Genomic DNA, 57,671 nt, shown 5'->3' with positions numbered 1-57,671 from the left:
GAGGGACGTATTCGCCCTCACGGCATTTGACCAGTCTACGGCGAGCAATACCGGTTACGGTGAACCGGTGATTTTCAAGGGCGTCCGCGACGGCAAACCGTATCCGGATCATCAGCTGTCAATCCGCGATTGGGCCAAGATCCCACCGCGGCAGCTCCGGCTCGACCAACTGACAACCGTCACCACCGTGCTCGCCCTGGACAAGCTGTTGTCCGAGGATTCGACCTTCTACGGCGACCTGTTCGCCCACGCCGTGCAGTGGCACGGCGAGATCTACCTCGAGGACGGACTGCACCGGGCCGTGCGGTCAGCGCTCCGGAACCGGAACGTCATCCACGCCCGGCTTCTCGACCTCGACCATCTCTCCGCCGCCTCGGCCAATCCGGAGAACATCGACAGCACGAATGATCTACCTACCCCGCCAACAGGTTTCGGACGACGCCGTCCGCCAGTAGCCGACCACGGTTGGTCAGAACCAGGTCATCGCCGACCAACTCGGTGAGTCCGTCGCTGATCGCCTGACGAGCCCGCGACTGCTCATCGGCGTCCAGTTCTGTCCACGGCAGGCCACTCGATCGCCGAACGGTCAGCATCACCGTCTCCGTGTGCTGATCGGTGGCGGTCAGTTCCTCACTGCCTGCCACCGGTAGGTCGCCGGCGGCCACCGCGGCCGCGTACCTGGCCGGATGCTTGTGATTCCACCAGCGGACCCCGGCCACGTGCGAATGCGCACCGGGCCCGGCACCCCACCAGTCCGCGCTGTCCCAATAACCGAGATTGTGACGACACTCGGCGCCCGCCACATCGGGTCGGGCCCAGTTCGACACCTCGTACCAGCGCATCCCCGCCGCGGTGAGCCGGGCGTCGATCATCTCGTACCGACTGGCCAGCACATCGTCGTCGGGAGCAGGCAGATCGCCCCGCCGAATCCGCCGGGCCAATGCCGTCCCGTCTTCGACGATGAGCGCATAGGCCGAGACGTGATCGACCCCTGCCTCCAGGACTGCGTCCAGCGACAACGCCAGATCCTCATCCCGCTCCCCCGGCGTCCCGTAGATCAGGTCGAGATTGACGTGCTCGATCCCGGCCGCACGCGCTTCCCGCGCAGCGGTCACCGCCCGGCCGGGGGTGTGGGTGCGATCGAGGACCGCGAGCACATGGCTTGCCGCAGATTGCATTCCGAGTGACACCCGATTGAATCCGGCCGCCGCGATGCCGGCGAAGAACTCCGGTGATGTCGACTCGGGGTTGGACTCGGTGGTGATCTCGGCGCCCTCGGCGATGTCGAAGTACTTCCGCACCGACGTCAAGACCTGTCCGAGTCCCTGCGCACCGAGGAGCGACGGCGTGCCGCCGCCGACAAATATCGTCGAGACCGGTCGCACCGGAGTCAGCTGCCGGGCGGCCATCTCCAGCTCTCCGTCGAGCGCGGTCATCCACTGGTCCGGCGACGAGGCGCTGCCCAGTTCGCCGGGGGTGTAGGTGTTGAAGTCGCAGTACCCACAGCGCGTGGCACAGAATGGCACGTGGATGTAGAGCCCCAGCGGTGTGGCACTGCTGGACTGCGGAATCAGAAAGTTTTCCATCGTAAACCGATCATCCCAGGCACGCTGGTCACAACAAACTCAGGACGACTTCACGCGACAGGGGTCATGTCATGCCAACCACAGACGAGTCGGACACAGGCGGGTCGGCCACGCCTGGGGTGGACGCACGTAAGGGTGGCGAGCACGAGGCCACCAAACCCGAATGGCCGAAGACCCTGCTCGCCTGGGCGCTGGTGCGGTCGGTGATCACGGTCGTGGCCTACCTCGTCGCCTACTTCGCGTTTCCCTGGGACCGGTTCGACGGTTGGACGGCTGTGGCGATCGTGATCGCCTTCCTGGTCATCGCGACGGTCACCGCGGTCTGGCAGGTCGGCCTGATACTGCGATCGCCCTACCCGGTGGTTCATGCGATCGAAGCCCTGGCGATCATCGTGCCGATCTACCTGCTGGCCTTCGCGCTCGGGTACTTCATGATGTCGGTCAACAATCCGGACCAGTTCAACGAAGAACTGTCCCGGATGAGTTCGCTCTACTTCACCCTCTCGGTCTTCGCGACCGTGGGGTTCGGTGACATCACCGCCGCTGTCGATGCCTCCCGCGCCGTGGTCAGCGTCCAGATGGTGCTCAACCTCATCGTCATCGGGGTGGGGATAAAGGTGATCCTGGCGGCGGTGAAATGGAGCCGCGATATGCGCAGCGGAAATCTGCCTCCTCGGAATGACTCCTCTGCACAGGTTGTTGTCTCTGATTTGAAGGCGAAATAATCCAACCGGCCGACTTCCGCTCAGGATGAGTCGAAGTAAGCCCAAGTAGACGCATCGAGGGGGCCCGTGGCACTATGGGCGACGTGACTTCTCAAGGGGTGTGGCTCGCAATGCGACGGCACATTGATCTCAAGCGCGCATGCAGCGCGCTGTGTCGCATGTAACCAGCACGTCCGCTTCGCGTCCCGCAGCCCGGGATCGCACCGGGTTCTCATACGTGCACTCACGGCCTCCCCCTCACTTCATTTCGCAGGATCATTCGGGTGCCATCGGCACATGCCCAGCGCTGCCCTGGATGGATCCGTCAGACAGGAGCATCATGACGTCGACGACCGACGCCCCCGGAAAGCCGCCGCAGCGCCGCGCGCGTCCCACCAAACGCCGGGCGGAAGGTCAGTGGGCGCTCGGCTACCGCGAACCGCAGAACCCCAACGAGCAGGTCAAGAAAGACGACAACCCGCTCAACGTTCGGGCCCGGATCGAGAACATCTACTCCAAGCAGGGTTTCGACTCCATCGACAAGCAGGATCTGCGCGGCCGGATGCGCTGGTGGGGGCTGTACACCCAGCGCGCCGAGGGCTACGACGGCACCTGGACCGGTGACGACAACATCGACATCCTCGAAGCCAAGCACTTCATGCTTCGCGTGCGGTGCGACGGCGGTGCGCTGACCACCGAGCAGCTGCGCACCGTCGGTCAATTGTCCACCGAGTTCGGCCGCGACACCGCCGATCTCTCCGACCGCGAGAACGTCCAGTACCACTGGATCGACATCCGCAACGTCCCGGAGATCTTCAGCCGCCTCGAAGCCGTCGGACTCAAGACCACCGAAGCCTGCGGCGACTGCCCCCGCATCATCCTGGGATCCCCGCTCGCCGGTGAGGCGCTCGATGAGGTCCTCGACCCCACTCCCGCGATCGACGAGATCGTCCGCCGCTACATCGGTGATCCGAAATACTCGAACCTGCCCCGCAAGTTCAAGACCGCGATCTCCGGCCTGCAGGACGTCGCCCACGAGATCAACGACGTCGCGTTCATCGGCGTCAACCATCCCGAGCACGGCCCCGGACTCGACCTCTGGGTCGGCGGCGGCCTCTCGACCAACCCGATGCTCGCGCAGCGGGTCGGTGCCTGGATCCCGCTCGATGAGGTCCCCGATGTCTGGGAAGGCGTCGTCTCGGTCTTCCGCGACTACGGCTACCGCCGGCTGCGCACCAAGGCCCGCCTGAAGTTCCTGATCAAGGACTGGGGCATCGAGAAGTTCCGTCAGGTCCTCGAAGACGAGTACCTGGGCCGCAAGCTGATCGACGGACCGGCCCCCACACCGCTGACCGCCCCGCGCGATCACATCGGCGTGCAGCGGCTCAAGAACGGCCTGAACTCGGTTGGCTTCGCCGCCATCGCAGGCCGCGTCTCCGGTACCAAGCTGACCGCCGTGGCCGATGCCGCCGAGCGGGCCGGATCCGATCGCATCCGGTTCACGCCGTACCAGAAGCTCGTCGTCCTCGACGTCCCGGACGACAAGGTCGAGCAGCTCATCGCAGAGGTCTCGCAGCACGGTCTCGAGGCCCGCCCGTCACCGTGGCGTCGCAACCTGATGGCCTGCTCGGGCATCGAGTTCTGCAAGCTCTCGTTCACCGAGACCCGCAAGCGTTCGCAGATCTTGGTTCCCGAACTCGAAGAGCGCCTGGCCGATATCAACGATCAGCTCGACGTGCCGATCACGGTCAACATCAACGGCTGCCCCAACTCCTGCGCCCGTGCCCAGATCGCCGACATCGGCTTCAAGGGGATGCTCGTCGAAGACGACGCAGGCAATACGGTCGAGGGTTTCCAGGTCCACCTCGGTGGCAGCCTCGGGCAGGATTCCGCATTCGGCCGAAAGCTGCGCCAGCACAAGGTGCTCTCGACCGATATCGGTGACTACATGGAGCGGGTTGTCCGCAATTTCGTCAAGGAACGCAATGAAGGGGAACGCTTCGCCCAGTGGGCGATTCGCGCCGATGAGGAGGATTTGCGATGAGTACCGCAGTTCGCAATGAAGCGGAATTGCGTGAGCTGGCACAGGCCGGCGCCGCGCAGTTGGGACCGGACGCGTCCGCGCAGGATCTGTTCCGGTGGACCGCAGACACATTCGGCAGCGACTTCCTGGTCGCCTCGAACATGCAGGACGCGGTCCTGATCGATGTCGCCACGAATGCGATCAGTTCCGAACAACTCGGTGGCGACAAGCTCAAAGTGCTCTTCCTCGACACCGGTTACCACTTCGCCGAGACCATCGGTACCCGCGACGCGGTCGAGCAGGTCTATGGCGTCGAGATCGTCAACGCCAAAGCCGAGCAGAGCGTGGCCGAGCAGGATGCGACTATCGGTGTAAACCTGTTCGCCTCCAACCCCGGTGAATGCTGCCGACTACGCAAGGTCGTGCCCCTGAAGCGCGAACTGTCGGGTTACCGGGCCTGGGTCAGCGGAATCCGCCGGGTCGAATCCCCCACCCGGGCCGATGCCCCACTGATCTCGTTCGACGACGCCTTCGGTCTGGTGAAGATCAATCCGCTCGCCGCCTGGACCGACGAGCAGTTCCAGGACTACATCGACACCAACGGCGTACTCGTCAATCCCCTTGTCGACGAGGGCTATCCATCCATCGGATGCGCGCCCTGCACCAGCAAGCCGATTGCCGGTGCCGATCCACGAAGCGGCCGCTGGGCCGGTCTGGCCAAAACAGAATGCGGGTTGCACGCCTCATGACCATCGAACAGAGCACCAACGCCCTCTCGGGCGACTCCCTGCCCGTCGAAACCGCCGACGAGTTCACAACTCTCGACGCCCTCGAGTCCGAGGCGATCCACATCTTCCGTGAGGTCGCCGGAGAGTTCGAGCGTCCGGTGATCCTCTTCTCCGGAGGCAAGGATTCCACGGTCCTGTTGCACGTTGCGCTGAAGGCTTTCTGGCCTGCGCCGCTGCCGTTCTCGCTGCTGCACGTCGACACCGGGCACAACCTGCCCGAGGTCTTGGCGTTCCGCGACGACGTGGTGGCCCGCCACAACCTGCGTCTGCACGTCGCAAAGGTCGAGGACTACCTCGCCGACGGTCGGCTCACCGAGCGGCCCGACGGAATCCGCAACCCGCTGCAGACCGTGCCGCTGCTCGACGGCATCACCGAGAACCGTTTCGACGCGGTCTTCGGTGGCGCCCGCCGCGACGAGGAGCGCTCTCGCGCCAAGGAGCGGATCTTCTCGCTCCGCAACGCATTCGGCCAGTGGGACCCGAAGCGTCAGCGCCCCGAGTTGTGGAACCTCTACAACGGCAAGCACGCACCGGGTGAGCACGTCCGGGTGTTCCCGCTGTCCAACTGGACCGAACTCGACGTCTGGCGGTACATCGCCCGCGAGCAGGTACTCCTCCCGTCGATCTACTACGCCCATCAGCGTGAGGTCTATTCACGCGACGGTATGTGGATGACCCCGGGCGTCTGGGGCGGTCCGGCCGAAGGCGAAGAGCTGCAGACCCTTTCGGTTCGTTACCGGACCGTGGGCGATGGCTCCACCACCGGCGCGGTTCTGTCCGACGCCACCGACAACGAAGCCGTGCTGGCCGAGGTCGCCGCTTCCCGACTCACCGAACGCGGTGCCACCCGCGGCGACGACCGAGTGTCCGAAGCCGCCATGGAAGACCGCAAACGAGAAGGCTACTTCTGATGAATCACGCTACTGATCTGCTCCGACTGGCCACAGCCGGCAGCGTCGACGACGGTAAGTCCACCCTGGTTGGCCGGTTGCTCTACGACACCAAATCGGTTCTGGCCGACCAGATCGACGCCGTCACCCGGGCGTCGGTGGACCGCGGTCTCGACCAGCCCGACCTGTCACTGCTGGTCGACGGTCTGCGCGCCGAGCGCGAGCAGGGCATCACCATCGATGTCGCCTACCGCTACTTCGCCACCCCGACCCGGTCGTTTGTTCTGGCCGACACCCCCGGGCACGTCCAGTACACCCGCAACACCGTCTCCGGCGCCTCCACCGCCGGACTGGTGATCCTGCTCGTCGATGCCCGCAAGGGTGTCATCTCGCAGACCCGTCGCCACGCCGCGGTGATGGCACTGCTCGGTGTGCCCCGATTGGTGTTGGCGGTCAACAAGATCGATCTCGTCGACGACCCCGAAAAAGTCTTCAACGAGATCCGCACCGAATTCACCGATATGACAACGTCGCTCGGCTGGAGCGCCGAACGCGTCGTGTCCATCCCGGTGTCCGCACTGCACGGTGACAACGTGGCCATCCGGTCGGACAAGACGCCGTACTACAACGGCCCCACGCTGATCGAGCACCTGGAATCGGTACCTGCCAGCGAGGATCGCAAACCGGTCGGATTCCGGTTCCCGGTCCAGTACGTGATCCGGCCGCGCACAGCGGAGTACCCGGACTACCGCGGCTACGCCGGTCAGGTCGCCGCCGGTCGCGTGACCGTCGGTGACGAGGTGGTGATCCTGCCGTCCGGCACCCGCACCACGGTCGAACGAATCGACACGGCGGACGGTTCGCTCGAATCGGCACACACCGGCCGCAGCATCACCCTCATCCTCGCCGAGGACGTCGATGTATCCCGCGGCGATGTCATCGCCGCCGTTGCCGATGCGCCCGAACCGATCTCACAGTTCAGCGCAACGGTCTGCTGGCTGGGCGACAAACCGTTGCGTCCCGGCGCCCGCCTCCTGCTGAAGCACGGGGCTCGCACCACCCAGGCCATCGTCGGCGGACTCGAAGTGCTCTTCGACGAGCAGGAACTGGTCTTGCGTGAGTCACCGGATTCGCTGGAGCTGAACCAGATCGGTCGCATCTCGGTGCAGACCGCACAGCCGGTCAGCGCCGACGACTACAACACCAACCGCGAGACCGGTAGCTTCCTGCTGATCGATCCGCAGGGCGGCAACACTCTCGGCGCCGGCCTGGTGGGTGACGCCCTGTCGGCGTTGCACCTGAAAGAGCTTGTGTGACAACACTGGTTCTTGCTGCCCACGGTAGCCGCGATCCTCGGTTCGCGGCCACTGTGGAGCGGATCACCGCGGCCGTCCGCGCACGCCTGCGCAACGTGGATGTCCGGTTGGCCTACCTCGACCTGAACACCCCCACGGTGTCGCAGGTTCTGGCCGGCTGTCGCGGCGAGGTCTTGCTGGCACCGCTGCTGCTGTCGGAGGCATTCCACAGCAAGATCGACCTGCCCGCGCTGGTTGATCAGGCGTGCGCCGCCAACCCGACACTGACGGTCCGCCAGTTGCCGACTCTGGGCGCTGACCCCCGGATCATCACGGCGTTGACGGAGCGACTTGATCAGGTCGGCCTGCGACCCACCGACGGTGTCCTGATGACCGCAGTGGGATCCAGCGACACCGCGGCCGACGACGCCGTCCGGCGCCGGGCCACCGAGCTGGCACTCGAAATCGGTACGCCGACGGTGCAGGTCGTGTTCGCCACCCGCTTGGGCGAGGACAACTGCAACCTGCGCACAGCCATCGCCCGACTGCGGGGCGAGGGTGCCCGTCGCATCGTCATCAGCCCATATTTCCTGTCGGCAGGGTTGCTCACCGAACGGTTCGACAATGCCGTCGACAACCTGTCCCCCGGCGCCCACATCGCCGGACCACTCGGAGCGCACCCGGCCCTCATCGACGTCGTCTGCGACCGCTACCTCGCCGCACTCCCCACCACTCTCCGCGTCCCGGCCTGACACCGCACCCCACCCCTCCCCTCCCGCAAACGCTCCACATATACGAAGACGCTCCACATATTTGTGGAGCATCCTTGGATTAGTGGAGCGTTCGGGCGTCAGATGGCACGGGCAAGAGCGGGATCCCGTCGTACGTCCCGGCCAGGGCTCGGCCGGCGGCCAGCAACGGCGCCCTGCTGCGGAGGGTTCGTGCCATCACGAACGCACCCTCGAGCGAGCAGATGATCGCGGTGACGACCTCTTCGGCGAGATCTTCGTCCAGCCCACGGCCCTGAAAGTACATGCGCCCGAGCGTGATCCAATCTCCGAAGACCGAGGCCGCAGCCATCCGCAGTGATTCGTTGGCGTTGGCGACCTCTCCGGCGACGGTCGACACCGGGCACATATTCGCGTACCCGGTCAGTTCCATGTCGTCGGCGGCCTGGGTAAATGCCGCCCTGATCCCGGCGCCCAAATCCGATTGGTCGGCCATCACCATGGGTATGACCGCAGCGTAGGCGACCCCGGCATTGATCAGCGCTTCCCTCGCGATCTGCGCCTTGCCCTCTGGGAAGTGATGGTAGATCGATCCGATCGGAGCACCCGACGCCGCCACGATCTGCTTCATGCTCAGCGCCGCGTACCCGTGGACGCGCATGAGTTCGATCGCCGCCGTCAAGATCGACTCGCGAGTACCCCTTGCCATCTGAACCTCCTTGGTCCCATACTAGAACAGTCGCTCTAGTCTGCGGGCAGCAGACGGCAAACCTCGCGCACGCAGACTTGCGGATAGCCGTCTAGAACGAACGCTCTAGGAGATTCTGATGGAGAACGTCGAACTGACCGCCGGCACCATCGAATACCGGGAGGCCGGCGATCCACACGGGCCGCCGGTGGTGTTCATCCACGGCCTGCTCATGAACGACCACCAGTGGGACCTGGTATTACCACTGCTACCCAACACATTTCGATATCTACTGCCCGTTTTGCCGCTGGGCGGCCATCGCATTCCGATGAACCCCGAGGCAGACCTCAAGATGCACGGGATGGTCGCCATCCTGTCCGACTTCCTGTCCGCGCTCGATCTCCAAGACGCGACGGTGGTGGTCAGCGACTGGGGCGGACCACTGTTCTTACCCGAACTGCAGACCGGACAACGGGTGAGCCGTCTGGTGATCTGCCCCGCCGAAGCATTCGACAACTTCCCTCCCGGATTCCCGGGAAAGATGGCCGTCCTCGCGGCTTCGGTACCGGGAGGAATCAAGTTCGCGCTTCTTCAGTTCCGCAGCCGAATACTCCGCCGAACCCCGATGGTGCTGGGACTGATGGCCAAGAAGCCGATCCCCGACGACATCATCACTGCGTGGACCGATCCCGGCCTCGCCTCGGCCGGTGTCCGCCGCGACGTACTCACCTATGGCCGCGGAACCGACTACGGCAAAGCCGCTCTGATCGCCAACACCGAGAAGTTGCGTCAGTTCACCGGTCCCGCCTTGGTGCTGTGGGCACCGGAGACCAAGGTGATGCCGCGAGATCACGGCCGCCGATTGGTCGATCTGCTCCCCCAGGGACGACTCGTCGAGATCGATGACGCCTACGTCCTGATCATGCTCGATCAACCCGAACGCACCGCCGAACTCATCACCGAGTTCCTACAATCCACCTGACCAATGCCTCGCGGCCGCCTGACCCGCACACGCTCCGGAAATACGAAGATGCTCCACATATTTGTAGAGCGTCTTCGTACAGGTGGAGCGTTTGCGGGGGTACGGGATCAGGCGAGCGCAGCCTCAGGGACGTGGGTGGCCCGCACGTATACCTCGTCGCCCTCGTTCAGACCCAGTGCCGCCGCGTCGCCGCGGGTGATCTGAGCGTGGAAGTCCTCGTGCGTGGCGAGGTTCTCGAACTCCACCCGAACCTCGAAGCCCAGGTACACAACGCGCTTGACCCGGGCCTTGAGGACACCCGTCTCCGCAGCGGCCTTGTCGGCCGTCCCCAACGCCAGATCAGGTGTGCGACCGACCCGAATGTCGTGGGGCCGCACCAGAACTCCGTTGAGCTTGGCAACCGAGCCGAGGAAGGACATCACGAACTGATTCTCCGGGCGGTCGTAGAGATCCGCCGGTGTGCCGATCTGCTCGATGCGCCCCTTGTTGAGCACCGCGATCCGATCGGCGACGTCGAGCGCTTCCTGCTGGTCGTGGGTCACCAGGACGGTGGTCACGTGCACCTCGTCGTGCAGACGACGGAGCCACGCCCGCAGGTCTTCGCGGACCTTGGCGTCGAGAGCACCGAAGGGCTCGTCGAGCAGCAGCACCTTCGGATCGACGGCAAGTGCCCGGGCCAACGCCATCCGCTGACGCTGACCGCCGGAAAGCTGGGCCGGGTAACGGGTTTGGAAACCCGCCAGCCCGACAACCTCGAGCAGCTCGTCGACCTTCTTCTTGATCTCGGGCTTCGGGCGCTTGCGGATCTTCAACCCGAACGCGACGTTGTCCCGCACCGTCATGTGCTTGAACGCGGCGTAGTGCTGGAACACGAACCCGATGTCGCGGTTCTGCGGCGAGACCCGGGTGACGTCGTCTCCGTTGATGAGCACGGTTCCGGAGTCGAGCTGGTCGAGACCGGCGATCGCCCGCAGGAGTGTCGACTTTCCCGACCCCGACGGTCCGAGCAGTGCGGTCAGCGAGCCGACCGGGATGTCGATCGATACGTTGTCGAGCGCGGCGAAGTCTCCGTAGCGCTTGTTCGCGTCAATTACCGAGATGGTCATACCAGTTCACTCTCCTGGGCTATCGGGCTGGTGGGCGCCGAGGCGGCGGCCGCATCGGTCTCTTTGCTTGCGCGGCGGCGGGGTATTTGATTGGTTTCGGTTCTCCGCCCGACCAGGGTCATCAGCAGCAGCACGATGATTGCGATGATCATCAACAGAGTCGCGGCGGCATATGCGCCGTACTCGTTGTAGTCGTCGGTGTACCGCGACGACACCAGCAATGTCAGCGTCTGCGAAACACCGGGCAGGTTGGACGACACCATGATGACGGCGCCGTACTCACCGAGTGCGCGGGCAATGGTCAACACGATGCCGTAGGACAGGCCCCACCTGATGGCAGGCAGGGTGATCCGCCAGAACGTCTGCCATCCGGTGGCACCAAGTGTTGCCGCAGCCTCTTCTTGCTCGGTTCCGATCTCGCGTAGAACCGGTTCGACCTCGCGGACCACAAAGGGCAGCGTCACAAACAGCGTTGCGAGCACCATGCCCGGCAGCCCGAAGATCACCCGGAATCCCAGACTCTCCAGGCCACCGAACCAACCGCCGTAGCCCCACAACAGGATCAGGGCCACACCGACAACAATCGGTGAGACGGCAAACGGTAGGTCGACGATCGCTTCCATCACCCCGCGTCCGCGGAATCGACCGCGTACCAGGGCGAGCGCGGTGAACACTCCGAAGATCACATTGAGCGGCACCACAATTGCGACGATCAGCAAACTCAATTGGAGCGCCGAGATCGCGGCCGGGGTGGTGATCCAGTCCCAGAACTGACCGAGGCCGTGTTCAAAGGACCGCCAGAAGATGAGCCCCACCGGGACCACCAACAGAACGAACAAGTAGACAAGCGCGATGATGCGCAACGAGATGCGCGGAAAGGCAGACAGTTTCATGAGTTCAGCTCCTCACGGCGTGAGGTCCGGCGACCCGCAACGCGTAGTACCAGTAGCACCACAAAGGCGATGAGAAGCAGCATCACGGAGACGGTCGCAGCGTCGACGGGTGAGTCGATCTCGATCTGCTGCTGAATGTACTGGGAGGCAACCTGCGTATCGCCCGGGATGTTGCCGCCGATCAGCACGACGGATCCGAACTCACCGATGGCGCGGGTGAAAGCCAGACCGGCACCGGACAGGACTGCCGGGGCCAACGCCGGGAAGATGATCCTCCACCAGATCACCCAGTTGTTGGCCCCCAGAGATGCGGCGGCCTCCTCGACCTCTTTGTCGATCTCGATCAGAACCGGCTGCACCTGACGCACCACGAACGGGAGCGTCACGAAGGCCAGGGCCACGACCAGCGCGGGCTTGGTGGCATTGAGTTCGATGTCGATCGGGCTGTTCGGGCCATAGAGCGACAGCAGCACGAGGCTGGCAACGATCGTCGGCAGCGCGAACGGTAGATCGATCAGGGCGTTGACGAATCGCTTGCCCGGGAACTCGTCACGGACCAGCACCCAGGCGATGATCGTGCCCATCACCACGTTGATCAGGGCGACGACCAGCGAGACCAGAACCGTGATCTTGAGGGTGTCGATGGCACCTTCGGCGGTGGAGGCGTCCCAGAAACCACTCCACCCGTCGTCGAACGCCTCGCTGGTGATCGCGGCGAGCGGCAGGAGCACGATCACGGTGAGCCACAGCATCGCAACGCCGACGCTCAGTGGGCCCACGCTGCCCCAGGTGCGCTTGGTTGGTCTGGCGGGGGGCGGCTTCACTGCTGATACTTCAGTGCTGGTCATACCTTGCCTCCGGCGTTGTAGATCTCGGTGATGGCACCTGATGTGCCGAACAGCGCCTTGTCCACTGCGGACCAACCTTTGAGGTCTTTGCCGTCGTTCTTGGCGGCGGTCCCTTCACCGAGTACAGCGCCCAATTCCTTGATCGTCCAGAGTTTGGCGATGTCGCCCGGGAACAGGGATTTTGTCTCCTCGATCACCGTCTCATCAACCGGACGGAATCCGTTCTCTGCCCAGATCCGTTGCGCCGCAGGGGTGAACAAGTATTTGACGAACGCGTTGGCCGCTTCCTTCTCCTCACTGAAGTTCACCACCGCGACCGGGTTCTCGATCTTGAAGGTCTCCGACGGGATCACGTAGTCGACCCGCTGACTGGGCTCGGACGTCGCGTTCTGGTTCTTGAGGAAGATCGCTTCGTTCTCATAGCTGATCAGCACATCGCCCTGGCCCTGTTCGAAGGCCGTGGTGGCCTCACGTCCGGACTTCGGCTGGATCCGGGTGTGATCGCGAACGAGTTCCGCGACGTAGTCGAGGCCGGCCTGCTCATCGACGCCACCCTTGCTCTTCGCGGCGAACGGTGCCAGCAGGTTCCATTTGGCCGAACCCGAGCTGCCCGGGTTCGGTGTGACCACCTGGACGCCCGGCTTGAGCAGGTCGTCCCAGGTCTGAATGTTCTTGGGGTTGCCCTCACGGACCACCAGCGCAACGACCGAGCCGAACGGGGTGCTCCCGTTGGGGTACAAATCCGCCCAATCCTTGTCCACCACACCGGCTTTCACCAGCCGGGTGATGTCGGGTGCGACCGAGAAGTTGACCACGTCGGCCGGCACCCGGCGGGCGACCTTGCGCGACTGGTCTCCCGAGGCTCCGTAGGAGGCCGAGAAACCGATGTCCTCGCCTTCCGGTGTATCGCGGAACGCCGGGATGATCGCGTCGAAACCGATCTTCGGCACCGCGTAGGCATAGAGATTCAGATGCCGCGAACCACTGGAGATGTCCTGGCCTCCGGGTTCGTCTGTCGAGCCGCCCCCGCAGCCCGACAACACCAGCGCCGATACGACAAGCACGGTGAGCGACCCGGCGACGGACAGGTCTGTCCAACGCTTTCGCCCCCGTGGCCGCGCATGGCGCGAGAATCGGAAAAGCATAGTTGTGTCCCCTTGTTTCACGGTCAGAAGGTGATGGAAGAACGAGTCGGTGGGCTCAGCGCCCGAACAAGACGGCGTTCAACGACAGAGAGCGTCGAAAACACAGCGATAGTCGACCGCGAAAAGCGCCAACGTATGGCGCACGCGGTAACCACTGGCTGCAGACATAGGCGGAACACTAGCACCAGAAATCGGCATGTGAACTCGACCACCGCGGGGACCGGTCACGACAACTCAGCGCAAAAAGAACCAGGCGACGACAACCAAAACAACCAGAGCGATCAACGCAATTGTCACCTTCGAGCGCGGCATTACCGTTCCCCTCCTTCGACGTCAGCGGAATCGCGACGGTCAAAGAGCCGAAACGATGCATCTACCAGCATATTCATCAACACAGCGATGCCAACGGCAAGCGGGATGACGATCGCCGCGCAGACGAGTATCTGCGGCACAAACGACAACGACGTCAGCCACTCTTCGACGCCATCCCACCATCGGGTCAATGAATCCACCGGACCACCCTATCCCCTCCCTTTTTGATCACCGTGATTAAAAGTCCACGGGCACCATCACCAGGGGTCCTGGGCCGGCCACACCCTGCTCCGACCGAAATCCCTGCACCGGTGGCAGTGGAGTACGGCCGCCACCATGATGGATCCATGACAACCACATCCGAGGACAGCAGCATCTCTGGCCTCACCGCCACCGGCACGCCCGGTCCGACGGGCACGACCGGCAAAACCACGCATTCCGCCCTGAGCTCACCCGCACCCAGCGCGTCCCCCGGGATGCCGCAGAATGCGTTCCCTCCGATCGGCGACTACGCATTCCTGTCGGACTGCGAATGCAACTGCCTGATCGCCCGCAACGGTTCGGTGGAATGGATGTGTGTCCCCCGCCCGGACTCCCCCAGTGTGTTCGGCGCCGTCCTCGACCGCAGCGCGGGCCATTTCAGACTGGCGCCCTACGGTGTGAACGTCCCGGTCGACCGCCGCTACCTGCCCGGCAGCTTGATGGTCGAGACCACCTGGCAGACCGACACCGGCTGGCTCATCGTCCGCGATGCACTGGTGATGGGTCCCTGGCACGACAACGAGGCCCGATCGCGTACACACCGGCGCACCCCCACCGACTGGGACGCCAAGCACGTCCTGCTCCGCACGGTCCGTTGCGTGAACGGCACGGTGGAGTTGGCGATGAGCTGCGAACCCGCCTTCGACTATCACCGCGGCGGCACCAAGTGGGAGTACGCAGGCCCGGCGTACAGCGAGGCGATAGCCACCGCGACCGGTGTCGCATCCGGCGATGTGCAGTCATTGAAATTGACCACCAGTCTCAAACTCGGACTCGAGGGACGCGAAGCCCGCGCACGTACCCGCATGGTGGAAGGCGACAACCACTTCGTCGCCATGAGCTGGGGCAGTCAGCCACCTCCGCAGGACTGGGAGGAGGCCGCCCAGATGATGTGGGAGACGTCCGAGAGCTGGCGGCAATGGATCAACATCGGCACCTTCCCGGACCATCCGTGGCGGAACTACCTGCAGCGCAGCGCTCTGACCCTCAAGGGACTGACCTATTCACCCACCGGCGCACTGTTGGCGGCGGCCACCACCTCGTTGCCGGAAACACCTCAGGGTGAACGCAACTGGGACTACCGCTATGCGTGGGTGCGCGACTCGACCTTCGCCCTGTGGGGTCTGTACACCCTGGGCCTGGACCGCGAGGCCAGCGATTTCTTCTCGTTCATCGCCGACGTCTCCGGCGCCACCAACGGTGAGCATCATCCGTTGCAGGTGATGTACGGCGTCGGCGGTGAACGCACGCTGGAAGAAGCCGAACTCAATCATCTCTCCGGCTACGACGGGGCCCGGCCCGTCCGCATCGGCAACGGCGCCTACAACCAGAGCCAGCACGACATCTGGGGCACCATGCTCGACTCGGTCTACCTCAACACCAAGGCCACCGAAACGGTGTCCGAGACGTTGTGGCCGGTCCTGAAAGCTCAGGTCGAAGAGGCGGTCAAACACTGGCGCAAACCCGACCGCGGCATCTGGGAAGTACGCGGCGAGCCACAGCATTTCACCTCGTCCAAGGTCATGTGCTGGATCGCCCTGGACCGCGGGGCCAAACTCGCGGCCATCCACGGTGAGACGTCCTATGCGAATACGTGGAATGAGATCGCCGACGACATCAAGGCCGACATTCTCGAATTCGGCGTGAACGATCGCGGGATCTTCACCCAGCGCTACGGCGACGATGCACTCGACGCGTCGCTGCTGCTGGTGCCACTGCTGCGGTTCCTCCCGTCTGACGATCCCCGCGTGCGCAATACGGTGCTCGCGATCGCGGACGAGCTGAGCGAGGACGGACTGGTGCTCCGCTACCGCGTCGAAGAGACCGACGACGGCTTGTCCGGCGAAGAGGGTTCATTCACGATCTGTTCGTTCTGGTTGGTGTCGGCGCTCGTGGAGATCGGCGAGCTGCCGCGCGCGAAGTCCCTCTGCGAGCGACTGCTGAACTACGCCAGCCCGCTCAAGCTCTACGCCGAGGAGATCGAGCCACACACCGGCCGCCACCTCGGGAACTTCCCGCAGGCCTTCACCCACCTTGCATTGATCAATGCCGTGATGCACGTGATCCGGGCCGAAGAAGCCCAGGGCCACAACACCTTCATCCCCGCCAACTGACCTGGACCCAACCCAAACGCTCCGGTTATACGAAGACGCTCCACATATTTGTGGAGCGTCTTCGTAATTGTGGAGCGTTTGGGTGGTCGGGGTCAGGTCGGGAGGAGTCCCCGGCGACGCAGGAGCGGGTCGATCTCGGCGGGACGGCCCAGGAGTTCTTGGTGCGCCGTGATCGGATCGGTGCTGTCGCCACGGGACAACGTGGTTGCCACGAAGCCGGCACCGCGTTCCGCGGAGAGTCCACCGCCGTCGAGGAACCACTGCTCGGTCTCGGCGTCGAGGACCTCGGACCAGATGTAGGAGTAATACCCGGCCGAGTAGCCGCCACCGAAGATGTGGTTGAAGTACGAGCTGCGGTACCGCGGCGGGATCAGGTCGGACGACGCACCGGCCTTCACCAATGCGGCCTTCTCGAAGGTCTCCACATCGGTGATCTCATCGTCGATGGTGACCCGATGCCAGGCCATGTCCAAGACAGCGGCGGCCAGGTATTCGATTGTGCCGTGCACTGATTCGACGTCGGCATCGGCGCGGGCCGCATCCGCCAGCTCGGGTGGAATCGGCGCACCGGTCTTGTGGTGCGTCGCGTAGTTGTCGAGCACCTTCGGGTGCAGGGCCCACATCTCGTTGACCTGCGATGGGAACTCGACGAAGTCCCTTGGCACCGACGTCCCCGACTGCGACGGGTACCTGACCGCCGACAGCAGCCCGTGCAGGGCATGGCCGAACTCGTGGAACAACGTTGTCAGCTGATCCATCGTCAGCAGACATGGTTGTCCCTCTTCAGGTTTGGTGAGGTTGAGGACATTGACCACCACCGGACGCTTGTCGAGCAGGTAGCTCTGGTCGACAAAGTTGTTCATCCACGCCCCGCCGCGTTTGCTGGGCCGGGCGTAGAAGTCGCCGAGGAACAATCCGACCGACGTGTTCGCCCGGTCGAGTACCTCCCAGACGCGTACATCGGGATGGTAGACGGGCAGATTCGTCAGCTCCCGGAACGAAAGTCCGTAGAGCTGACCGGCCGCATAGAACACGCCTTTGGTCAGGACCGCGTCGAGTTCGAGGTAGTCGGAGAACGTGTCCAGCGGTACCGCGGACTTCTGCTGATCGGCCTTGGCCAACAGGTAGGTGAGGTCGGCCGCACCGATCTCCGTACCGTGCTCGGCGGACAGCTCGGTCAACTCACGTCCACCGGCCCGCATGGCCGATGCCACCAGGTCGGACAACAGGTCTTCGACCGCCTCCGGGCTGGGCGCGGTCTCCTCTGCGATCACGAACTCGGCATGATCTCGGTAGCCGAGCATCCGTGCGCGTTCGGCGCGCAACCTGACGATTTCGAGGACGAGGTCGCGGGTGTCGTTGGGCCCGCCAAGGGTGCCGCGCGTCACCGAGGCCTCGAACACCCGGCGCCGGGTTTCCGAATCCTCAAGTGAGGCAACCGTCGACTGGCTCGTCGGCAACTCGATGGCGAGCAGGTAGCCCGACGGATTGCCTGCGTCCTTCGCTGCCCGACGAGCCGCCGCGATCTGCCCATCGGACAGACCCGCAAGTTTGTCCTCGGTGTCGACGAAGACCGCGGCCTCGTTGCTGCCCTCGAGGACACGTTGCCCGAACTCTGTGGTCAGGGTGGCCAGACGCTCCGAGATCTCGCGCATCCGCGGCTGCTGGTCGACGTCGAGTCCGGCGCCTGCCCTGATCGCCTCCCGATGGCGTTTCTCGAGCAACCGCATCGACGGTTCGTCCAGATCGAGACTCTTCCGGGTCTCGAACAGCTGGTTGATCCGCGCGAACAATCCGGGGTTGAGCGCGATGGTGTTGGCGTGGGCCGTCAGCTTCGGCGCGAGCTCCGTGGAGATCGCATTGCGCTTGGGATTGGTATCGGCACCGGTGAGGTTGTAGAAGATCCCCGCCGCCCTGGCCAACGCCTGACCACTGCGTTCGAGCGCTTCCACCGTGTTGGCGAACGTCGGCTCGGCCTTCTGCCCGGCGATCTTCTCGACCTCACGCAGATGCTCGGCCATCGCCTCATCGAAAGCAGGCAGAAAATCGTCGTCGCTGATCGATGGGAAGTCGGGCAAGCCGTGCAGGTGCACACTGGGAATCAGGACAGGGTTGGATGCCATGGACCGATCGTAGTGTCGCGCGCCCGAAGTCTCCTGCTACTTGCCCTTCTTGTCGCTCGGGTCATCCGATGACAGCGCCGCCACGAACGCCTCCTGCGGAACCTCGACGCGACCGATCGTCTTCATCCGCTTCTTGCCCTCTTTTTGCTTCTCGAGGAGCTTGCGTTTACGACTGATGTCACCGCCGTAGCACTTGGCGAGCACGTCCTTGCGGATGGCCCGAATGTTCTCGCGGGCAATGATCTTCGACCCGATGGCGGCCTGGATCGGCACCTCGAACTGCTGACGCGGGATCAGCTCTTTGAGCTTGGTCGTCATCTTGGTGGCGTAGGCCATGGCGCCGTCCTTGTGGACAATCGCACTGAACGCGTCGACCGCCTCACCCTGCAACAAGATGTCGACCTTGACCAGCTGCGAGATCTGCTCGCCGGACTCCTCGTAATCAAGACTGGCGTAGCCGCGGGTCCGCGACTTGAGCAAATCGAAGAAGTCGAAGATGATCTCCGCCATCGGCAGCGTGTAACGGAGTTCGACCCGGGTCTCCGACAGATAGTCCATACCGCCGAGCTCACCGCGCCGTGACTGGCACAGCTCCATGATCGAACCGACGAACTCACTGGGCGAGATGATCGTGGTTTTCACGACCGGCTCGTAGATGTTGCGGGCCTTGCCATCTGGCCAGTCGGACGGGTTGGTGACGACGTGCTCGGTGCCATCTTCCATCTCGACGCGGTAGACCACGTTGGGCGCGGTGGAGATCAGGTTGAGGCCGAACTCGCGCTCGAGGCGCTCACGGCTGATCTCCATGTGGAGGAGCCCCAGGAAGCCGCAGCGGAATCCGAAGCCCAGTGCCACCGAGGTCTCCGGCTCGTAGGCCAAAGCGGCATCGTTGAGCTGCAGTTTGTCCAGTGCTTCACGCAGGACCGGATAGTCCGACCCGTCCACCGGATAGAGCCCCGAGTAGACCATCGGTCGCGGTTCGCGATAGCCGGTGAGCGGCTCGGTCGCACCGTTGCGCGCCAAGGTGATCGTGTCACCGACCTTCGACTGACGGACATCTTTCACACCGGTGATGAGGTAGCCGACCTCACCGACGCCAAGACCCTTCGAGGGTTTCGGGTCAGGCGAGACGATGCCGACCTCGAGCAGCTCGTGGGTGGTCCCGGTGGACATCATCTTGATCTTCTCGCGGGGAACGACCCTCCCGTCGACCACACGTACGTAGGTCACCACACCGCGATAGGTGTCGTAGACGGAGTCGAAGATCATCGCGCGGGCCGGGGCATCCGGGTCACCGACCGGCGCCGGGATCAGCTTCACAACCTCGTCGAGCAACTCGGTGACACCGACACCGGTCTTGCCCGAGACCCGCAGCACATCGTCGGGCTCACAGCCGATGATGTGCGCGATCTCCGCGGCGTACCGGTCGGGGTCGGCGGCAGGCAGGTCGATCTTGTTGAGCACCGGGATGATGGTCAGGTCTTTGTCGAGCGCCAGGTACAGGTTGGCAAGCGTCTGCGCCTCGATGCCCTGGGCCGCATCCACCAACAGCACCGCACCTTCGCACGCCTCCAGCGCCCGCGACACCTCATAGGTGAAGTCGACGTGACCGGGGGTGTCGATCAGGTGCATCACATAGTCGGTGCCGTCGACGTTCCACGGCAGCCGCACGTTCTGCGCCTTGATGGTGATGCCGCGTTCCCGCTCGATGTCCATCCGGTCGAGGTACTGCGCGCGCATATCGCGGCCGTCGACAACTCCGGTGACCTGCAACATCCGGTCAGCAAGCGTCGACTTGCCGTGGTCGATGTGCGCGATGATGCAGAAGTTCCTGATCTTGGCCGGATCAGTGAACGTGGTGTCGGAAAGCCTGGGAATTGAACTCACTCCTTGGGTGACGCGGGTGATGCTGGTCGAGCTCGCCCCGGCGTCTTGGCGCCGCGCGTGACCTCCAGTTTCTCATGGCCGGGCCGCGGTGTCGGCATTCGGTGCGCTACGCAGCGGCTAGCGTGAGTTCATGACTGTCATCGACTGGGATTCCGACGGTGTGGTCGGGGCCCTGCACCGCCCCTCTGGCACCGCGCTCGCGGTGGTGGTTCTCGCGCACGGCGCCGGTGGGAACCACAATTCTCCGATGCTGCGCGCGATGGCAGAACTGCTCTGCGAGCGTGATGTCGCGGTGGCCCGGATCGACCTTCCTTACCGGCAGAAGCGACCCAAGGGTCCACCGAGTCCGTCCGGGGCTGCGGCCGACCGAGCCGGGATCGTTGCCGCGTGTGCCGCGTTTCGAAGCGAATCGACCGGACCGCTACTCGTCGGCGGCCATTCCTACGGCGGACGACAGGCCTCGATGGTCGTTGCCGACGACCCTTCCGTCGCCGACGGGCTGGTGCTGACGTCCTATCCCCTGCATCCGCCGGGCAAACCCGAGCGACTGCGCACCGAACACCTGCCATCGATCACTCGGCCGGTCCTGGTGGTCCACGGCTCCAGCGACCCCTTTGCCACCACCGACGAGCTCACCACCGCGCTCGATCTGGTCCCGGCTCCCACCCGGCTCATCGACCTTCCAAAGGTCGGGCACGACCTCAAGCCGGACCGCTCGGGCGCACCCCGGCTCGCCGCCGATGCGATATTCGAGTTCTTTGCGATCGCCGGCGGCCAATAGGCTGAGTCGATGGCAGGAAAATTCAGCCGACTGGCGATGTCGCTGGTCCGGCAACACGGCCCGAGGCTGTTGCGTGAACTGACCAAGTCGTCGGGCAAGAAGCCCTCGCCTGCGCCGAAGTCAGCGACAAGGCCCGGCACCAGATCCGGACCGACTCCCACCCGTCCCACCGGAGCGCGCGCCCGGAAACTCGAGTACTCCCCCGAGGCCGACGGCAACGCCGATCCCGGCGAAATCGTCTGGACGTGGGTCGAATTCGAAGACGATCCCACGCAGGGCAAGGACCGCCCCGTGTTGGTCGTCGGCCGCGACGACAACACCTTGCTCGGGCTGATGCTCTCGAGCCAGCAACATCGTCGCGACGACCGGGACTGGATCAGTATCGGCACCGGGTCGTGGGACAGGGAGAACCGGGAAAGCTTCATCCGGCTCGACCGAGTCCTCGACATAGCCGAGAACGGGATACGCCGCGAAGGCGCCATCGTGCCGCGCGCGCAGTTCGATCAGGTGGCCGCGGTCCTGCGCAGCAGATACGGCTGGCACTGACAGCGAACCTGACGACAAACGGCCCTGAAAACTGTGAAATAGGCAGGCGCCGAGGGCTATATGCCCCCGGACCCCCGCCATATGACAGTTTTCAGGGCCTATCGGTTGGTCAGGCCAACCGGGTGATCTCGACCTTCACTTCGAGGTCCTTGGCGCCGGCCCCGGTGTAGATGCCCTTGAGCGGTGTCACGTCGGAGTAGTCGCGGCCGACACCCACCGACACGTGTCGCTCGGTGATCGTCACGTCGTTGGTCGGGTCGTAGCCCCACCATCGGCCGGTCCAGGATTCGATCCACGCGTGAGACTGGCCTTCGACGGTCCGGTTGATGGTCGCCTTCCGGTTCGGATGCAGGTACCCGGACACGTAGCGCGACGGAATACCCAAGCTGCGCAGCATCACCAGGCACAAATGCGCGTAGTCCTGGCAGACGCCCTTCTTTTCCTTCCAGGCGTCGACGGCCGAGGTGTGCACGCCGGTGGTCCCCGGCACATACTCCATCTCCGCGTTGACCCACTGGCAGACCGCGAGGACCGCTTCCTGTGGGGTCATCCCCTTGGTCAAACGCTTTGCGACCTGCGCCAACTGACGACTGGCCGGCACATAGCCGGTATTGCTGAGCACCTCGTCATACCGGTCGACAACGCTGTACGAGTGCAGGTCGTCCCAGCCGAGTTGCTCTTCCTCACTGGGCATTTCGTCGGGTTCGGTCTCGACCACCGACATCCCCGAGACCTCCAACTCCTCGTGCGGGGCATGCAGATCGAACGCCGTCACCGCGGTACCCCAGTAGTCGGTGTAGCGGTAGGAACGAGTGGCCGGAATGGTCTCGACGCGGTTGATGATCACGTTCTGGCGAGTATCGCTTCGAGGCGTGAGCCGAGCCTCGTTGTACGACGACGTGACCGGGGCGTTGTAGGCAAAACCCGTCGAATGCACAACCCGCAGGCGCCAGCTCACAGTTCACTCTCCTCGATGAAGCGATCAACAGAATCGCTGGCCGAAACCCCGGCCCACGCGACGTAGGGCGACACGTGGAAGTACTGCGCCGTCACGGCCTCACTCACTTCCCGGCAGGTCTCTTGCAGTTCCACCAGTCGAGGTTGCAGGTCCTGCAACAAGATTCCCGGCTGCATGAACTCCAGTCCGCTCCGCGCACGGCCCAGGAGTCGTTGCGCCTCGGCGCGGGCCCCGACGCGGCTGGGACGATTGTCGAGTTCGAGCAACTGCTGCTCCGCGAGACTGATGGCGTGGAACACCGATCGCGGGAACAGTCGGTCGAGCAACATGAACTCGACAACCCGGGTCGCGTCGAGGGCACCGCGGTAGGTCCGCAGATACGTGTCATGTGCACCCGCAGAACGTAATACGGTGACCCACGCCGGTGAACCCGAGCGATCCCCGGCTCGCGACAACAGCATTCGCACGGTCATGTCGACCCGCTCCACCGAACGTCCGAGCAGCAGGTAGCGATATCCGTCGTCGTGACTCAGGGTGGCGTCGGCCAGACCGGCGAACATCGCGGCCCGGTTCTTCACATACGAGAGGAACTCATACGGGCCCAGTTTCCGTGCGACCCGCTCGGCATCACCGAGTCCGTTGTACGTGGTGTTGAGACATTCCCACATCTCACTGGAAGTGACTTCCCTTGCACCCCGGGCATTCTCACGAGCATGCCCGACACTGTCGACGATCGAACCGGGCAGCGTCTTCGAGTACGCGACCCGCTCGGTCAGCGACCACGCGTCCAGCGGCTCGTTTTTCGGAGGCAACTCCATACCGAGGACCTCCAGCACCAGCCGACAACGGGCATCGGGGTCGACGGTGGTGTCCTCGAGAAGCTGATGTACCGCCACGTCAAGGATTCGGGCGATGTCATCAGCGCGTTCGACATAGCGACCGATCCAGTAGAGCGACTCGGCATTTCGAGCGAGCATCATCGGCGGTCACCACCCGATCGCTGCGCCTGCTGCTGATGTTGCTGCTGTTGCTGTTGCTGTTGCTGTTGCTGTTGTTCTTGCTGCGACGCGATATCCGGACCCTGTTCGGTGGGTGTGCTCTGCGCGGCGATCCCCGAGCGGCTGACCAATTCGTCGCCTGCGAGTTCACGCTCTTCGGCAGAGGTACGTGAGGCGAGCACCCAGGTGTCTTTCGACCCGCCGCCCTGGCTGGAGTTGACCACCAGCGAGCCCTCCGGCAAGGCGACCCGGGTCAGCCCACCGGGCAGCACCCATACCGATTCGCCGTCGTTCACCGCGAACGGACGCAGATCCACATGCCTGGGCGCCAACTGTCCCCCGATCTTGGTCGGCACGGTCGAGAGCTGAACAACCGGCTGCGCGATCCAGCCACGCGGATCCTGACGCACCTTGCGGGCCAACACATTCAGCTCATCCGCTGTGGCATCCGGTCCGAACACGATCCCGTAACCACCCGATCCTTCGACAGGTTTGACCACGAGTTCGTCGATCCGGTCGAGGACCTCTTCGCACTCGTCTTCGAGCCAGCAACGCAATGTGTCGACGTTGCCCAGGCTCGGCTTCTCGCCCAGGTAATACTCGATGATCTCCGGCACGTAGGTGTAGGTCAGCTTGTCGTCACCCACTCCGTTGCCGACTGCGCTGGAGATGACGACGTTGCCTGCCCGCGCAGCGTTCAACAACCCGGCCACACCGAGCATCGAATCGGGGCGGAACTGCATGGGGTCGAGGAAGTCGTCGTCGATGCGGCGATAGATGACATCCACCCGCTGCTCACCTTCGGTGGTGCGCATGTAGACAACGTTGTCGCGGCAGAACAGGTCTCGTCCTTCGACGAGCTCGACACCCATCTGGCGAGCGAGCAACGAGTGCTCGAAGTAGGCCGAGTTGGCCACACCCGGGGTCAGGACCACAACATTCGGATCGGCCTCATTGAACGCCGCCGATGCCCGCAGGGCCCGCAGCAGGTGCGACGAATAGTCGCCGACCGCGCGCACTCGATGGGACGCGAACAGGTCCGGGAAGACCCGTGCCATCGTGCGCCGGTTCTCCATCACATATGACACACCCGACGGTGACCGCAGGTTGTCCTCGAGCACACGGAAGTCACCGTGCTCGTCGCGGATCAGATCGATGCCGGCCACATGGATCCGCACCCCGTTGGGTGGGCGGATGCCCATGGCCTGGCGATGAAAGTGCTCGCAGGAGGTGATGAGCCTTTTCGGCACCACCCCGTCGCGCAGGATGACCTGGTCGCCGTAGATGTCGTCGAGGAACATCTCCAGTGCCTTCACGCGTTGCGTGATGCCGCGCTCGAGCTTTGCCCACTCACCGGCGGAGATGACCCTGGGAACAACGTCGAGTGGGAAGGGACGTTCCTGACCCGAGTGCGAGAACGTGATGCCCTGGTCGATGAATGCCCTGCCGAGCGCGTCGACCCGGGCCTCCAGATCAGCGCCGTCATAGCTGCCGAGCGCCTTGTGAATGCCCTTGTAAGCGCCACGGACCTCGGTGCTGTCATAGCCGTCGAACATCTCGTCGAAGGCCGCGCTGTATGGGCCTGCCTCATATCCGTCGAAGATCCCGGCCGCGTCGTTTGCCGACTTTGTCGTCGTGCCGGAGGCGGATTTCTTCGCAGGCGCCTTGTCACGCGCCGTGGTTGTGCCCGCCACCTTCGCGGCCTTCTTCTTGACTGTTGGAGTGTCCCCCGCCGTTGGCTTGGCTCCGTTTCCCCGAGATGCTCCCGCACGCTTCGAACCTGCTGCTGTTGCCGCCGTCATCTGACATATGGTGCCGTAAGTGATCCATATCGGCTGAGCACGGCGCGGTATTGGCTGCGTCACTTTTGGCGGCCCGGTGGACAATTTGGGTCACAGTGACCCGGCTGGTAACGTGGCTCGCTGGTGCTGACACCGAAACGACCATCTTTGAGCTAAGGAAAATACACGCGTGGCAAACATCAAGTCTCAGATCAAGCGGAACAAGACCAACGAAGCTGCACGACTGCGTAACCAGTCGACCAAGTCGGCCTTGCGTACCGCGATCCGTTCATTCCGCGAGGCCGTTGCGTCCGGCGAGAAGGACAAGGCTTCCGAACTCCTGGTTGCCACCGGCAAGAAGCTGGACAAGGCTGCCACCAAGGGCGTCATCCACACGAACCAGGCCGCCAACAAGAAGTCGGCTATGGCATTGGCACTGAACAAGCTCTGATGTGCCCCGCCCTTAACCGGGCCCCATAACTTCAAGCTAGACGCGATCACCCTGACGGCTCCCACGCAGTCGTCGGGGTGTTTGTTGTATCCGGAAGTTGCATATCAGATGTCCTGCCATTCAGGGCCGCGGGTGGAGCGGCTCTGGCATGGAGGGTTTTGGCGTGGGGCTGCGTTGGGGAGGACGCGCTAGCGACGCGGCGACGGTCGCAGATCAGCGATCTGCGCCACGGCCCGTTGCAGACTGAAATCGGCGTCGGCAGCCTGACCTTTCACATCGCCGTTCAGTGTGGCGATCACTGACATTGCACGCGCGATCGACGGCGCATCCCATCCGATTGCCTGCGCCTGGACACGCTTGGCCCGGCCCTGCGTCATCCCCAACTCCGAGGCGATGGCATTCGGATTGGATTTACCCATCCCGTACACCCGCGCGATCCCGTGGATGGATTCACCGAGTGCATCGGCCACGAGCACGTGCGCAACGCCGTGATGGTGCGCCCACTGCAAGGCCTCCAGTGCTCCGGCCCGATCTCCGCCGACAGCAAGGTCTGCGACGTCGAAGCCCTTGATCTCCGGACGACCCGAGTAGTACCGCGTGATGGATTCGACGGTGACCTTGCCGCCGGTGTCGGCGACCAGCTGTGCACACGCCGCCGCCAGATCGCGCAGGTTGGCACGGACCGACTCGACGAGTTTGTCGACCACGTTGCGGTTGGCCTTCACACCGAGCCGCAGGAACTCGCTGCGCACGAACGTGCCCATCTCCCACGGCGGCAACTTGGCACATTCATGGATCTCAGCCCCGGCTTTGCGCAGCGCCGGAACCATCGACTTCGCGCGCCCACCACCGGAATGGCAGACGACGAGCGTGACACCGTCCGGCGGATTCTCACCCACCTCGGTGACCAGTTTCGCCGGCTCTTTCCCGGCCTCACCGGCAGCATCCAGGATGATGATCCGGTCTTCGGCAAACAGCGAAGGACTCAGCAGCTCAGCCAGTTCCGGAGCCGTCGCATCACCGGCCCGCAGCCGCGTGATCGGGATGTCCTCGGGGTTGTCGACCGTCGCACGGACTTCGGCTATCACCGCGGACGTCGCGCGTTCGGCAAGGAATTCGTCATCACCGAGGATCAGATGCACGCTGTTCACACTCCTCATCGTGCCAGACAGCTGCGACACCTCCCGACGTCCCGCCCCCGCGCATTGTTCTTGCTCCCGCGCGCAGTTCTCACGCCCGCGCGCTCTGCAGACCGCGCGGGCGTGAGCTTCGTGAGCGGGAGCCTGAAATGGGTTGATCACCACAGGGTCAACGTTGCAAACGGAACGCGGCTGAGGTTTTCGGCCACCGACACCATCCACCAGAGTTCGGGGCCGGTGAACCGGGCGAGGACCACCGCGACAGGCGGCCAGATCATCGCCGCCACCGCCGCGCAGGTACCGAGCACGGTGATCGGTGCCACCACCAGTGTCACCATGAGGTTGGCCACGATCGCAATCATGCTGATCTGTCCACTGATCAGCAGGACGGCCGGGGTGGTCACCACCTGCGCGACCACGGCCACCGCAAGCAGTTCGGCAACACCGACCGGAACATGATGATTCCGAAGCCATTGCGCAACAACAGGTGCAAGCACGATGAGCCCGGCAGTGGCGATCACCGACAGCAGGAAGCCCGGTTGCACCGCGAAGGCCGGCCAGATCATCAGCAGGGTCATGATCGCCGCACAGAGCGCTGGCATGGCCTGCGAGCGCCGGCGGATCAACAGCGCCGACAATCCCACGCCACCCATAAACGCCGCACGGACGACGCTCGGGCTCGGCCGGACCAAGATCACGAACACCACGATGGCAATCGCGGTCAGTGCCACCGCAAGACGCGGACCGGCACCGAGCCAACGCACCACCAGGAGCAGTGCCCCGATGATGATCGCAAAGTTGGCTCCGGACACAGCGGTCAGGTGAGTCAGCCCACAGGCCCGGAAACTGTCCTTCAGATCGTCGCTCAACGCCGAGGTGTCCCCCAGCACCAATCCCGGCAGCAGGCCTGACTCGGGCTCCCCCAGTGCCTGCGACGACACCTGTTGAAACTTGGCACGCACCGTACCCGCCCAACGCTGATGAGCCGGTGGGCCACGGACTTTCGTCGGCGCGCCGGCGGTGGTGAGTGTGGCGACGGTGAGATCCGGCCTGCGGGGCTCGGACACCGTGAACACCGCAGAGACCTGTTGCCCCGGCATCAATTCCAGCCACCCGTCGATCGGGGCCAGCACGGTGGCACCGACTCTCGGGACCGAACGACCACGCACATCCACCACCGTCACCGCCACCACCACCCTGTCGGTGCGCGCGATGATCTTCGGGTCGTCGGAGATACGCACCGTTGCGATTGCCTTGCTCCCCCGCACACCATGGTCCGCCAACGGATTCGACGCAATGTGATGCTGCCGGAGGACCATCGCCCATCCGAACCCCGCCAGAGTTCCGGCGAATCCGATCAGCAAGGGCAGCATCACCATTCGCGAGCCACGCATCATCGCGACGATCATCACGATCGTGCTCAGCGATGCCGTACCTGCCGCGGCGGCGGTGACCGGGATCGAACTGAGCACTCCCAGAGTCGAAATCAGCCAACTCCCGGCCGCGGCGGGCACCAACCGCATGTCGAGCCGGGCGCGTACCAGACCAGTCGACACCGCAGAAACTGTCACACCGTGACCTTGTCCCGGAGTTTCTCCAGACGACCGGGCCCGATCCCGTCGACCTCCGCCAATTGGTCAACGGAGGCGAAGTTGCCGTTGGCCTGCCGCCAAGAGATGATCGACGCCGCGGTCACCGGTCCCACGCCGGGCAAGGTGTCGAGCTCGACCTCGGTCGCCGTGTTGATATTGACCAGTCCCCCGGACGCAGGCGCGGTCCCGGTCGGCCCGGAACCGACTGGTGCAGGCGCCGCGGTCGTGGCACCGGCGCCCCCGGAACCATCGACCGGGATCACCGCGCTGCGCATCTGCACCCCACCCTCCGGATCGGCGAACCCGACCAGGATCTGATCGCCGTCGCGAAGCGGCTGGGCCATGTTCAGCGACAACAGATCCGCGCCGTTCTTCGCGCCGCCTGCTTTGCTGATGGCGTCGGCCACCCGAGATTGCGGAGCCAGACGGACCAGTCCTGGCCGTTGCACCAGACCCACCACACTGACCACGAGTTCGACTGGGGCCTGCGCACTCTCAGGAGCTGCCACACCTGCATTCGCACTGGCGGTCGGTGAGGACACCCCGGCCGTGGTGGGAAAGTTCACCGGAACCTGCGGACCCGTATCGCCACTGGCGAAGGCTGTGTACAGGGCAATGGCGGTGGCGCACAGCCCCACCGCAACCAACGCGATGGCAGCCGCCGGTGTCGAGCGCCACCGGCGTCTCAGCGGCCCCTCGGGGTCAGGGTCTTCCTCTGCCCACCGTGGCCGATACCCGTCATCGACCTCATCTGACTCGGCAGGATCAGCACGCTCAGGCTCGTACGACTGACTTCCATGCAACCACTGCGCCGACCCCAACCAGTCGGGCGCAGCGGGTTCAGACCGTGTCTCTTCAGACCGGGACGCATCGACCTGCGCCGGTGCGGGCTGTAGCGGTTCGAACTGCCCCCACGGTGGCTGAGGCGGTTCGGGTGGCGCCACGGGTGAATCCGGTCCCGTCAAGCGATCGAGATTGCTTCTCATGGCCGAACCGTAGGAAACCGGCCCGCCGGATCACCTCGACAGAGCTGCCCCGACGACGATCCTGTGGGCACAGCGGCGAACTGTGGACAACCTCGGCAACAGCCACCAGACGCTCCACCTATACGAAGACGCTCCACATATTTGTGGAGCGTCTTCGTAGAAGTGGAGCGTTTGCGGGATCGGGAAACTCAGGAGAGATCGATCGGGTCAAGGGATGTTGTCACCGCGATACCCACGGCCCCGCTGCCCACGTGCCGCGACAACACCGGACCGAAATCGGACTGCACCAGCGAGGTGATGGTCAGCTTGGACTGCAGCGCTTCGATGATCTGCGCCGCGAGATCCGGTGCCTCACAATGCTGTACACCGAGGGTCACCGGCCGCTGGTCGGCGATCTCGACGCCGGAATCGATGATCTTGGCGATGGCCTTGGACGTGGTCCGCTGCTTTTCCTTGAGGACCAACGTCCCGTCGACCACTCTCAGAATGGGCTTGATCGCGAGCGCCGAGGCAAACAATCTGGTGGTGGCGCCGATCCGTCCACTCGACCGCAGATTCTCCAACTGCTGCACACACAGCAGGCACTCTGTCGTCGACCCGACCCGGATCGCCGCTTCGTAGACGCGGTCCATGTCGGCACCGGCTTCGGCGTTCTGCGCCGCGGCAAGAGCCGAGAACCCGACCCCGAGCCCGACCGTCCGTGAGTCGACCACTCGGATGTGGCCCTGGAACTTCTCGGCAACCACGCGCGCCGAACCCCACGTCCCGCTGAACCGCCGGGACAGGTGGACCGCAACCACGCCGTCGCCATTGCTTTCATCGACGGCACGCGCGTACGCGGCCTCGAGGTCGGCAGGCGTCACACCCGAGGTGGTCGTCTGCGGGTTGTTGTAGATGTCCGGACCGATCTCGTCGACGTCTTCCCGCAGATCGAGATCCCCTGACAAGACATGCAACGGCACCTGTCTGATGCGGTACCGCTCACGCAGCGCATCCGGCAGGCGTGCCGACGAGTCGGTCACTATGACAACGCTCACAGGGACACGTTAGTCGTCGGTGCATCGGAAGTCGTGAGGGCGTCCGAAGTCGTAAGAGCGCCGGACACCGCGGTCCGAACAAGATCGGCCACCTCCCGGTGACAACCGAAGCCCCAGTGGATACCGTCGGGATTACCTTCGCCGCGGTCGAAATGCGCGCCGGTCGGCGGCATCAGATCAACGAGCGGAACATGCGCCGCCTGAGCCCACTTGGTCATCGCGGCCACCGTTTGTGGTCGCCCCTTGTGCACGTTGCCGTAGTAGGGACTGCGATGCGTCGACGGCAGGCAGGCCACCACCGGCAGGTCAGGCCGGATCGCGATCAGGGCCTCATGGATCTTGCCGAGGTAATCGGCAGTGAGCGCCGGCGGCAGTGCCAACGGCCAACCGGTCCGGGCCAACCGCGGCTGAAGCCACCCGTAGCCGTCACGGACATACTGCCGCAGCCGCGGCGGCCGCACGTAGCGGATCTGCTCGCGCAAAGCGGTCGGCAGCGGCGACGGGAGCGAATCCATCCCGCCGAAAGCAAAGACCACCGCGCTCGCCCTGGGGACCGCAGCCCAGATGTTCGGATCCTGGGTCAATGCCCACCAGACGTCGCGGCTGGTCCAACCGATCCGTCCGAACAGTTCGAGCTCCAAACCCAACTCCTGGGCGACCAAGGTCGGCCAGATCCGCGGATCGTTGGCGGGCAACCCGCCCTTGGGCCCGTAGTAGGCCAGCGAATCCGAGAGCACCAACAGACTGCCGCCCCCCGGCGGCGCGATGTCCGGGCTCATTGCAAGCGGCTCACTGGACAGCCAGATCGGAGACCTCGGCCGACGCATTCCACACGTCGAGCCGCCAGGTGGTGTCGTTGTCTTCACCGTGCCCGCTGAGCTGGACCCAACTGGTGTTGGCCAGTCCACCGAACACCGGCCAGTGGCTGATGGGCAGTCCGAGCAGCCCGGCGGTCAGGGCGGCGATCGCCCCACCGTGCGCCACCAGGACAACCGGTGCGTCAGCGTTGTCGCCGCGACCCCAATCACCAAGTCCGGCAACGAGTTCTTCCACCAGAGGCATGCTCCGGCGGGCCACGTCGACACGGCTCTCGCCGCCGGGTGGGGTCCAGGTGGCGTCGTCGCGCCAGATGCGGCGGGCACCGGGCAGCAGTGCGTCGACCTCGTGGTGGGTCAGCCCCTGCCACTCGCCGAGATGGGTTTCGCGCAGGCGCTTGTCCAGCCCGACCTCCAGACCCACCTGCTCAGCCAGAGCAGCCGCGGTGTCCCGCGCCCGCCGCAGGTCCGAGGAGATGATCAGCCGCGGTTCCCTGGCGGCGAGCACCTTCGCTGCCGCTGCAGCCTGGTGGACACCGAGCTCGGACAGATCGGTGTCGAGCTGTCCCTGCATCCGGCTTGTTGCGTTGTAGTCGGTCTGCCCGTGCCGAAGCAGCACGAGCCGACGCACGACCGGCGTCATCCGTTCGACGCTGGAGTCGTGTCCGTCCGGACGCAACAACTCATTCATTGTTCGAGCTTTCGGTGTCTTCGTCGTCACCGCCGGTCGCGATCACGGGGGTGTCGAGCCCGGGGATGTCGAGGACCGGGCAGTCCTTCCACAGACGTTCGAGGGCGTAGAACTCCCGCTCCTCTTCGTGCAGAACGTGGATGACCACGTCGATGTAGTCGAGCAGGGTCCAGCGCCCTTCACGGGTGCCCTCACGCCGGACCGGCTTGTGGCCGGCTTCGCGCAGTTTTTCCTCGACCTCGTCAACGATGGCGCTGACCTGTCGTTCATTGTCGGCCGATGCGATGACGAAACAGTCGGTGATGACCAACTGCTCGGAAACATCGAGAACGATCACATTGGCGGCCAGTTTGTCGGCGGCCGCATGGGCGGCGACGGTGGCCATGGCGACCGCCTCGGGTGACGCTGTCACAGAGTGCCTTTCGATTGGTAGAGCTTTCTCTTACTGATGTACTGCACCACTCCGTCCGGTACCAGGTACCAGACCGGCCGTCCGGCCGCCGCGCGTTCGCGGCAGTCCGTGGACGAAATCGCCAATGCCGGTATCTCCATCAGATGGAGGGTATCGGGAGGGAGCTTCTGCAGATGCCTGTCCAGATGTGCTGCGCCGAGTTCGTAGCCGGGACGGGAGACCCCGACAAAGCTCGACAACTCGAACAACACTTCCCAGTCCTGCCAAGACAAGATCGATGCCAGCGCGTCCGCACCCGTGATGAAGAACAACTCCGCGTCAGGGTTCATGCGGCGCAGATCACGCAACGTGTCGACCGTGTAGGTGTCACCTTCGCGGTCGAGATCCACCCGGCTGACCGAGAACCGTGGATTGGACGCGGTTGCGATCACGGTCATCAGGTAGCGGTCTTCGGGCGGGCTGACCCCGGCGTCGGCCTTGAACTTCTGCCAGGGCCGGCCGGTGGGGACAAAGATGACCTCATCGAGACCAAAGCGGTCCGCGACCTCGCTCGCAGCGACCAGGTGGCCGTTGTGAACGGGGTCGAAGGTGCCGCCCATGACACCGATCTTCCGACCTGTGGAGGCGCGGGAGTCAGGTGTCGTTTCGGGCATGAGGATTGAGTCTACTGATCAGCTCATACGGGCAGCAGGTTGGCGATCACCTTTGCCAGTTGAGAGGCGTTCCGGCATTCATGCATGTCAATCACATCGGAGTAGGTTCGGGCGATCGAGTCTCCTGAATCCCAGTTGACACCGGCCTCCGGATTGAGCCAATAGGCGTGCCTGGTGTGATCGACCATCTTGGTCAGCGCGTCGAGTTTCGGGTCGCGATAGTTGTTGCGGCCATCCCCCAGGACGAGCAGCGCACCGCGTCGCGTCAGTGCGTCCAGATGCTCGTCGGCGAAGCCTTCGAACGCGTGGCCGTAGTCGGAATGACCGTCGCGGGTGATCAGCCGGGCGTTCTTGACCATGTCGTGAATCGCCACGCCGACGTCGAGGTCGGGACCGTCGAAGAACTCGGTCACCTCATCCACGGTGTCTACGAACGCGAACACCCGGACCCTCGAAAACTGTTGCCGCAGTGCATAAACGAGCTGGAGGGTGAACTGGGAGAATCCGGCGACCGACCCCGACACATCGCAGAGCACCACCAGTTCGGGGCGGCCCGGACGCGGCTTGCGTCGCACCAGGTCGATCGGGACACCCCCGGTGGACATCGATGCGCGCAACGTTTTGCGGACGTCGATCGCGCCGCGGTGTGCCCGCCGCCTGCGGACCTCCAGCCGCGATGCGAGCAGTCGCGCCAATGGTGCGACGGTGCGACGGACCTCGGCGACCTCGGCCGCGCCTGCGGACAGGAAGTTGATGCGTTCGGGCAGGTTCGGGACGGCATACTGCGACACCCGTTCGCGTCCGTTGCGCTCGGCCATCCGGCGTTTTGTCTCGTTGTCGATCAACGTCCGGAACTGTTTCACCCGGTCGGCGGCGGCCTTACGAAAGACCGGATCTCTGCCGTCGGCCTCGGTGCCGCTTCCCGCGACGGCCATCGCCGCGGCGATCCGTGCGATCAGCGTCTGCGGATCAACCGCCGACATCGCCTGATAGGTGGAGTAGGCCGAATCCCGGGTCGCCTGATATTTGCCCATCTCCGCGACGATCATCGCCGCGAACCTGGCCAGCTCCGCTTCGGATTCCGGTGAGTCGTCGGCCAGGAGTTCGGCGAGGCGGTCCCGCACGGCCTCGGTGTTGATCTTGCCGTCGGCGTCCCGGGCGAACGCTTCGTCCAGGTCGCCGCTGCGGTCGCCGGCGCCGAGCGGGAACCAGAGGTCGAAGACCGAATCGAAGACCCTGCGGTGTCCGTTGTCGTGGAGCAGAGTGCAGGCCATCCCCTCCCGGAAGCTCTCACGGTCGAGGAGATCGAGGACCGCGGTTGCCTCCCCGGCATCGATCAGGTTCGCAGGCCCGACGACGATCCCGCGGGCCCGGAGGTCGTCGACGAACCCGGTGAGCTGGGTGATGAAGGGTGCAGTCACGGCGTGCTCAGCTCAGCTTCAGTTCCTTGAGGGCCGTGGCCACGTCCGGACGGTGCTTGAGGACGACGCCCAGGGTCTGGGCGATGAGCGCGTTGTCGATCTCGGTCCCCGGCTTCTCTCCGACACCCAGCGCCAGCAGTGTGTTGGCCCAGTCGATCGTCTCGGCCACCGACGGCTTCTTGCGGATGTCGAGGGTACGCAGGACGCCGATGATGCGGACGAGTTCCTTGGCGACCGACTCGGCGAGCTGCGGCACCCGGCTGGCCAGGATTTCCCGCTCACGCGCCGCGTCGGGGAAATCGATGAACAGGAACAGGCAGCGACGCTTGAGGGCCTCGGACAGCTCGCGGGTCGCATTGGAGGTCAACAGCACGATCGGTCGTCGGGCGGCGGTGACCGTGCCCATCTCGGGGATCGTGATCGCGAAATCGCTGAGGACCTCGAGGAGCAGGCCTTCGATGTCGACGTCGGCCTTGTCGACCTCGTCGATGAGCAGCACGGTCCGTCCGGGCGCGGTGATCGCCTTGAGCAGCGGACGCGCCAGCAGGAACTCTTCGGAGAAGATGTCTGCCTTGGTCTCGTCCCAGCCACGCTGACCGGTCGCCTGGATCGCCAGGATCTGCTTGGCGTGGTTCCACTCGTAGAGCGCGCGGGCCTCGTCGATGCCCTCATAGCACTGCAGTCGCACCAGATCGGCGCCCGTGGATTGCGAGATCGCCCGCGCCAACTCTGTTTTGCCGACACCGGCGGGGCCTTCGACGAGTAGTGGTTTACCCAGCCGGTCGGCCAGGAACACCGACGTCGAGGTTGCCTCGTCGGCCAGGTACCCAACGCCGGCAAGCGTCTCGCGTACGCCGGGCACGTCGGTGAAACTGGGCTCTACGGCCATCGTTTTTGCTCCTGGGTATGTGGTTGGACGGGCAGCGGGATCAGGCCCGGAGCTCGGGCTAGCGTGGCCGGGTCTGGCCGTTGCCCCAGGCGATCCACTTGGTGGACGTCAGTTCTGGGAGCCCCATCGGGCCACGGGCGTGCAGCTTCTGGGTGGAGATGCCGATCTCGGCACCGAATCCGAACTGCTCACCATCGGTGAACGCGGTGGAGGCATTCACCATGACAGCTGCGGCATCGACGCGCTGGGTGAACTCGGTGGCCGCAGCCAGGTCGGCGGTCACGATCGCCTCGGTGTGGCTGGTGCCGTACCGGTCGATGTGGTCGACGGCCTCGTCGATATCCGCGACGATCTTCACGGCGATGTCGAGCGTCAGGTACTCATCGGCCCAATCGGTTTCGGTGGCCGGGACCATGCCCGGTTCGTCGCCGTGGATGATCACCCCGGCGCTCTGCAACGCCTGTGTCAGGCGAGGCAACGCGGTTCCGGCGATGGCCTGGTCGATGAGGACGGTCTCGGCGGTGTTGCAGACGCTGGGCCGGCGGGTCTTGGAGTTGAGGACCAGATCCTCGGCCATGTCGAGATCGGCTGCCGAGTGAATGTAGATGTGGCAGTTACCGGTTCCGGTTTCGATGGTCGGCACCGTCGCGTTCTCCACCACTGCCTTGATCAATCCGGCCCCGCCGCGCGGGATCACCACGTCGACGAGCCCGCGGGCGCGGATGAGGTGGGTGACGCTGGACCGGTCTTCCGACGGCAACAATTGCACCGCATCGGCAGGCAGCCCGGCGGCAGTCAGGGTGTCGCGCAAGATCCGGACGAGTTCGGCGTTGGAACTGGCCGCCGACGACGAGCCACGCAGCAGCGCCACATTGCCCGACTTGAGCGCGATGCCGAACGCGTCGACTGTGACGTTGGGACGGGCTTCGTAGACCATGCCCACCACACCGAGCGGCACCCGCACCTGTCGCAACTGCATACCGTTGGGCAAGGTTTTGCCCGCGATCACATCGCCGATCGGATCGGGCAGTCCGGCCACCTGGCGCAGTCCGGTGGCGATGCCGTCGATCCGCTCTGCCGTCAAACGCAGCCGATCGATGAGGCTGGCCTCGGTCCCGGCGGCCTGCGCCCGTGCGACGTCTTCGGCGTTGGCGGCCAGAATCGAATCGGCCTGCGTCAGCAATGCCTCGGCGGCGTCGTGCAGAACTCTGTTCTTCTGATCGGTGGTCAGGCCCGCGAGCACGCGCGATGCGGCTTTTGCGGCGGTCGCCTGGCCGCGCACGATCTGTTCGATGTCGGCCGGAGTCGTGGTGGTGGCACTCATTTATCCAGAATAGGTGGTGATGAGATCGACGTTCTCGCCGACCGACACCTCACCGGCTTCAATCTTTGTCCTCACCCTTCGTCGAACGACCCGTGTCGGCCCGCTCCCCCGGCGAACCGGGTCGCTCCGGCAACGGTGTCGGTCGATAGTGAGGTCAGGCCATGGTCGTATTCGTTGAGGATGGCGTCTTCCTCGGTGAGCCCTTCCTGTTCGAGCAACGAGAGCCGGTCTTGGCGCATACAGGTCTGTGGGAACGCGGCCAGTTCGCGGGCTAGTTGCCGGGCCGCCGCCACCGCTTCGCCGACCGGCACCACCCGGTTGACCAGCCCCATCTGACCGGCTTCGCCCGCTGAGACCGGGCGTCCGGTCAAGATCAGGTCCATGGCCCGTGACGTTCCGATCAATTGCGGTAGCCGCACGGTGCCGCCGTCGATGAGCGGTACACCCCAACGACGGCAGAACACTCCGAGAACGGCGTCTTCGTCGGCGACCCGGAGATCGGCCCACAACGCGAGTTCCAAACCGCCTGCCACCGCATGCCCGGCGATGGCCGCGATGACGGGCTTGGACAATCGCATTCGTGTCGGCCCCATCGGACCATCACCCTCGGCCTCGATCCGGTTCACGTTGCGCCCGGATGCCACGGCTTTGAGATCGGCACCGGCGCAGAATGTTCCGCCTTCACCGTGCAACACCGCCACTGACGCTGCGGGATCGGTGTCGAACTCCCGGAAGGCGTCGGCCAGGGCCTGCGCTGTCACGCCGTCAACGGCGTTACGAACCTCTGGCCGGTTGATGCTGATCACGGTGACCGGACCGTCACGATCCACCTTCACCGGCGTGGATGTCATCTGCGGCCACCTCCCGAGGTCGGGTCACCCCCGAACCTAGTCGGTTACGCGGTCGGCGAAAAGACCTCTGCCACCAATCCTGCGGGCCGGTCGGGTTGCCATAACTGCAGTGGCATCTCACAGGGCACGGCCAGCACATCACCGGGCGAGATATCCGCCGGGCGCGGCACGGTGAGCGCGCATTCTCGCCCCTTCGGACCGATGTCGGTCGACTCCACTCGCGCAGTCGAGACCCGGCCGATCAATCGGGCCTCGGACCAGACCAGCTGCACTCGCTCGGCATCGAAATCGACGCAGATCATCCGCCTGCGTGGACCGATGGTGCGGGCTTCCACGACGCGCATCATCACCACACCTCGCCCCGGCGTTCGGCTCGGATAGACCGCGGGCATTCCCGACAATTCGACTAGATGCGTCATCGACAGACCGTCGACGAGAACGTCCGTCACGGTGGTGGTTGTGTGGTCGGGCCACAACGAACTGTTGATCGGGTCCGGGATGCTCGCGCGCAGGGTCGGCAAGATCGACGTGAGTGTCACAGACCCACCCGCTGGAGTGGTTCGGGATCGAATACTGCACTGGGACGCGGCTTTTGATGTGGTCTCACGTCTTACGTTCTACCCATCGGCCCGGGGCTTGAACACATCACGCGTCAAGTTCTAACGACATTTTTGCGCGCTATCCGCACATGGGACATTCGACTCATGTGTTCGGGGCGAAAGTCTGCGCACAATTGTCGGGTGGGGTGTCAACGCACCCAACGGCTCCGAGAAACGCTAACGTAATTCGAATAGGTCCATCAGCAGGCGGAAGGCAACGATCATCATCGGTTCTGAAGGCCCGACACCGCAACCCATTCTGGCGCGGCTACCGGAAGCCGCGATCTTCCTGGTTGCCACTGTCAACGAGGGCGCCGAAGCAGAGGTCTGGGATTTCCTTTCCGGTGTCACCGGGCTCATCCGATCGGTCGCCACACGAGTTCCCGATTCCCGGCTGCTGTGTGTGGTCGGCATCGGGTCAGACGTCTGGGACCGGCTGTTCACCGGTCCCCGGCCGGCCGGCCTTGCCCCCTTCATCCCGTTGCAAGGCGCGGTGCATGCGGCACCGGCAACAGACGGTGACCTGCTCTTCCACATCCGCGCCAGGACCATGGACGCCTGCTTTGAGATAGCCAAGCAGATCACCTTTGCCCTCAAAGGCGCCGTGACCGTGGTCGACGAAGTCCACGGATTCCGGTTGTTCGACATGCGCTCGATGGTCGAGTTCGTCGACGGCACCGAGAATCCTGATGGTCCGGCAGCCGAACGGGCAGTGATCGTCGACGCCGACGACGACCCTGACTTTGCCGGTGGCAGTTATGTCTTGATCCAGAAGTATCTGCACGACATGGCTGCCTGGAAGGCGACGAGCACCGACGAGCAGGAACGGGTCTTCGGCCGGACCAAGTGGGACAACATCGAAATGGACGACGACACCAAACCGTCCAACTCGCATACCGCGCTGACAGTCATCGAAAACGAAGACGGTGAGCAGGTGCAGATCATGCGCGACAACATGCCGTTCGGCAGGGTTGGCCAAGACGAGTTCGGAACGTACTTCCTCGGTTACTCGGCAGGCCCTGAGGTGACGGACGAAATGCTCCGAAACATGTTCATCGGTAAACCCGAGGGCAATTACGACCGGCTACTCGACTTCTCCACCGCCGTCACCGGTAGTCGCTACTTTGCGCCCACCATCGAATTTCTCGACGATCCGCCCGAGCTCCCGACCGGTGGATCCGAAACGGCTGAAGACGACACGAACGATCCCGAAACCATCACCACCGACACGGTCCCCGACTTGGGGTCGCTTCGAATCGGCGACCTCTCCCGGCGCCGGCAGTTGACCACGGAGGAAAAATGAACAACCTGCACCGCGAACTCGCGCCGATCTCTGCTGCGGCCTGGAAAGAGATCGAGGAGGAGGCGACCCGAACCTTCAAGCGCAACAGTGCCGGTCGTCGACTCGTCGACGTCAACGGTCCGCATGGGTTGGAACTCGCCGCGGTCACCACCGGACGTCGCCTTCCCATCGACGCACCGCGCGCTGGTATCGAAGCCAGTGCCCGCACGTCGCAGTCGATCATCGAATTGAAGGTTCCGTTCACGGTCAGCCGCCAGGCAGTCGACGACGTCGACCGCGGTGCGCAGGACTCCGATTGGGATCCGGTCATCGAGGCGGCGCGCAGCCTTGCCCAGGCCGAGGACCGCGCCATCTTCGAAGGCTATTCCGCCGCAGGCATCGCGGGCATCCGCAGCCAGGCCCCGGGCGATCCGATCAAGCTTCCCAGCGATGTTCGCGAATACCCCGAGGCGATCAGCCAGGCGTTGAGCCGGCTCCGCCTGTCGTCGGTGAGCGGTCCGTACTCGTTGGCACTGAGCGCCGACGTGTGGTTGAAGGTCAACGAGACCTCCAATCATGGCTACCCGATCATCCAGCATCTGCAGCGCGTGATCGATGGCGACATCATCTGGGCCCCTGCCATTGATGAGGCGTTCCTGCTGAGCACCCGTGGCGGCGACTTCGATCTCACCATCGGACAAGACGTTTCGATCGGCTACGACTCCCACGATGCGAACGGAATCAACCTGTACTTCCAGGAGTCCTTCACCTTCCTCGTCTACACCGGTGAGGCAGCGGTTCCGTTTGTGACCACCGGTATCTGAACGGCTCCAACTCGGGCCGGCGCCGCTTCTTCGACCCGCGGCGTCGGCCGAGGTCGGTGTTGAACACCCATCGCCTCCACAGGTCTAGATCTCTGACGATTTCGGCGATCCATAATCCCTGAAATCGGTCCTCTCAAGCGGTTTCAAGATCACATTCTTGCGCCCCCATCGCTGCGTGCACGCCACTGTCCGACCACGCCGATACCGCGCAGAAACCGTGACCGCCTCAACGAGGCTCCGCGACTCGGCTCGGCTCGGCGCACGAACTTCACGTGAACGCTGCCGACCCCTTGCGAACACACAAATCACAGCAGACCGCCTGGTCCAGACCTTGCCGGTCGCTCCCGCGTGCCCATTTTCTCAATCACCAACGGAACACTCTTCCCAACTATAAGAATTGCATTCCGAACGAGCAGAATGCTATTCTCGCACGGAACGAGGAGGCCTCCATGGCATGGGATTTTGAGACCGACCCGCAGTACCAGGCGAAACTGGACTGGGCCGATGAATTTGTCCGCGAAGAAGTCGAACCACTCGATCACGCGTGGCCACATATGCAGTTCGTCCCGCTCGACGGGGGACGTCGCAAGGCGATCGACCCTCTCAAGCAGCAGGTTCGTGATCAGGGTTTGTGGGCGACCCACCTCGGCCCAGACCTCGGCGGTCAGGGCTACGGCCAGCTCCAGCTGGCCCTGCTCAACGAGATCCTCGGCCGCTCCTCGTGGGCGCCGATCGTCTTCGGCTGCCAGGCCCCCGACACGGGCAACGCCGAGATCATCGCCCACTACGGCACGCCGGACCAGAAGAAGCAGTACCTGCAGCCACTGCTCGACGGCGAATGTTTCTCGAGCTACTCGATGACCGAGCCGCAGGCCGGCGCCGATCCGACGCAGTTCAAGACCAGCGCGGTCCGCGACGGCGATCACTGGATCATCAACGGCTACAAGTACTTTTCGTCCAACGCCAAGACCGCGTCGTTCCTCATCGTCATGGTTGTCACCAACCCCGACGTGAGCGCGTACAAGGGCATGTCGATGTTTCTGGTCCCCACCGACACCCCGGGCGTGATCATCGAACGCAACGTCGGACTGTTCGGCGAGCCGATGGACGAAGGCACCCACGCCCTGATCCACTACGACAACGTCCGCGTCCCCGACAGCGCACTGCTCGGCGGCGAAGGTCAGGCATTCGCAGTGGCGCAAACCCGCCTCGGCGGTGGCCGGATCCACCACGCCATGCGCACGATCGGGTTGGCGCAGAAGGCAATCGACATGATGTGCGAACGCGTCCTCAGCCGCGAAACCGCGGGCAGCCTTCTGGCCGACAAGCAGTTCATCCAGGGCTACATCGCCGACTCGTACGCCCAGTTGGCACAGTTCCGGCTGTTCGTCCTCAACACGGCCTGGAAGATCGACAAGTACAACGACTACAAGAAGGTCCGCAAAGACATCGCCACCGCCAAGGTGGTCATGCCCACGGTCCTGCACGACATCGCTTGGCGGGCAATGCAAGTACACGGCGCACTGGGTGTGACCAACGAGATGCCGTTCCTGACCATGGTGCACGGCGCCGCGGTGATGGGTCTGGCCGACGGCCCGACCGAGGTCCACAAGATGACCGTCGCCAAGCAGGTATTGCGCGACTACAAGGCCACCGACGATCTGTGGCCCACCGAGTGGATCCCTCGCAAACAAGCTGCAGCCAAAGCCAAATACGCCGAATTTCTCGAACTCGAAGTGGGGAACCTCTGATGGACCTGACTAAGCTCGCGGACTGGATGGACCAGGCCGGACTCGGCAAAGGTGAACCGCTCGAGGCCAAGTTCCTGTCCGGCGGAACGCAGAACGAAATCTACAAGCTCACTCGCGGAGAACATGTTTCGGTGATCCGGATGCCGCCGACCGCCGCGCCGGCCGACCGCGATGAGGGCATCATGCGCGAATGGCGCATCATCGAGGCCCTCGAGGGCACCGATGTGCCGCACACCGAAGCGATTGCTGCTTGCTCCGACACCTCGGTCCTGGGGCGCTCGTTCTACCTGATGGGCTACGTCGACGGCTGGTCGCCGATGGACAACAAGCAGTGGAAGGAACCGTTCACCTCCGACCTCGAATTGCGAAAAGGCCTGGCATATCAGCTGGCCGAGGGTATCGCGCTGCTGTCGAAGGTCGATTGGAAGGCTCAGGGCCTCGGCGATCTGGGCCGGCCCGACGGCTTCCATGAGCGCCAGGTGTCTCGGTGGACCCGGTTCTTCGATCGGATCAAGGGCCGTGAACTCGAGGGTATGAGCGAGGCCACCGCCTGGCTGAACGCTCACAAGCCGATCGACTTCATCCCCGGAATCATGCACGGCGACTACCAGTTCGCCAATGTCATGTTCAAGGAAGGCGCCCCGGCCCAGCTCGCCGCTATCGTCGACTGGGAGATGGGTACCGTCGGCGACCCGAAGCTGGACCTGGCCTGGATGGTTCAGGGCTGGCCCGAGGACACCAACGCACCCGAGGCATCGAAGGCGAGCTATGTCGACCTGTCCGGGATGCCCTCGCGCGATGAGATAGTCAACCACTACTCCAAGGTGTCGGGCCGCCAGGTCGACGATCTGGACTACTACCTGGTGCTGGCCAAGTGGAAACTCGCCATCATCCTCGAGCAGGGTTTCCAGCGTGCCGGTGACGACATCAAGTTGCAGGCCTACGGCCCGGTCATCACCAAGCTGATGCGGGAAGCAGCCGAGTTCGCAGCATCGAGCGACTACAAGTCATGATCACCAGGACCGGGACAAGCGCTGACGAACTCATCACAGAGCGGCGCGGGGCTGTCCTGGTCCTGCGTCTGAACCGACCTGAGGCCCGAAATGCGATGACCGGCAGCCTGCTTCGCGGTATCGGCAGCGCCGCGCTCGAGGCAGAAGCCGACCCGGAGATCCGCGCCATCGTCCTGACCGGGACCGGCGACCGCGCCTTCTGTGCCGGAATGGACCTCCGCGACTTCGCCGACGGTGGCAACTTCACCTCCGAAGGCTTCACCCGCCTCGCTGCCGGCGGCCTTTCCGTGCCGGTGATCGGTGCCGCCAACGGCACCGCCATCGGCGGTGGCCTCGAACTGCTCCTCGGCTGCGACATCATCGTCGCGTCGTCCACAGCCGAGTTCGGGCTACCCGAGATCAAGCGCGGCCTCTTCCCCGCCGGCGGCGGGACCTCCCTCGGAACCCGCATCCCGCTGGGTATCGCCTTCGAGATGACAATGACCGGCGACTATTTCACCGCCGACCGGGCATACCAGATCGGCCTGGTCAATGCCGTCGCCGCACCGGAAGACGTGCTGGACAACGCCATTGCCTACGCAGAACGCGTCGCGGCCAACGCTCCTCTGGGCCTGGCAGCCTGCAAAGAGCTCGTCCGACTCTCGGTCACCGACGCCGCAGCCGCCGAAAAGCGGCTCGCCCAGCAGCGCGAGATCGTCTTCCGCAGCAACGACGCCAAAGAAGGCGCCCTGGCATTCATCGAGAAACGCGAACCGAACTGGCAGGGACGGTAGCACTGCGATGTGTACCGGCGTGCCCGGATAGGAACCGGCAAACAACGAACGCACCTGAGTACATGCGTCCCGTTCCCCGTGCTCCAGACAACATTTGATGACACGCAACGGGTCCGGATCAGCCATGCCCTCCCAGGCATCATCATCGCGAAACCATCGCCCGGAAATCCCTCGTCGTTTCACCAACTCTCTTGCGGTAGAGCATCTCTCGCCGAAAACAATTTGGATCGATTTCTCCGGAAACCTTCACATTCCACCCTTCCAGCGGTATGGTCTTCTCCAGATCAGTGATTTGCGTCACGGGTGCCGCGAATCCTGGCGCGTTCCCCGCCATCTGAAGACATCGACCACCATGGTCCGACACAGGTTCCCTGCAAGACTTTTGCACTACAACGTTTTTCGTGTTCAGGCCCGCACCGACAGCGTCTACCGCCAGTCAACCGATGAAACCGAACGGGAATCGTAACGGTCTGAAATCGCACAATGATTCAGCTACGAATTGAGGCAATCGTGAAGGTAAAGGTCGACCCAGAACTATGCCAAGGGCACACGTTGTGCGCGATGGCCGCACCGGACGTGTTCGATCTGAGCGATATCGATGGTCATGCGACGGCAATCGACGGTGATGTTCCTGCCGATCTCGAGGAGAGTGTGCGAGAGGCTGTCCGTTCCTGCCCGGAGCAGGCAATCAGCACCTTTTCGGGCGACCCCCAATCCGCAAACGCCGCCGGCAAGACACCAGAGAGGACAGCGCGATGAGCACCGACAACGTTGCAGCACAGACCAATCGCAGGGCACCGGTATTCCAGTTCGACCGGCACGCAGCGGACTATCGCGACAACTTCTCGAAGATCACCGAGGAGATGCAGTCCAAGTGCCCGATGGCCTGGTCTGACACCTACGACGGCCACTGGGTTGCCGCAGGTGCCGAAGAAGTCTTCACCCTCGCCCGATCGGTCGGATTGTCAAACGACAACGACATCAAGGGAGTCCGCCGCGGATACAAGGGGATCATGATCCCGACTGCGATCAGGTCGGCAGGCCGCATCCGTGGCGGCATCCTGGAAATGGATGATCCCGAACATCGCGAATTTCGCGCGATCCTCAACCCCTATCTGTCGCCCGCTGCCATCAAGAAGTGGGTCCCGATCATCGATGAGGTGATCCGAGCCAGCATCGACGAGAAGATCGAAACGGGCAGCATCGATTTCATCGATGATCTGGCGAATATCGTTCCGGCAGTCATCACGCTGGCCATGCTGGGCATCCCGGTTGTGAAGTGGACCGCCTACTGCGAACCTGTGCACGCGGCCATGTACACCCCGCCTGATTCGCCCGACATTCAGCGGATCAGTGCCCTGCACCAAGCCATGGGTGCAGACCTCCTGCTCAATCTCCATGAAATCCGGGAGAACCCGCGGCCCGGGCTCGTCGACGCGATTGTCCGCGCCACCATCAACGGCGAGAAGCCGGACGATGCAGAGCTTCTCGGCGTCATCAGTCTGCTCATTGGCGGAGGGTTCGACACGACCACAGCACTGACGTCCCACTCGATTGAATGGTTGTCACAGAATCCCGACCAACGCGAGATCCTCAGCCGGGAGCGGGACACGATGTTGGACTCGGCGACGGAAGAGTTTTTACGCTTCTTCTGTCCGACACCCGGTGACGGCCGCACCTTCTCCGAAGACGGTGAAATCAACGGCATCGAGTTCAAGGAAGGTGAGCGCCTGTTCCTCTCGTGGGCGATGGCCAACCGGGATCCATCGGTCTTCGACGAGCCCAACAAGGTCGATCTCGAACGTACAGCCAACCGGCACTTGAGTTTCGGACTGGGCGTCCACCGCTGCATCGGGTCGAACCTGGCGCGAACCGTGTTCAAGCGCATGCTCGTGGCAGTGCTCGATCGGATGCCGGACTACCACTGCGACCCAGAAGGCGCCGTGCACTACGACTCCATCGGCATGATCCAGGGCATGCGTCAACTCCCGGCCACCTTCACCCCCGGCCCGCGAATCGGCGCCGGACTCGACGAGACGCTGGTGAAAATTCAACGGATCGTCGACGAGCAGGGGCTCGCCGCACCGATCACGGCACAGAAGTAGGACCGACACAGCTCTAAGTCCACCACCTGAATTGACGAGGTTGCCGACATCTCTGCGCAACCATGGAGAGGATCGATCCCCGATGAACATTGACGACATGGTGATGGTCAGCATCGACGACCACGTGGTCGAACCTGCCGACATCTTCGAAAAGCACTTCCCCAAGCACCTCATGGACCAGGCGCCGAAACTGACCGCCAATCCACGGAACCCGCGGGTCCAGGCCTGGCAGTTCCAGGACAAGGTGGTCGGCAGCTCCGGACTCAACGCCGTCATCTCGTGGCCGAAGGGTGAATGGGGCATGGACCCCACCGGGTACGCCGAAATGCGACCGGCCGTCTACGACATGGACCTGCGCGTTCGGGACATGGACGCCAACGGCATCCTCGCCTCCACATTGTTCGCCACCTTCCCCGGCTTCGCCGGCACCCACCTGGCGAGCCTGCCCGACAAGGCCCTGTCGCTGGCGGCCTGCAGGGCGTTCAACGACTGGGTGGTCGGCGAGGTCCCCGACGCCCATCCCGGCCGCTTCATCCCGCTGGGCATCCTCCCCTTCTTCGACATCGACGAGTCGGTCAAAGAGGTCCACCGCCTGGCCGCCATGGGATGCCGGTCGATCAGTATCCCGGAGACGCCCTACGGGTCGGGCTACCCCGACTTCGCGTCCGGCTACTGGGACCCGATCTTCGCCGCATGCGTGGAACACGGAATCGTCCTGAGCCTGCACATCGGTGGCGGCTTCAGCCTGATCCAACGGCCGGAAGGGGCCAACATCGACAGCATGATGGTGTTGACACCGCTGATCTCCACCATCGCCGCAACCGACATAATGCTCAGCGGAGCCTTCCAGAAGTTCCCTGAACTCAAGATTGCCATGAGTGAGGGCGGCATCGGATGGGTCGCACCGTGGCTCGACCGGCTGGAGCGCAATATCGTCAATCAGTCGTGGACCGGATTCACGTTCCTACCCAGGGGTAAAACACCTACCGACGTGTGGCGAGACAACTTCCTCGCCTGCTACATCACCGAGCCCAGTGGTCTCAGCAACCGCAACAAGTTGGGCATCGACACCATCGCCTGGGAGTGCGACTACCCGCACTCGGACTCCACCTGGCCCCGGTCACCGGAGATCCTGAAGGCCGAACTCGACGATTCCGAGTGCTCGGACGACGAGATCAACAAGATCACCCATCAGAATGCCGCGAACTTCTTCGGCTGGGATCCGTTCAAACACATTGCGCGCGAGGACGCCACAGTGGGCGCACTCCGTGCTCGCGCCACCGACGTCGACATCCGCGAGACGTCCAAAGAGGAATACCGCCGCCGCTACGAACTCGCTGCCACGCAGTAGCGGCCACGGCAACAGGCAATTCCCGAACGTCGCGACGCCCCAACCGTCCAGGAAAGTGATTTCATATGCGCGCAGCAATCTGCTCGGACTACGGGACCCCCGAGACCATCACGATCGAAGCACTCCCCTCACCCCCATTGGAGGCAGGGCAGGTACGGATCCGCATCGAGTCCGCAGCCGTCAACTTCTCGGACGTACTACTGGTGGCCAACAAGTATCAGGTCACCGTCCCGACGCCATTCACTCCCGGCAGTGAATTCGCCGGCGTGGTGGCCGAAGTCGCCGACGGAGTCGACTCGGTCGCCGTGGGCGAGCGCGTTGCGGGTACCGGGTTCGTCGGCGCCTTCGCCGAGGAGATCATCATCGCCTCCGACAAGCTCACGCTCCGCCGGATCCCGGACGGTGTAGAGACGCGCGTCGCCGCAGCCTTCGGGGTGGCCCACCGGACGGCGTACCACACGCTCCGATCGGTGGCTCACCTCAAGCCTGGCGACGAATTGATCGTTCTCGGTGCCGGTGGTGGCGTCGGAATCGCAGCCGTTCAGCTCGGCGTTGCACTCGGCGCAACGGTCACCGCAGTCGCGTCGAGCACCCAAAAGCTCGACGTGGCAGCGTCGTACGGCGCAAGCAACCTCATCAACCATCGCACCGACGATCTGCGAACGGCATTGAAGGCTGCGCTCCCCCAAGGTGCCGATATCGTTGCTGATCCGGTGGGTGGCGATCTCTCAGAGCCTGCTCTGCGGGCACTACGCCCGGGCGGTCGCTTCATCACGATAGGGTACGCATCCGGTGTCATTCCGAAGATTCCGCTCAACCTGATATTGGTAAAAGGTGTGCAGGTCAACGGTTTCCAATTCAAAGACATCCCGCCGGAAGAGTTCCGCCGAAATGAGGCCGAGCTCACCGATCTACTCGTCTCCGGGCGTGCGGTCCCGCACATCGGCGCCGAGTTCCCACTCGACAAGACCGCAGACGCTCTCCGGATGGTCGCAGATGGTCAAGCGATTGGAAAAGTGCTCATCGACCTGACTGCCTGACGTCAGTCCACACCAACAACAGTTTCGGGAAGCCCGGGAACGGTGTTCCCGGGCTTCGCCTTTGCGAGATCATCGTTCTCAAAACCAAGAATGGAGTAGGTGTCCCCATGGGAGATGACTTAGGAGCCAACGGTTTACGATTCGAGCGCGACGGTTCCATCGGATGGTGCACCATCGATCGGCCGTCGGCTCGAAACGCATTCACCCCTGCGATGTATTACGGCTTGAAACGAGCGGTTCGCCTCGTCAACTCCGATCGGGACCTGGCCGCGCTGATCATCACCGGAGTCGACGACGTATTTGCACCCGGCGGCGATCTGGGTGGACGCACCGAGCCTGGTGACAACCTGCCGGAGGGCCTTTCGGGCAGCGATGTCGTACCCTTCCTGACCATCCGGGACAGCCGCGCACCAGTGATTTCCGCCGTCAACGGAATCTGTCAGGCCGGCGGACTACTGGTTGCGATGATGTCCGACATCGCCGTCGCCAGCGACCGGGCCACGTTCCGCGTGCCCGAACTGTTGCGCGGAATCCCGGACGCGACCTTCGCCGCCGCTTTGCCCGCACATGTCGGACTCGCGGCAGCACGCGATTTGATATTGTCCGCACGCAAATTCGATGCGGCGGAGGCACTGCGACTCGGGGTGATCTCCAGGGTGGTGCCGCACGAAGACCTGCGGTCGGCCGCACTCCAGGCAGCACGTGAGATATTGCAATCGGCGCCGATCGCACGAGCTCAGGTCAAACGAATGCTCAACGAGCGATACGGGCTGTTCGACTACGAGACGATGTTCGGCGCGCTCGAAACGTCGCAAGAGCCGCGCGAGGGAATGCGAGCATTCATGGAAAAGCGTGATCCGAATTGGATTCCGGCGAACCTGCCGAGCTGACACTAGAAAAACATTCGAGGCCGTCATCCGGAGATGACGGCCTCGAATACTTTTACCCTTTACCCAATCAACGCGGCTTGGAATACTCCGACTTCACAGCCATGATCCGCATTGTCGGGATCGGTCCATAACTCAGCGAATCCGACATGTTCAACTGCTTCGCCGCCGCCGCGAGATGTACATTTTCCTTCGCCTTGTGGGGATCACCCTCGAGTTCGTAGAGCGTCACCGACGGACCGCCGTCTGGATCCGCCGCCACGAGTCGAGTTCCGGCGACAAACCCGTCAAGCGCCACCACCTCCGGTATGTGGACCTCGTCGTACCATTTGTTGAATTCGTCCAATCGATCAGGATGGGAAGGATGTGATTCAACCAGCAAGTAATGCTTCATGCGAATTCCTGACTGTTAGAAGTGTTGTGAAGAAGCGACTTCAGACCCGTACAACCCAGCCGCCGTCAATGTTGAGAGTGTGGCCGGTCACCCAGTCACTGCCCGACGAAACGAGGTACAGCAGACCCGGATTCAGCTCCTCCGGTTCTCCGAAGGGGAACGGAATTGCGTGTTTGACCATTTCCTTGAGCTCCGGGGGCGATGCGATCGAGCCGGCTTCCGTGTTGACCATGCCCGGCGCGATCGCATTCACCCGAATCCCGAACGGCGCCAACTCCCGCGCCAGTGACACCGTCATGCTCACCAACCCCAGCTTGGTAACGCCATATGCCTGTGCGGCCATGAATGCACCACTCGACGACTGGTTCACGATCTTGCCGTAGCCGCGCTCCTTCATGTACGGCACCACTGCACGACTACAAAGGAGCGGACCGGTGAGATTCACTGCGAGAGTGCGGTTCCAGAGTTCGAGATCCATCATGGTGAGGGACCCTTCACCGACCACCTCTGCCATCAACCCCGCATTGTTCACGAGGATGTCGACCGACCCGAAATGATCGGCCGCGGTGGCCGCCATCTCTTTTGTACTGGCTTCGTCGCTCACATCGACACGAACAGGGAGGACGCGATGGCCTGCCGCGGACAGCTTCTCAGCTGCCGCGGTCGCGGCTTCGAGATTCACGTCAGCCAAAACCACGGCTGCACCCGCCTCGGCGAGCCCCTTCGAATACGTACTGCCAATCCCTCCTCCGGCTCCGGTGACGATGGCCACTTTGCCTTGCAACAGCTGATTATCGGTCATTGATTCCTTCTTCATCAGACTTTTCGGGTGACTCCACCGTCGACACGAATGATCGCCCCTGTGGTGAAACTTGATGCAGCACTGGCCAGATGGAGTGCTAGTGGACCGATCTCTTCCGGTCGTCCCATGCGCCGAAGTGGCACGAACGGCGCATCTTCCCCCTCGGCCGGCGCCCAAGACTTGGAGATATCCGTCCGGAAGGGACCGGGCAGAATGGCGTTGACCCGCACTGTCGGCGCAAATGCATCGGCCAATCCAACTGTCAGGGCATTGAGACCGGCCTTGGCACATGCGTAGGGCAACTCCCTGACGCTGGCGACGAGGGATCCGGCAGTACCGATATTGATGATGGAACCGCCGCCGTTCTCGGCCATGTGGGTTCCGGCGCGGACGGCCAATCTGAAGGGCCCCTTCAGATTAACTCCGAGCGTCTTGTCGTACAAGTCCTCGGTGATGTCATCGAGATTCTTGTAGGGCGGTGACATACCGGCGTTGTTCACCAGCACGTCGAGTCTGCCGAAGTGTTCGAGTGTCCGGTCGATCAGACGCTCACAGTCATCCCAATGTCCGACGTGACACGCAATCGGAAGTACCTTGCGCCCAGTCGATGCCATCACTTCGTCGGCGGCGCGCTCGCATGAGTCGAGCTTCCGGGACGCGATCACGACGTCTGCTCCCGCTTCGGCAAGAATTTGGGCAACCGCTCTACCAATGCCACGGGATCCACCCGTGACGATCGCAACTTTTCCGGCCAGGTCGTGGAGATGTTCCAAAGTGTTCACAGAGGTCAATCATGCCCGATGTGAACACGTTTTGAATAGCCCCTTTTCGGTTTTGAGAACGGAATTTACAACATCGTTCCGCCGGCCTCAGATCCCCGAAGAACCTCGCCGGTGAATTGCGTATACTAGCCATACATTACTCGATTCGGCGTCTTATCGAAACAGTTCTGTCAACGATTTCGATCCGGAATTATCGGACGAAGCAGAAAAGGCCACCTGGTACGCCGAAGTCTCGGAAAGTTTCGACTCCGCTGTTCTTTTTTTTCGAGAGTTGTGTTCTCCTACTAGGGTCACGCGCTTGATTCGGATGGTCGGCGGAGCGCACGGTTCACAGAAGAGAACCGTTGGTTCCCAGGCCCTCCCAACGAATCGTCTGTGTGGAGACTCCGCCTCACCAGTCACACCTCACACTTTTCTCGTCCGCGGTTCCTGTGGTTTCCCAACCTTTCCCGAGAGGTCGATGATGTTCCGATCCAGATACGTTGTTACTGCAGTTGCGGCGGCATGCGCCGCCACGCTGCTCCTGAGCTCTTGCGCCGGCACGGATTCCGAGAATTCTGGCTCCGGATCGGCGGCCGACGTCGGCGATCCGGTGGCGGGCGGAACGCTGCGCACGATTCAGATGGGTGAACCGCGCAGCCTGGACCCGGCCGCCTTGTCGAACACCTGGGCGCATCAGCCGATACTCGGAAACGCCCTCTACGGAACGCTGATGATCAACAATCTCGAGACACTCGAGGTCGAATACAACATGGCAACGGGCTTCGCCACCACCGATGGCGGCAACACTTTCAACCTCACGCTGCAGCCCGGACTCACCTTCACCGACGGCACTCCGCTCGACGCCGCGGCCGTCAAGTTCAACTGGGACCGACTGCGCGACCCCAACCTGGGCTCCACCGCCGTCCGACAGGCGGCACAGGTCAGCAACTCCGAGGTGGTCGACCCCACCACACTGAAAGTGACATTGGCAGCACGCAATCCACATTTCGCGCAGGGCATCTTGACGACCGCGATGAACTGGATCGCCTCGCCGGCGGCTCTGCAGAAGGGTCGGAAGGCCTTCGACGAAAACCCAGTCGGTGCAGGCCCATTCACCCTGACCAGCTGGAGCCGCCAAAACCAGATCGAACTCGAGAAGAATCCCGACTACTGGGATGCACCCAGGCCCTATCTCGACAAGATCAACATCCGCACCGTGGCCGACACCGAGCAGCGTTTCAACGCGATATCGACAGGCGGCACCGATCTCAGCATGGAGGCCAGCTGGTCCACCCTGGACAAGGCCGAAGCCGCCGGAATCTCCACCGAGATCGTGTCCGCCGGTGGCGGTCAGCTCCTCGTCATGAACTCTGCTCGCGCGCCGTTCCAAGATGAACGGGCTCGCCGGGCAGTCGCACTCGCCCTCGATCCGGAAGTGATCAACTCAACCGTCTACTTCGGTACCGGCCAGGTTCCTCAGACACTGTTCCCTGAAGGATCCCCCTATTACGCTGATATCCCACTCAATGAGCAGAACAAAAAAGTTGCCCAGGAGCTGTTCAATGAGCTTGCAGCAGAGGGAAACCCGGTCTCCTTCTCGTTCCTCGCGTACCCCACAACGGAAACGAAAGGGGCCGGCGAATCAGTGCAGGCCCAACTGAGCGAGTTCGACAATGTCAACGTCGAGGTCGAGGTCGGCGACTACGGTGCTGTCACCGCACGGGCCGGCGCCCGCGACTTCGACATGATCGTCTCGTCCGCGGTCACCCAAGATCCGGATTACGCGTTGTGGACCGCCTTCCACGGCGACTCCCCCGGGAACTTCTCCGGCCTCGATGACCCGGAACTCAACGACGCCCTCGATGCCGGTCGCCTTGCTGAAGGGACAGACGAGCGCAAGGCGGCGTACGAAACCGTTCAGGAGCGTCTCACCACATTGGTGCCGGCATCGTGGTACATCAAGGCGGCGCCTTCGGTGATGTACGCCAAAAACGTGCACGGAGTTCAGCTGTACACCCTGGGTTCACCACTGCCCGAAAAGATCTGGATGACAAACTAGCGCCCAACGCGGCACCGACCGCTCGCCACGACATCCAACTCGGTTACTCCCGCGCATTGACACTCGACGTGGGAGTAGCCGAGTTCCGGAGAGCACCACGAAGCCTTCGTGGCGATCGAACAGCATGTCCAATCCATCAGATTCCCAGTAGTTTTCATGACACCGATGGACATCTCGAACGGAGTTCAAAGCATGGATCTATCCTCTGCGCGTCACGCATTCATAACCGGTGGCGCAAGCGGTATCGGCCTCGGAATCGCCGGTGCACTGGCCGATCGCGGCATCTCGATCACCATTGCCGACATCAACCGGAAATCGCTGGAAACGGCTATCGGATCGCGTGGGTCCGGGTTCCAGGGAGTTGCGCTCGACGTACGCGATCGCGCGGCATGGGCGGTGGCCAAGTCCAAATCCGAAGCTGCCTTCGGACCAGTCGACATCCTGGTCAACAACGCTGGAATCGGTTTCAATGGGTGCGATGTGATCGACATGGACCCGGAGACTTTCGACATGCTCATCGCCATCGATCTGACCGGAGTGTTCAACGGCGTCGCAACATTCGGCCCGGACATGCGCGCACGCGGGCGCGCACACATCGTCAACACAGCGTCGGTGATGGGGTTGCTCTCGGGCGCCCCGGGCCGGGGCGCGTACAGCGCGGCGAAGAGCGCTGTCATTGCCTTATCCGAGGCTCTGCGTACCGAAATGGCGCCGCACGGTATCGGGGTATCCGTGCTGTGCCCTGGTTTGGTGGTGTCGAACCTCGATCAGAACACGGCAAGCTTGGGTGGCCATGTCACGGATGTCGGTCACAACAAGGGAACTGGGAACAGCGCCATGGATCCGGCAACAGCGGGCGACCATGTGGCCCGAGGCATAGCGCAGAATCTGCCCTACATCATCACTCACCCGCATTACCTCGACACCATCGAGAGCCGGATGGACACCATACGCACAAGTGCCGAAGCAACAAACCAGCTTTAATGAAGTCGATCCTCCACCAGGACAGCGTGTTTCGAGCCCACAACCGAATCCGGCACACGCAGCCGCTTCGCCGGAGCCCAGACAGGAAGGTACTGCGATGAACAGCGCTGCCCGCGCGTCACACGACGGCAGCAGGTCCGGTCGGCGAAGCAACGGAACTGACGCTTTCCGGCCTGCGGTCGGACTGCACTACGGTGGCACCGACCAGTCGATGCCTCTTGTCGATCTGGCCCTGGCCGCCGAGGAGCGCGGGTTCGATTCCCTGTTCTTGCCTGAACACTCACACATTCCCAGTGCGCGCCGGTCACCGTTCCCCGGTGGCGGAGAAATGCCGGAGCGTTACTTTCGTTTGTGGGATCCGCTGGTCGGACTCGCGCAGGTGGCCGCGACAACAAATCTCGTCATCGGCACCTGCGTCGCGCTTCCCGGAGGCCATGATCCGATCTCCTATGCCAAGGCGATCGCCACGCTGGATGTGATGTCGGGGGGCCGATTCGTGATGGGTGTCGGGTTTGGTTGGAACAACGACGAATTCGAGGATCACGGCTTCGCTGCGGAGGCCAAGTACGCGGTTGTCACCGAGAAGATCGAACTCATGAAGACGCTCTGGACAGCGGACGAAGCCACTTACGCGGGTGACCATGTTCGGTTGTCGCCGAGCAGGGTGTGGCCCAAACCACTGCAAGACCCGCATCCACCGATACTGCTGGGATCGCGGGCCAGTCCCATCAACTTTCGGCGCATTGCCGAATGGGGCGACGGCTGGATCCCGATGGGTAACGATGTGGTCGACACCCTCGGAACCCAACTCCCCCAGCTGCATTCGGCGTGGAATGGAGCCGGCCGGGACCTCGCGGACCTGCAGGTGGTCGTACTCCAGAAGATCCGGCCGAGCATCGGTGAGATCATCGACCGGCTCGGAGAACTGGGCGTTCACAGAGTACTCATCGACATCCCCACAGCCGGTGCGAGCACCATACTTCCGCTCCTCGACGAGGTCGCAGAAGCGGCTGCAACACAGCTTCGACAGTGATCAACCGAATGCTCGAATCCACCCAGGAGAACGTATGACATCTCAGAACATCTCAGTTCCCGACAACCCTCAGTCGGGCACTCTCGATCGGCGCCTGCTCATCAACGGAGAGCTCGTCACGACCACGCAGACGTTTGCGTCGATCAATCCCGCTACCGGCGAGCTCCTCGGTCACGCGCCGGACGCGGGTGTCGACGAGACTGAACAAGCCATCGCTGCGGCGCGGAAGGCGTTCGAAACCACCAACTGGGCCACCGACGTCGAGTTCCGCATCACGTGCCTCGACCAGCTGCACCGAGCACTGCTCGACAACATCGAGGAATTTCGCGAATTGACGATCGCCGAAGTCGGCGCGTCCCACCTCAGTACGCTCGGTAGCCAGCTCGACACACCTGTCGGGATCGTCCGCTACTACGCCGACCTGCTGCGCACGTACCCGCTGACCGAAGAGCTCGGCGAAGTCGAGATCAAGGGACAGAAGCACAACCGCTGGATCGAGAAAGAAGCCGCCGGCGTCGTTTCGGCGATCATCGCGTACAACTACCCGAACCAGCTTGCGCTGGCCAAGGTGGTTCCTGCGCTCGCTGCCGGATGCACGGTGATCCTCAAGGGAGCTCCGGACACACCGCTCATCACGCTGGCCTTGGGCGAGCTGATCGCCGAGCACACCGATATCCCGGCAGGCGTGGTGAACGTCTTGTCCTCGACTGCGGTGGAGGTGGGTCAGATGATGACCACGCACCCTGATGTCGATGTCGTCACCTTCACCGGGTCCACACCCGTTGGCGCTCAGATCATGGCGGCAGCGAGCGCGAGTCTGAAGAAGGTGTTCTTGGAGCTGGGCGGCAAGTCGGCGCTGATTGTGCTCGAAGACGCAGACTTTGCCACGGTCGCACAATTCGCGGCGTTCACAATCTGTTCCAACGCCGGACAAGGTTGCGCGCTCACCACCCGGCTGCTCGTGCCGCGGGCCCATCACGACGAAATCGTTGCCAGGGTGGCCGGTCTGCTCGAGCATGTGCCCTACGGTGATCCGTCCGATCCGGCGACCTACATGGGCCCGCTCATCAGCGAACGCCAACGGGACAAGGTGGACGCCTTGGTCCAGCGGGCAATCGAGGCCGGCGCGACACTCGTGACCGGTGGCAAGCAGGTCAATCCCGGATACTTCTACACGCCGACACTGCTCGCGAATGTCGACCCGGACAGCGAACTCGCACAGGAAGAGGTCTTCGGCCCTGTCCTCGCAGTCATCCCGTTCGATGACGACGAGCACGCCGTGCAGATTGCCAACAATTCGAAGTACGGACTCTCGGGTGGTGTCTTGGGCGCCGACGACGACCGGGCGATAGCCATCGGCCGCCGGATCCGGACCGGGACCTTCAGCGTCAACGGCGGCAGCTACTTCTCTCCCGATGTTCCTTTCGGCGGCTACAAACAGTCCGGCATCGGCAGAGAGATGGGTACCGCCGGACTGGAAGAATTCCTGCAGATCAAAGCCTTTGCGACGGTGACCAAATGAAGCCACTCGAAGGTTTCCGTGTTCTCGAGGTAGCGATGTACGGCTTCGTTCCTTCAGCGGGCGCAGTGCTCGCCGACTGGGGGGCAGAGGTCATCAAAGTCGAACACGCGGTCACCGGAGATCCGCAGCGTGGCCTTCGTCAGATCGGACCGATGAAGGTCGAGGGTGACCCCAACCCCAATGTCGAACATGCCAATCGAGGTAAGCGCAGCATCGGCCTCGACATGGGCCGACCGGAAGGCAAGGAGGTGCTGAACGAGCTCATCCGCACCTCGGACGTGTTCCTCACCAGTTTCCTACCGCAGGCCCGGGCCAGGTTCGGAATCGACGTGGACGATGTGCGCTCCGTGAACCCGAAGATCGTCTTCGCACGGGGCAGCGCACTGGGCCCGCGAGGTGTGGAGGCAGACAAGGGCGGATACGACATGACCGCCTTCTGGGCCAGAGCCGGTGTCGCCGCCACGCTCACACCTCCAGATATGGAGGGGATGGTCTTTCCGCCGGGGCCCGCGTTCGGAGACACGATCTCGGGCACAAACCTCGCGGGCGGCGTTGCCGCAGCCCTTCTCAAACGTGAACGCACGGGTGCGACGTCCGTCGTCGACGTATCTCTCTTGAGTAGCGGCGTCTGGGCCATGGGACACGGGCTCGCATTGTCGGCACACGTCGGCGAAGCGATGGTTGCTCCTGTGCCCGGTGAGCATGGCGCCCTTACCAATCCACTGTCCGGACTGTACGCCACGGCCGATGGGCGCTACCTGACCTTCGTCATGTTGCAGCCTGCCAAATT

Annotated in this window: 54 protein-coding genes and 1 pseudogene (1 of these 55 running past the window's edge); 27 read left to right on the top strand and 28 right to left on the bottom strand. The window is 63.5% G+C overall.

Features of this window, described 5'->3' with window-relative positions; all coding sequences use genetic code 11:
* Positions 1-67: 67 nt before the first annotated feature.
* Positions 68-502: a type II toxin-antitoxin system VapB family antitoxin gene (locus AC1D75_RS11685; RefSeq protein ID WP_495515371.1), complete on the top strand. Its 435-nt coding sequence runs from the start codon at positions 68-70 to the stop codon at positions 500-502.
* Here the strand turns inward: AC1D75_RS11685 and hemW are convergent.
* Positions 414-1,586 carry a radical SAM family heme chaperone HemW gene (gene hemW / locus AC1D75_RS11680; RefSeq protein WP_495515370.1) on the bottom strand — a complete coding sequence of 391 codons (1,173 nt, stop codon included), beginning with the start codon at positions 1,584-1,586 and terminating at the stop codon, positions 414-416. The two genes, AC1D75_RS11685 and hemW, sit on opposite strands and share 89 nt — an antisense overlap.
* Positions 1,587-1,657: 71 nt before the next feature.
* Between hemW and AC1D75_RS11675 the strand changes: the two genes are divergently transcribed.
* The 6 genes from AC1D75_RS11675 to AC1D75_RS11650 all read left to right on the top strand — a co-directional run bounded on the left by AC1D75_RS11675 (position 1,658) and on the right by AC1D75_RS11650 (position 8,038).
* The gene (locus tag AC1D75_RS11675) at positions 1,658-2,311 is read left to right on the top strand and encodes a potassium channel family protein (RefSeq protein WP_495515369.1); all 654 of its coding nucleotides are present in this window, start codon (positions 1,658-1,660) and stop codon (positions 2,309-2,311) included.
* A gap of 319 nt (positions 2,312-2,630) precedes the next feature.
* On the top strand, positions 2,631-4,334 hold the full coding sequence (locus AC1D75_RS11670; protein ID WP_495515368.1) for a nitrite/sulfite reductase: 1,704 nt from the start codon (positions 2,631-2,633) through the stop codon (positions 4,332-4,334).
* A complete protein-coding gene (locus tag AC1D75_RS11665) occupies positions 4,331-5,062 on the top strand; it encodes a phosphoadenylyl-sulfate reductase (RefSeq protein ID WP_495515367.1) in 732 nt (243 codons plus the stop codon). Before AC1D75_RS11670 ends, AC1D75_RS11665 begins: the two co-directional genes overlap by 4 nt.
* Complete coding sequence (cysD, locus tag AC1D75_RS11660; RefSeq protein ID WP_495515366.1) at positions 5,059-6,012, top strand: sulfate adenylyltransferase subunit CysD; 954 nt, start codon at positions 5,059-5,061, stop codon at positions 6,010-6,012. Before AC1D75_RS11665 ends, cysD begins: the two co-directional genes overlap by 4 nt.
* Complete coding sequence (locus AC1D75_RS11655; protein ID WP_495515365.1) at positions 6,012-7,307, top strand: sulfate adenylyltransferase subunit 1; 1,296 nt, start codon at positions 6,012-6,014, stop codon at positions 7,305-7,307. Before cysD ends, AC1D75_RS11655 begins: the two co-directional genes overlap by 1 nt.
* The gene (locus tag AC1D75_RS11650; protein ID WP_495515364.1) at positions 7,304-8,038 is read left to right on the top strand and encodes a sirohydrochlorin chelatase; all 735 of its coding nucleotides are present in this window, start codon (positions 7,304-7,306) and stop codon (positions 8,036-8,038) included. The genes AC1D75_RS11655 and AC1D75_RS11650 overlap by 4 nt, the downstream gene beginning before the upstream one ends.
* A gap of 79 nt (positions 8,039-8,117) precedes the next feature.
* Here AC1D75_RS11650 and AC1D75_RS11645 read toward each other — a convergent pair whose 3' ends face one another.
* On the bottom strand, positions 8,118-8,723 hold the full coding sequence (locus tag AC1D75_RS11645) for a TetR/AcrR family transcriptional regulator (protein ID WP_495515363.1): 606 nt from the start codon (positions 8,721-8,723) through the stop codon (positions 8,118-8,120).
* Between the two features lie 118 nt (positions 8,724-8,841).
* Here AC1D75_RS11645 and AC1D75_RS11640 point away from each other — a divergent pair, with 118 nt between their 5' ends.
* Positions 8,842-9,684: an alpha/beta fold hydrolase gene (locus AC1D75_RS11640; protein ID WP_495515362.1), complete on the top strand. Its 843-nt coding sequence runs from the start codon at positions 8,842-8,844 to the stop codon at positions 9,682-9,684.
* Between the two features lie 107 nt (positions 9,685-9,791).
* Here AC1D75_RS11640 and AC1D75_RS11635 read toward each other — a convergent pair whose 3' ends face one another.
* From AC1D75_RS11635 to AC1D75_RS11615, 5 genes are all read right to left on the bottom strand, one after another.
* Positions 9,792-10,790, bottom strand: coding sequence for a sulfate/molybdate ABC transporter ATP-binding protein (locus tag AC1D75_RS11635; protein WP_495515361.1), 999 nt, complete (start codon positions 10,788-10,790; stop codon positions 9,792-9,794).
* Entirely contained in the window at positions 10,787-11,683 is an 897-nt protein-coding gene (gene cysW / locus AC1D75_RS11630) for a sulfate ABC transporter permease subunit CysW (RefSeq protein ID WP_495515360.1), read from the bottom strand. The genes AC1D75_RS11635 and cysW overlap by 4 nt, the downstream gene beginning before the upstream one ends.
* Positions 11,680-12,531 (bottom strand): sulfate ABC transporter permease subunit CysT, encoded by an 852-nt coding sequence (cysT, locus tag AC1D75_RS11625; RefSeq protein ID WP_495515359.1) that lies wholly within the window; start codon positions 12,529-12,531, stop codon positions 11,680-11,682. The genes cysW and cysT overlap by 4 nt, the downstream gene beginning before the upstream one ends.
* Entirely contained in the window at positions 12,528-13,676 is a 1,149-nt protein-coding gene (locus tag AC1D75_RS11620) for a sulfate ABC transporter substrate-binding protein (RefSeq protein ID WP_495515358.1), read from the bottom strand. The genes cysT and AC1D75_RS11620 overlap by 4 nt, the downstream gene beginning before the upstream one ends.
* A gap of 311 nt (positions 13,677-13,987) precedes the next feature.
* Positions 13,988-14,188 carry a hypothetical protein gene (locus AC1D75_RS11615; RefSeq protein ID WP_495515357.1) on the bottom strand — a complete coding sequence of 67 codons (201 nt, stop codon included), beginning with the start codon at positions 14,186-14,188 and terminating at the stop codon, positions 13,988-13,990.
* Between the two features lie 147 nt (positions 14,189-14,335).
* Here AC1D75_RS11615 and AC1D75_RS11610 point away from each other — a divergent pair, with 147 nt between their 5' ends.
* Entirely contained in the window at positions 14,336-16,363 is a 2,028-nt protein-coding gene (locus AC1D75_RS11610; RefSeq protein ID WP_495515356.1) for a glycoside hydrolase family 15 protein, read from the top strand.
* Between the two features lie 92 nt (positions 16,364-16,455).
* Here the strand turns inward: AC1D75_RS11610 and AC1D75_RS11605 are convergent, their stop codons facing one another.
* Complete coding sequence (locus AC1D75_RS11605) at positions 16,456-18,486, bottom strand: M3 family metallopeptidase (RefSeq protein WP_495515355.1); 2,031 nt, start codon at positions 18,484-18,486, stop codon at positions 16,456-16,458.
* Between the two features lie 36 nt (positions 18,487-18,522).
* Entirely contained in the window at positions 18,523-20,373 is a 1,851-nt protein-coding gene (gene lepA, locus AC1D75_RS11600) for a translation elongation factor 4 (RefSeq protein ID WP_495515354.1), read from the bottom strand.
* A gap of 130 nt (positions 20,374-20,503) precedes the next feature.
* Here lepA and AC1D75_RS11595 point away from each other — a divergent pair, with 130 nt between their 5' ends.
* Both AC1D75_RS11595 and AC1D75_RS11590 read left to right on the top strand, forming a co-directional pair.
* Positions 20,504-21,154, top strand: a complete 651-nt coding sequence (locus tag AC1D75_RS11595; protein WP_495515353.1) for an alpha/beta hydrolase family protein — start codon at positions 20,504-20,506, stop codon at positions 21,152-21,154.
* A gap of 9 nt (positions 21,155-21,163) precedes the next feature.
* The gene (locus tag AC1D75_RS11590) at positions 21,164-21,700 is read left to right on the top strand and encodes a type II toxin-antitoxin system PemK/MazF family toxin (RefSeq protein WP_495515352.1); all 537 of its coding nucleotides are present in this window, start codon (positions 21,164-21,166) and stop codon (positions 21,698-21,700) included.
* A gap of 109 nt (positions 21,701-21,809) precedes the next feature.
* Here AC1D75_RS11590 and AC1D75_RS11585 read toward each other — a convergent pair whose 3' ends face one another.
* Genes AC1D75_RS11585 through AC1D75_RS11575 form a run of 3 tightly spaced genes read right to left on the bottom strand, consistent with a single transcriptional unit; the run spans position 21,810 to position 25,458 of the window.
* Positions 21,810-22,658, bottom strand: coding sequence for a transglutaminase family protein (locus tag AC1D75_RS11585; RefSeq protein ID WP_495515351.1), 849 nt, complete (start codon positions 22,656-22,658; stop codon positions 21,810-21,812).
* Positions 22,655-23,635, bottom strand: coding sequence for an alpha-E domain-containing protein (locus tag AC1D75_RS11580; RefSeq protein WP_495516055.1), 981 nt, complete (start codon positions 23,633-23,635; stop codon positions 22,655-22,657). The genes AC1D75_RS11585 and AC1D75_RS11580 overlap by 4 nt, the downstream gene beginning before the upstream one ends.
* Complete coding sequence (locus tag AC1D75_RS11575; protein ID WP_495515350.1) at positions 23,635-25,458, bottom strand: circularly permuted type 2 ATP-grasp protein; 1,824 nt, start codon at positions 25,456-25,458, stop codon at positions 23,635-23,637. Before AC1D75_RS11575 ends, AC1D75_RS11580 begins: the two co-directional genes overlap by 1 nt.
* Positions 25,459-25,627: 169 nt before the next feature.
* On the opposite strand from AC1D75_RS11575, the gene rpsT reads away from it, so the two are divergent.
* A complete protein-coding gene (gene rpsT, locus AC1D75_RS11570; RefSeq protein WP_495515349.1) occupies positions 25,628-25,888 on the top strand; it encodes a 30S ribosomal protein S20 in 261 nt (86 codons plus the stop codon).
* Positions 25,889-26,076: 188 nt separating this feature from the next.
* On the opposite strand, the gene holA is transcribed toward rpsT, so the two are convergent.
* The 13 genes from holA to AC1D75_RS11505 all read right to left on the bottom strand — a co-directional run bounded on the left by holA (position 26,077) and on the right by AC1D75_RS11505 (position 38,237).
* Positions 26,077-27,048, bottom strand: coding sequence for a DNA polymerase III subunit delta (gene holA / locus AC1D75_RS11565; RefSeq protein WP_495515348.1), 972 nt, complete (start codon positions 27,046-27,048; stop codon positions 26,077-26,079).
* Between the two features lie 137 nt (positions 27,049-27,185).
* Positions 27,186-28,598, bottom strand: coding sequence for a ComEC/Rec2 family competence protein (locus AC1D75_RS11560; protein WP_495515347.1), 1,413 nt, complete (start codon positions 28,596-28,598; stop codon positions 27,186-27,188).
* A complete protein-coding gene (locus AC1D75_RS11555) occupies positions 28,595-29,605 on the bottom strand; it encodes a ComEA family DNA-binding protein (protein ID WP_495515346.1) in 1,011 nt (336 codons plus the stop codon). Before AC1D75_RS11555 ends, AC1D75_RS11560 begins: the two co-directional genes overlap by 4 nt.
* A gap of 188 nt (positions 29,606-29,793) precedes the next feature.
* Complete coding sequence (locus AC1D75_RS11550; protein ID WP_495515345.1) at positions 29,794-30,642, bottom strand: DegV family protein; 849 nt, start codon at positions 30,640-30,642, stop codon at positions 29,794-29,796.
* Positions 30,639-31,421, bottom strand: coding sequence for a diglucosylglycerate octanoyltransferase (octT, locus tag AC1D75_RS11545; protein WP_495515344.1), 783 nt, complete (start codon positions 31,419-31,421; stop codon positions 30,639-30,641). The genes AC1D75_RS11550 and octT overlap by 4 nt, the downstream gene beginning before the upstream one ends.
* A 10-nt stretch (positions 31,422-31,431) precedes the next feature.
* Positions 31,432-32,148, bottom strand: coding sequence for a histidine phosphatase family protein (locus tag AC1D75_RS11540; protein ID WP_495515343.1), 717 nt, complete (start codon positions 32,146-32,148; stop codon positions 31,432-31,434).
* Entirely contained in the window at positions 32,141-32,560 is a 420-nt protein-coding gene (gene rsfS, locus AC1D75_RS11535) for a ribosome silencing factor (RefSeq protein ID WP_495515342.1), read from the bottom strand. Before rsfS ends, AC1D75_RS11540 begins: the two co-directional genes overlap by 8 nt.
* A complete protein-coding gene (gene nadD / locus AC1D75_RS11530; RefSeq protein WP_495515341.1) occupies positions 32,557-33,213 on the bottom strand; it encodes a nicotinate-nucleotide adenylyltransferase in 657 nt (218 codons plus the stop codon). The genes rsfS and nadD overlap by 4 nt, the downstream gene beginning before the upstream one ends.
* Positions 33,214-33,236: 23 nt before the next feature.
* Positions 33,237-34,634, bottom strand: coding sequence for a vWA domain-containing protein (locus AC1D75_RS11525; RefSeq protein WP_495515340.1), 1,398 nt, complete (start codon positions 34,632-34,634; stop codon positions 33,237-33,239).
* Positions 34,635-34,641: 7 nt separating this feature from the next.
* Positions 34,642-35,523 (bottom strand): AAA family ATPase, encoded by an 882-nt coding sequence (locus AC1D75_RS11520; RefSeq protein WP_495515339.1) that lies wholly within the window; start codon positions 35,521-35,523, stop codon positions 34,642-34,644.
* Between the two features lie 58 nt (positions 35,524-35,581).
* Complete coding sequence (locus tag AC1D75_RS11515) at positions 35,582-36,847, bottom strand: glutamate-5-semialdehyde dehydrogenase (RefSeq protein WP_495515338.1); 1,266 nt, start codon at positions 36,845-36,847, stop codon at positions 35,582-35,584.
* Between the two features lie 71 nt (positions 36,848-36,918).
* A complete protein-coding gene (locus AC1D75_RS11510; protein ID WP_495515337.1) occupies positions 36,919-37,698 on the bottom strand; it encodes a crotonase/enoyl-CoA hydratase family protein in 780 nt (259 codons plus the stop codon).
* A 44-nt stretch (positions 37,699-37,742) separates the two neighbouring features.
* Positions 37,743-38,237, bottom strand: coding sequence for an urease accessory protein UreE (locus tag AC1D75_RS11505; protein WP_495515336.1), 495 nt, complete (start codon positions 38,235-38,237; stop codon positions 37,743-37,745).
* Positions 38,238-38,556: 319 nt separating this feature from the next.
* On the opposite strand from AC1D75_RS11505, the gene AC1D75_RS11500 reads away from it, so the two are divergent.
* The 10 genes and pseudogenes from AC1D75_RS11500 to AC1D75_RS11455 all read left to right on the top strand — a co-directional run bounded on the left by AC1D75_RS11500 (position 38,557) and on the right by AC1D75_RS11455 (position 49,326).
* Positions 38,557-39,600, top strand: a complete 1,044-nt coding sequence (locus tag AC1D75_RS11500) for a Dyp-type peroxidase (protein WP_495516054.1) — start codon at positions 38,557-38,559, stop codon at positions 39,598-39,600.
* The gene (locus AC1D75_RS11495) at positions 39,597-40,403 is read left to right on the top strand and encodes a family 1 encapsulin nanocompartment shell protein (RefSeq protein ID WP_482143880.1); all 807 of its coding nucleotides are present in this window, start codon (positions 39,597-39,599) and stop codon (positions 40,401-40,403) included. Before AC1D75_RS11500 ends, AC1D75_RS11495 begins: the two co-directional genes overlap by 4 nt.
* A 449-nt stretch (positions 40,404-40,852) precedes the next feature.
* Entirely contained in the window at positions 40,853-42,154 is a 1,302-nt protein-coding gene (locus tag AC1D75_RS11490; protein ID WP_495513386.1) for an acyl-CoA dehydrogenase family protein, read from the top strand.
* The gene (locus AC1D75_RS11485; RefSeq protein WP_495515335.1) at positions 42,154-43,167 is read left to right on the top strand and encodes a phosphotransferase family protein; all 1,014 of its coding nucleotides are present in this window, start codon (positions 42,154-42,156) and stop codon (positions 43,165-43,167) included. Before AC1D75_RS11490 ends, AC1D75_RS11485 begins: the two co-directional genes overlap by 1 nt.
* Positions 43,164-43,940: an enoyl-CoA hydratase-related protein gene (locus tag AC1D75_RS11480; protein ID WP_495515334.1), complete on the top strand. Its 777-nt coding sequence runs from the start codon at positions 43,164-43,166 to the stop codon at positions 43,938-43,940. The genes AC1D75_RS11485 and AC1D75_RS11480 overlap by 4 nt, the downstream gene beginning before the upstream one ends.
* Positions 43,941-44,450: 510 nt before the next feature.
* Positions 44,451-44,630, top strand: a pseudogene (locus AC1D75_RS11475) (ferredoxin); the annotation flags it as partial.
* A 65-nt stretch (positions 44,631-44,695) separates the two neighbouring features.
* Positions 44,696-46,045 carry a cytochrome P450 gene (locus AC1D75_RS11470; protein WP_482135037.1) on the top strand — a complete coding sequence of 450 codons (1,350 nt, stop codon included), beginning with the start codon at positions 44,696-44,698 and terminating at the stop codon, positions 46,043-46,045.
* A gap of 82 nt (positions 46,046-46,127) precedes the next feature.
* Positions 46,128-47,396 (top strand): amidohydrolase family protein, encoded by a 1,269-nt coding sequence (locus AC1D75_RS11465; RefSeq protein ID WP_495515333.1) that lies wholly within the window; start codon positions 46,128-46,130, stop codon positions 47,394-47,396.
* Positions 47,397-47,461: 65 nt separating this feature from the next.
* Positions 47,462-48,436 (top strand): NADPH:quinone oxidoreductase family protein, encoded by a 975-nt coding sequence (locus tag AC1D75_RS11460; RefSeq protein WP_495515332.1) that lies wholly within the window; start codon positions 47,462-47,464, stop codon positions 48,434-48,436.
* A gap of 107 nt (positions 48,437-48,543) precedes the next feature.
* Positions 48,544-49,326, top strand: coding sequence for an enoyl-CoA hydratase/isomerase family protein (locus AC1D75_RS11455; protein WP_482135040.1), 783 nt, complete (start codon positions 48,544-48,546; stop codon positions 49,324-49,326).
* 67 nt (positions 49,327-49,393) lie between these two features.
* Here the strand turns inward: AC1D75_RS11455 and AC1D75_RS11450 are convergent, their stop codons facing one another.
* The 3 genes from AC1D75_RS11450 to AC1D75_RS11440 all read right to left on the bottom strand — a co-directional run bounded on the left by AC1D75_RS11450 (position 49,394) and on the right by AC1D75_RS11440 (position 51,292).
* The gene (locus AC1D75_RS11450) at positions 49,394-49,669 is read right to left on the bottom strand and encodes a hypothetical protein (protein WP_482135041.1); all 276 of its coding nucleotides are present in this window, start codon (positions 49,667-49,669) and stop codon (positions 49,394-49,396) included.
* An 88-nt stretch (positions 49,670-49,757) separates the two neighbouring features.
* Positions 49,758-50,519 carry an SDR family oxidoreductase gene (locus tag AC1D75_RS11445; RefSeq protein ID WP_482135042.1) on the bottom strand — a complete coding sequence of 254 codons (762 nt, stop codon included), beginning with the start codon at positions 50,517-50,519 and terminating at the stop codon, positions 49,758-49,760.
* Positions 50,520-50,533: 14 nt separating this feature from the next.
* Complete coding sequence (locus AC1D75_RS11440; RefSeq protein WP_482137213.1) at positions 50,534-51,292, bottom strand: SDR family NAD(P)-dependent oxidoreductase; 759 nt, start codon at positions 51,290-51,292, stop codon at positions 50,534-50,536.
* 472 nt (positions 51,293-51,764) lie between these two features.
* Here AC1D75_RS11440 and AC1D75_RS11435 point away from each other — a divergent pair, with 472 nt between their 5' ends.
* The 5 genes from AC1D75_RS11435 to AC1D75_RS11415 all read left to right on the top strand — a co-directional run.
* Positions 51,765-53,342, top strand: coding sequence for an ABC transporter substrate-binding protein (locus AC1D75_RS11435; RefSeq protein WP_482135043.1), 1,578 nt, complete (start codon positions 51,765-51,767; stop codon positions 53,340-53,342).
* A 192-nt stretch (positions 53,343-53,534) separates the two neighbouring features.
* Complete coding sequence (locus AC1D75_RS11430) at positions 53,535-54,326, top strand: SDR family oxidoreductase (RefSeq protein ID WP_482143875.1); 792 nt, start codon at positions 53,535-53,537, stop codon at positions 54,324-54,326.
* Between the two features lie 97 nt (positions 54,327-54,423).
* Entirely contained in the window at positions 54,424-55,359 is a 936-nt protein-coding gene (locus tag AC1D75_RS11425) for a TIGR03619 family F420-dependent LLM class oxidoreductase (protein ID WP_495515331.1), read from the top strand.
* Between the two features lie 34 nt (positions 55,360-55,393).
* A complete protein-coding gene (locus AC1D75_RS11420; protein ID WP_482135046.1) occupies positions 55,394-56,881 on the top strand; it encodes an aldehyde dehydrogenase family protein in 1,488 nt (495 codons plus the stop codon).
* Positions 56,878-57,671 carry the 5' portion of a CaiB/BaiF CoA transferase family protein gene (locus AC1D75_RS11415; protein WP_495515330.1) on the top strand. It continues 412 nt past the right edge of the window, so only the first 794 of its 1,206 coding nucleotides appear in the window; its start codon is at positions 56,878-56,880; its stop codon lies off the right edge, out of view. The genes AC1D75_RS11420 and AC1D75_RS11415 overlap by 4 nt, the downstream gene beginning before the upstream one ends.

It is taken from the genome of Williamsia sp. Y712 (assembly GCF_059445525.1).
The sequence above is the reverse complement of the archived record's forward strand: the minus strand, read 5'-3'. Positions and strand labels throughout refer to the sequence as shown.

Coding starts and splice junctions, on each gene's coding strand:
- hemW (WP_495515370.1), bottom strand. CDS start 1,586: ATGGAAAACTTTCTGATTCCGCAGTCCAGCAGTGCCACACCGCTGGGG.
- AC1D75_RS11675 (WP_495515369.1), top strand. CDS start 1,658: ATGCCAACCACAGACGAGTCGGACACAGGCGGGTCGGCCACGCCTGGG.
- AC1D75_RS11670 (WP_495515368.1), top strand. CDS start 2,631: ATGACGTCGACGACCGACGCCCCCGGAAAGCCGCCGCAGCGCCGCGCG.
- AC1D75_RS11665 (WP_495515367.1), top strand. CDS start 4,331: ATGAGTACCGCAGTTCGCAATGAAGCGGAATTGCGTGAGCTGGCACAG.
- cysD (WP_495515366.1), top strand. CDS start 5,059: ATGACCATCGAACAGAGCACCAACGCCCTCTCGGGCGACTCCCTGCCC.
- AC1D75_RS11655 (WP_495515365.1), top strand. CDS start 6,012: ATGAATCACGCTACTGATCTGCTCCGACTGGCCACAGCCGGCAGCGTC.
- AC1D75_RS11645 (WP_495515363.1), bottom strand. CDS start 8,723: ATGGCAAGGGGTACTCGCGAGTCGATCTTGACGGCGGCGATCGAACTC.
- AC1D75_RS11640 (WP_495515362.1), top strand. CDS start 8,842: ATGGAGAACGTCGAACTGACCGCCGGCACCATCGAATACCGGGAGGCC.
- AC1D75_RS11635 (WP_495515361.1), bottom strand. CDS start 10,790: ATGACCATCTCGGTAATTGACGCGAACAAGCGCTACGGAGACTTCGCC.
- cysW (WP_495515360.1), bottom strand. CDS start 11,683: ATGAAACTGTCTGCCTTTCCGCGCATCTCGTTGCGCATCATCGCGCTT.
- cysT (WP_495515359.1), bottom strand. CDS start 12,531: ATGACCAGCACTGAAGTATCAGCAGTGAAGCCGCCCCCCGCCAGACCA.
- AC1D75_RS11620 (WP_495515358.1), bottom strand. CDS start 13,676: ATGCTTTTCCGATTCTCGCGCCATGCGCGGCCACGGGGGCGAAAGCGT.
- AC1D75_RS11610 (WP_495515356.1), top strand. CDS start 14,336: ATGACAACCACATCCGAGGACAGCAGCATCTCTGGCCTCACCGCCACC.
- AC1D75_RS11605 (WP_495515355.1), bottom strand. CDS start 18,486: ATGGCATCCAACCCTGTCCTGATTCCCAGTGTGCACCTGCACGGCTTG.
- AC1D75_RS11595 (WP_495515353.1), top strand. CDS start 20,504: ATGACTGTCATCGACTGGGATTCCGACGGTGTGGTCGGGGCCCTGCAC.
- AC1D75_RS11590 (WP_495515352.1), top strand. CDS start 21,164: ATGGCAGGAAAATTCAGCCGACTGGCGATGTCGCTGGTCCGGCAACAC.
- AC1D75_RS11580 (WP_495516055.1), bottom strand. CDS start 23,635: ATGCTCGCTCGAAATGCCGAGTCGCTCTACTGGATCGGTCGCTATGTC.
- AC1D75_RS11575 (WP_495515350.1), bottom strand. CDS start 25,458: ATGACGGCGGCAACAGCAGCAGGTTCGAAGCGTGCGGGAGCATCTCGG.
- holA (WP_495515348.1), bottom strand. CDS start 27,048: ATGAGGAGTGTGAACAGCGTGCATCTGATCCTCGGTGATGACGAATTC.
- AC1D75_RS11555 (WP_495515346.1), bottom strand. CDS start 29,605: ATGAGAAGCAATCTCGATCGCTTGACGGGACCGGATTCACCCGTGGCG.
- octT (WP_495515344.1), bottom strand. CDS start 31,421: ATGAGCCCGGACATCGCGCCGCCGGGGGGCGGCAGTCTGTTGGTGCTC.
- AC1D75_RS11540 (WP_495515343.1), bottom strand. CDS start 32,148: ATGAATGAGTTGTTGCGTCCGGACGGACACGACTCCAGCGTCGAACGG.
- nadD (WP_495515341.1), bottom strand. CDS start 33,213: ATGCCCGAAACGACACCTGACTCCCGCGCCTCCACAGGTCGGAAGATC.
- AC1D75_RS11520 (WP_495515339.1), bottom strand. CDS start 35,523: ATGGCCGTAGAGCCCAGTTTCACCGACGTGCCCGGCGTACGCGAGACG.
- AC1D75_RS11515 (WP_495515338.1), bottom strand. CDS start 36,847: ATGAGTGCCACCACCACGACTCCGGCCGACATCGAACAGATCGTGCGC.
- AC1D75_RS11510 (WP_495515337.1), bottom strand. CDS start 37,698: ATGACATCCACGCCGGTGAAGGTGGATCGTGACGGTCCGGTCACCGTG.
- AC1D75_RS11495 (WP_482143880.1), top strand. CDS start 39,597: ATGAACAACCTGCACCGCGAACTCGCGCCGATCTCTGCTGCGGCCTGG.
- AC1D75_RS11490 (WP_495513386.1), top strand. CDS start 40,853: ATGGCATGGGATTTTGAGACCGACCCGCAGTACCAGGCGAAACTGGAC.
- AC1D75_RS11485 (WP_495515335.1), top strand. CDS start 42,154: ATGGACCTGACTAAGCTCGCGGACTGGATGGACCAGGCCGGACTCGGC.
- AC1D75_RS11480 (WP_495515334.1), top strand. CDS start 43,164: ATGATCACCAGGACCGGGACAAGCGCTGACGAACTCATCACAGAGCGG.
- AC1D75_RS11470 (WP_482135037.1), top strand. CDS start 44,696: ATGAGCACCGACAACGTTGCAGCACAGACCAATCGCAGGGCACCGGTA.
- AC1D75_RS11465 (WP_495515333.1), top strand. CDS start 46,128: ATGAACATTGACGACATGGTGATGGTCAGCATCGACGACCACGTGGTC.
- AC1D75_RS11460 (WP_495515332.1), top strand. CDS start 47,462: ATGCGCGCAGCAATCTGCTCGGACTACGGGACCCCCGAGACCATCACG.
- AC1D75_RS11455 (WP_482135040.1), top strand. CDS start 48,544: ATGGGAGATGACTTAGGAGCCAACGGTTTACGATTCGAGCGCGACGGT.
- AC1D75_RS11445 (WP_482135042.1), bottom strand. CDS start 50,519: ATGACCGATAATCAGCTGTTGCAAGGCAAAGTGGCCATCGTCACCGGA.
- AC1D75_RS11435 (WP_482135043.1), top strand. CDS start 51,765: ATGTTCCGATCCAGATACGTTGTTACTGCAGTTGCGGCGGCATGCGCC.
- AC1D75_RS11430 (WP_482143875.1), top strand. CDS start 53,535: ATGGATCTATCCTCTGCGCGTCACGCATTCATAACCGGTGGCGCAAGC.
- AC1D75_RS11425 (WP_495515331.1), top strand. CDS start 54,424: ATGAACAGCGCTGCCCGCGCGTCACACGACGGCAGCAGGTCCGGTCGG.
- AC1D75_RS11420 (WP_482135046.1), top strand. CDS start 55,394: ATGACATCTCAGAACATCTCAGTTCCCGACAACCCTCAGTCGGGCACT.